Origin of the sequence: Janthinobacterium sp. EB271-G4-3-2 (assembly GCF_020858035.1) — a bacterium.
Lineage (GTDB): Bacteria > Pseudomonadota > Gammaproteobacteria > Burkholderiales > Burkholderiaceae_D > Janthinobacterium > Janthinobacterium aestuarii.
In genome coordinates, this window is record NZ_JACYMG010000002.1 from 115,344 (window position 1) to 172,151 (window position 56,808).

Sequence of the window (56,808 nt, forward strand, 5' to 3'; positions counted from 1 at the left end):
GTGGCCGACGGGCCAGGCCTTGCCCTCTTTGTCATAGAAATACGCGGCGGCGACAGGATCGCGCTTCAAGGCCTGGTCCCAGTTCAGCAAGCCGTTGAGGCGCTGGCTGACGGGAAAGCCGCCGTGCGCCAGCTTGATGGCGGGGCCGAACAGGGTCGCCCACGGCAGCTTGCCGTGTTCCTTGTGCGCCAGTTCCAGCATGCGCAGCACGCCCGGCGCGCCCACGGAACGCCCGCCCACCACGCCCGTGGCGCGCGAGACGGGGCTGCCGTCCGCATTCTGGAACAGGTGTTCATCGGCGGCGGCCGGCGCCGTTTCGCGCCCGTCGAACGCCTGCACGCCCTTGGCCGTGGAATACAGCAAAAAGGCGCCGCCGCCGATGCCCGACGATTGCGGCTCGACCAGGGTCAGTACCAGCTGCGTGGCGATGGCCGCGTCGATGGCGCTGCCGCCCTTTTTCAGCATCTGGTAGCCCGCATCGGCAGCCAGCGGATTGGCGGCGGCGACCATGAATTTCTGCGCCGCCCAACCCGATTTTTCCGCATACGCGGTGGCGACTTCCGGCGCCTTTTGCGGCGCCTCGGCAAATACGGGACTGGCAGCGAGTGCTCCCAGCAAGGTCAGGCTCAGCGCCAGCGGCTTCAATGTGATCATGCTTACTCCGGTAAAGATACCCGGGTATGCTACCTCAAATGCCGGCCACGGCGCTGCACCCTCGCCGAGGGCTTACTTCGGCTGCATGCGGATGGCGCCGTCTAAACGGATGGTTTCGCCATTGAGCATGACGTTCTCCACGATGGCTTTCACCAGCTGCGCGTATTCGCCGGGCTTGCCCAGGCGCGATGGGAACGGCACCATCTTGCCCAGCGCATCCTGCACTTCGGCCGGCATGCCCAGCAGCATCGGCGTTTCGAAAATGCCGGGCGCCACCGTCATCACGCGGATGCCGTTGCGCGACAGGTCGCGCGCCATCGGCAAGGTCAGTCCCACCACGGCCGCCTTCGACGACGCGTAAGCCGCCTGGCCGATCTGGCCGTCATAGGCCGCCACGGACGCCGTGTTGATGATGATGCCGCGCTCGCCTTCAACGGTGGCATCCTGCTTGGCCATGGCGTCGGCCGCCAGGCGGCACATATTGAAGGTGCCCACCAGGTTGATGTTGACGACTTTCTGGAACAGGGCCAGCGGATGCGGGCCATCCTTGCCCACGGTTTTCACCGCCGGCGCCACGCCGGCGCAGTTGACGAGGCCGCGCAAGGTGCCCAGCTTGGTGGCCGCCGCCACCACGGCCATGCCGTCTTCTTCCGACGTCACGTCGCACTGCACGAACACGCCATTCAGTTCAGCGGCCAGCGCCTGGCCCGCCTCCGTCTGCACGTCGGCCAGCACGACCTTGCCGCCGGCCGCCGTCAGCATGCGCGCCGTGGCCGCGCCCAGGCCCGATGCGCCGCCCGTGATGATGAATACATTGTCTTGAATCTGCATGAAATCTCCTGAGTGATAAGGGCCGTGTTTCTGGCGCCTGATGGTTGCGTGTCACATGATGCCATAGTTACGTTTACGTAAACGTAATGTCAGCGACAATTGTAGCCATTTTTGCCAGGCAGATCAAAATTGGGGGCCGCCAGCTCAGGCCGGGCGCGACAGGACGAAGGCGCCGGCCGTAATCAGCACGACGCCGGCGATCTTGGACAGGCTCAGGGTTTCCTGCAGTGCGATACCGCCGAGCAACGCCACCAGCAGCATGGTAATGGCCGTCATCACGGGGTAGGCCAGGCTCATCTGCAATTTCTCCAGCGCCACCGCATAGCAGACAAATCCCAGCGCATAGGCGCCGCCGGCGCCGCCCAGCCACAGCAGGCGTACCAGGCTCAGGCCGCTACTATGCTGGCTGGACATTTTGATCAGAAACGTGGCGGCCGCGCTGGCAATAGCAGCCAGCGCGCACCACAGATAGCCTGCGTGCACTGAATTCATGGTCGGTCTCGGTTCGGGTAAGGGAGCGCCAGTCTACAGGCTGGCGCCGACGGCCAGCAGCATGCTGGCGGCAATGATGCATAAACTGATGGCATCCTTGCTCACATACAAGACCGGATCTTCATTGACTTCGCCGCGGAACGACAAGGTCCACAGCCGTCCCAGCCAGAATACCAGCAGCGGCACGATGCCCAGCAGGAAATACGGCCGCGTGTACAGCACCAGCACGTTTTCGGAATTGAAGTACAGCATGAACACCAGCAGCGAAATAAAGCCGCTGTTGACGCCCATGATGCCGATCGGCGCCTTGTCCGCCGTCGTATAGTTGCGCCCGCTTGTCTTTTCCTTGCCCTGGCGCTCAAGATTGAACAGCTCGCTGTAACGCTTGAGCAAGGCGAGGCTGAGGAAAATAAAGAAGGAAAACGCCAGCAGCCAGAAAGACGGTTCAATATGCGTGGCCGCGCTGCCGCCCAGAATACGCAGGGTGTACAGGATGGCCAAAGTGACGATGTCGACCATCAGCATGCGCTTGAGCTGGATTGAATAGGCCAGGGTCGTGATGAAATACACCACGACCACCAGCAACAGCAGGGGGTCGAACGCGGCGCAAATGGAAAGCGCCGCGATGGCCAGCAGCGGACTGGTCAGCATGGCCACGTGCAGCGGCAGCTTGCCCGAGGCGATCGGCCGGTGGCACTTGACGGGGTGGCGCCGGTCGTCAGCCGCATCCAGCGCATCGTTGAGCAGGTAGGCGCTCGACGCGCACAGGGAAAAAGCGGCAAAGGCCACCAGCGCCTGCAGGAAGGCATCTACATTCAGCGCATGGCCAGCCAGCATGGGCACGAACACCAGCAGGTTTTTCAGCCATTGGCGCGGCCGCATCGCCTTGAGCAGGGGCCCCCACCAGCCCGTGCGTGGGGTGCCGGCCGAACGCGTGCTCAAGCCGTCGGCCAGGCGGAATGGCTTGCGCGTGACGGAAAACGCGCCATTGCTCGCATTCCAGACCGCAATATCGACGCTGGCATTGCCGATATAGTCAAACCCCTTGTTGCCGAACGCATCTTTCAGCTGCGCCGCCTTGTTGTGCGACGTCAGGTTGACGCCGCCCTCGGTCGCCAACACCTTGCCGAACAAACCCAGGTGGGCGGCGACCAAGTCGGCGAAACAGCGCTGCGAACCGGTCGCCAGCACGATCAAACGGCCCTGCGCCCGCTGCAGCACCAGTTCGGCCAGCAAGACCTTGTCGTAGGGCAAGGCTGCAGGGTCGAGCTCGACCATGGAAGCGATTTTTTCCTTGAAGCCGGCCTTGCCCCGCAAGAGCCAGAACGGCAGGCGCCACAGCTGCAGAAAGCGCAGCTTGATGAAGATCAGGATCGACTCCCATAGCAGATCCGAGTGGATCAGGGTTCCGTCGAGGTCAACTACCAGCGGCACGGCCGCCGGCTCGCGCATCATGTATTCAGCCATGTTTATCTTTCGGACGACATTTTCAGAAAACGGTGGGAAATCCAGACGCTGTCCTCGTTGACCGGCAAGGGCGCGCCCAGCGCACCCAGGCGGGCGCTCAAGGAGCACAGCATCAGTGCCATGGCGACAGGAATGAAGGCATCGAACTGGCGCGCCTCGTTGAACTGTCCCACCAGCGCCGTCATGGCGACCAGACATGGCAGGATCAAGGTGCTGCGGCGCAAAAAGGACGGTGCGTGGCGCCAGCCGGTCGCGGCCAGCGCATACCACAGCAGCAAAGGCGCCAGGCTGTAGACGAGGCCGCGCGTGTCGTGCAGCAGCAGGTGCAAGTTGAAGGCCAGCTTGTCGCCCTCCCATGCCTGATGGGCCGGCAACAGCGAAAACATCAGCATGCGGACCATCGCGTACAAAGCCAGCTGCAGCGCCAGGAAGGCGGCAAGCGAGCGCAAGCTCATGCGACCGAGAAACATCACGGCGCTGACGACAATCAGGAACAGCGTGATTTCATGGTTGAACGTGCCTGCCACCAGCATCGCCATGTACGGCACCAGCTCGCGGCGCATCAGGTGATACAGGCAGAAGGAATACACGAAGATGATGCCGATATCGTAGAAGGTGTAGTAATTGAGGGTCGGCGCCCACATGCACAGCACGATAAACTGCCCGATGAAGGCCAGGTCGCGGCGGATGAACAGGGTGGCAAAGCGGCGGACCGACCACAGCATCAGCACCACGGCCAGCACCTGCGACCAGAGGAAACTCTGGATGGCGTTCAGCTGCGGCATCGCGTATTGCAGCACCTGTGCCGGGAAAATGAACATCACGCGGTGCTGGAACGGCGGCGTGCCCTGGTAGGCCATGATCTTGTCGATCACGTACCAGCTGCGTTGCACGCCGAAATGCATGAGGATGTAGCCGAACACGGCCGCATACACGATAAACATCGCATGGTCGAGCCAGTCGCTGCCTGCGGCGACCGGGCGCCGCAAGCGGTATAGAACCAGCGCGGCCGTCAGGGTAAAACTGCCCCACAGGATCAGGCACAGGCTGAGGATGGCCTGCAGCTTGGCGATATAAAAGCCCAGCGGGTGCCTGTCAGCATGCGCCAGCATCTGGTTCAGGAACGACCAGGAGCGCCCCTGATAGGCCTCCGTCACCAACGTGCCCCCCGCCAGGAAACCCCAGGCAAACAAGGCAAGAGCACCACAGGAGAACAGCACGAGCTGCAGGCGAAGACGAGCAAGGTTCATGTAAGGTAGCGGGGAATTGACAATGGAATAAAAATTATAAAATATGCATTTTTATTGTCTCATGATATATATAAATAAACAATGAAATAAATGCAGCGAAATCTGATTCCGGCACGCGGCAAGGCGCGCCTCCACGCAAGCCTGGCTTGCGCATGACCTTGGCAGGTAAATGTGCGCTGGCGCTAGACGCGGATCAGAAACATTGCACAAATGCACCGTTGCGGTGACAAATGCGGCCATTGGCGTCCAGGGTGGCATTGCCAGCGCCGTTGTAGCGTGCGCCCGACGTATCGCGGCAGCCACCGAGGTCGCATGCACCGATCGCTTGTGGCAGGGCAGGCATCGGGACAGCCGGGCTCGGTGGCAGTGGTGGCAGGGCCACGGCGGGCGGTGCGCCGCCCTGTGCCGGCATGCGGCCGATCACCTGCGCCACGGAACGGCGCGGCTGCACGGGCGGCGCGGGACGGCATGGTTCCACGGCCAGCTTGCCGCTGTCGCGCGGGTCGAGCTGGCACACGGGCAAAGACTCAGGCAAGGACTCGGCCGGCGCCACCGGCTCCTGCGCCCAGACATGGCCGCCAGCGAACAGCAAGGCGCAGGTCAGCGCAGGTATGGTTTTGATCATCGTCTTCATGTCACCTCCCAGCATCGGTCTCATAACTTTCATTATTTGCACACGCCGTGTCAGATGCCAGCGAGCGTAACAATTTCTCACTCTTATAGCTGCCATACACAAGCTGCAACGGCGTTTTATTTCCTTTCATCACTTTCCTTCTTGCCAGGATAGCATTACAATAAGAACGATTCTTATTCTCATTAGCAGAATGAGAGCGCAGTTTATTGCATTTTCAATCATTCATACCCGAGCCACCCGGAAGGCAGCCAGGAAAAAACAACATCCGGAAAACTCACCATGACCAAGCGCAGTCCCGCCTTCGCAACCTTCGCACTCCCAGCCGCCACTCCCGCCCGTTCCCGCCATTGCGCCACCCTGATCCTGCCCTGCCTGCTGTCGCTGGCCGTCAGCAGCGCCTGGGCCGAAGGCAATGCGGCCGCCGATCCCACCATGAACACGGTGGTCGTCACCGCGTCGGGCACGGCCATCGACATCAAGGATGCGCCGGCCAGCATCAGCGTCATCACGCGCGAGGAAATCGAGCGCCAGCCCGTGTATGACTTGAATACCCTGCTGCGCCGCATCCCCGGCGTGACGGGCGGCACCAGCCCGGTGGGCGAAGAGTCGAAGATCAAGCTGCGCGGCCTGCCCGACAAATACACCTTGATCCTCGTCGACGGCAAGCGCGTGGGCAGCTCGGCCGACACGGCTTACCGTCCGGATCTGGGCCGCCAGGACTTGAACTGGATCTCGCCCGACATGATCGAGCGCATCGAAGTGGTGCGCGGACCCATGTCCTCGCTGTACGGCTCGGACGCCATGGGCGGCGTCATCAACATCATCACGCGCAAGGTGCCGGGCAAGTGGAACGGTTCGGCCACGGCCAACTACACGCAGCCGCAGGACAGCGGCCGCGGCACGGCGCACCAGCTGGGCGTGAACCTGGCCGGCCCCTTGTCGGACACGGTCGGCATGCGCCTGGGCGTGGGCCAGACGCGCCAGAATCCCGATGAAAAAGCCATCGGCAAATCGGGCGGCATCGGCGGCGAACGCAACCAGACTGTCTCGGGCCAGCTGAGCTGGGCGCTGGACAAGAAACAGAACCTGACGCTGGACGCCAGCTACGGCAAGCAGCAATCAACGGATTCGACCACGCTCGACGCGGACGGCTACCCGCTGTTCGGCGCCTGGGGCGCGAGCAAACTGATACGCAAGAGCGTCAGCCTCGGCTATGAAGGCCGCTGGGACTTCGGCAAGGCCATGGTCAACCTGTACCACAACGATTTCGACAACGAAGTCGTCGGCACGGTGGCGAAATCCAAGGACAGCACCCTCGACGCCAGCCTGGAAAAGCGCGTCGGCTGGGGCGGCATCGAGCAGATGCTGGTGATGGGCGGCCAGTGGAAGCACCAGGAACTGACGAACACGGACACCATCGGCACCGTGCCCACCGACTACCTGGGCAACCCCGTCAGCGGCGCCACCCTGTCCGGCACCACGTCGGCCCTGTTTGCGGAAGACCAGCTGTTCCTGCGCGACAACTTGACGGCCACGGCGGGCCTGCGCCTCGACCACCACAGCAAGTTCGGCAACCATTACAGCCCGCGCCTGTACCTGGTGTACCACCCCGCCCCCGCCTGGACCATCAAGGGCGGCGTGTCGCAAGGCTTCCGCGCCCCGAGCCTGAAGGAAAACTCGCCGGCGGCGGCCACGCAGTCGGGCGGACGCGGTTGCGGCAGCCTGAAACCCCTGGGCTATATCACGGGCGGCTGCTACATGGCCGGCAATGCGGACTTGAAGCCGGAAACGAGCACGGCCGGCGAGATCGGCGTGGCGTGGGAACAGAATGGCTGGGACGTGGGCGTGACGTACTTCCACACGGATTTCAAGAACAAGATCGACTATGCGCCGCTGGGCTTTTACCAGCAGCGCTGGTGGACCAAGATGACGAATATCCAGAAGGCGCGCACCAGCGGCCTGGAAGCGACGGCCACCATCCCGCTGACGAAAAACCTGAACTGGCGTAACAACGTCACCTACATGGCGGAAGCGAAAAACCTGACGACGGGCGCCAACCTGCTGTCCACGCCAAAACTGTCGTGGTACTCGGCGCTGGGCTGGCAAGTCAACGACCAGCTGTTCGGCGAAGTGTCGGCCCAGTACACGGGCAAGGAACTCGATGCGGGCAAGCTGGCCGACAAGGCCTACACCATCGTCGACACGGTCGTGTCATACAAGGTCACGCCCCAGTGGACGGTGCGCGGCGGCGTGCAAAACCTGTTCAAGAAGGGTCCGATGGCCGATGGCCTGGTCGACTATTATGTGCCGGGACGCCGCATGTTCGTCGGTTTGACGTCGCGCTTCTAATAGCGGGGCGGCGGCGTACCGGGCGGCGGCGTGGCGGCGTTGGCCGGCACGCTGCTCAGCATCTGCCCGGCCACGGGCACCTTGTGGCCGCTCGCGTACATGCATTGCTGGTAGGCATAGTCGTAACGGCGCTGCATGCCATACGAAGAACTGTCGGCCGCGCCCGTCCCCGCCAGCGCGCCAAAGACCAGCCCAGTACCGGCACCCACGCCGGCGCCATGGCCGCCATCGATGGCGGCGCCAGCCACCGCACCGAGCAAAGTGCCCAGCGCCGCACTGCGCACGCCGCTGTCGGCCGCGGCCTGCTGCGCCGAACTGCCGCCCAGCTGCGCCTGCGCATACCCGCGGCAATGGGCGTCATCGCCCTGAAATTGCGCGAAACTCTTGCCCGTGCCGGGCAACACCATGGCCGACGGCCCTTGCGGCATCACCGTGCATGCCGCCAGCACAAGGGGCGCCAGCACGCCTCCACACACTGCGCCTGTTTTCCCGTTCATGTCGCACCTCGCCTTCAGCGCACGCTGCCCGGCGCCACAGCGCGCCACGGCAGCGTGCAACTTGTCACGTAGGGATAATAGCCTTGCGGATGACGGCAGTAGTACCACATCGGCGCCGTCGGCACCCCGCCCTGCTCGACATACACGGGCGGCGCGGCGGGCAGCGGCTGCACCACGACCGTGCGTCCGTATGGATGGCGGTACCAAGGGTCGCCGTACCAGCCCGGCCCGTAGCCCCAGCTCGAGCCCAGCCACACACCGACATGCGAGCGGCCATGGAAATGCCTGTGCCCGTGATGGCCGTGATGACCGTGATGGCCATGGAAGCCGTGTCCACCGTGCCGGCCATGCCTGCCCGGATCGGCCCAGGCGCTGCCGGCCAGCGCCAGCCCCACCGCCACGGCCAGCCCCCGCATCAGCCAGCGCCGTTTGTCTGCCTTGTCCATGATGACTCCTGCCTTCTGCTGCCTGAAGTGACTCCTTCATTATTGGCCGGCGGCCGGCGCAGGCAAGGCGCTGTAACATTTGCTCACTTTTGATACGCGCGAGATATGGAGATCAGGAAATTTTGACATGCCCGACGTAAAAACAGCCCCTGGGAACGGGGCTGTTTGACGTCGGGTTTATTGCGCCGGCAAACTTTGCACGGGTGTGGCCGGCGCCAGGATGGGCGGCACGGGCGCGTGGATGGGCGCCGGCGCCTTGACCGCCAGCCAGCCCGTGGCCGGCAGCAGCGGCACCAGCAGCAGGGCCACGATATTGATGATCTTGATCAGGGGGTTCACCGCCGGACCGGCCGTGTCCTTGTACGGGTCGCCCACCGTGTCGCCTGTGACGGCCGCTTTGTGCGCGTCGGAACCCTTGCCGCCGAAATGGCCATCCTCGATGTATTTCTTCGCATTGTCCCAGGCGCCGCCGCCCGTGGTCATCGAGATGGCCACGAACAGGCCCGTGACGATGGTCCCCATCAAGAGGCCGCCCAGCGCCGCCGGCCCCAGCAGCATGCCCACGACGATGGGCACGACCACGGGCAGCAACGAGGGCACGATCATTTCGCGGATGGCCGACGCCGTCAGCATGTCGACGGCCTTGTCGTATTCGGGCCGCGCCGTGCCTTCCATGATGCCCTTGATGTCGCGGAACTGCCGACGCACCTCCACCACCACGGCGCCGGCCGCGCGGCCCACGGCTTCCATCGCCATGGCGCCGAACAGATACGGTATCAGGCCGCCGATGAAGAGGCCGACGATGACCATGGGATTCGACAGATCAAACGTGATGTGCTGGCCCACGGATTCGAGCGCATGCGTGTAGTCGGCGAACAGCACCAGCGCGGCCAGGCCGGCCGAGCCGATGGCATAGCCCTTGGTGACGGCCTTGGTCGTGTTGCCGACGGCATCCAGGGGGTCGGTGATGGCGCGCACGGAGTCGGGCAAGCCCGACATTTCCGCGATGCCGCCCGCGTTATCGGTGATGGGACCATACGCGTCGAGCGCGACAATAATGCCGGCCATCGACAGCATCGAGGTGGCAGCAATGGCGATGCCGTACAGGCCGGCCAATTGATACGAGACGAGAATGGCGACGCAGACGGCCAGCACCGGGTATGCCGTGGACTTCATCGATACGCCCAGGCCGGCGATGATGTTGGTGCCGTGGCCCGTCGTCGACGCTTCGGCGATGTGGCGCACGGGCTTGAAGTCCGTACCCGTGTAGTACTCGGTGATGTACACCATCAGGCCCGTGAGGACGATGCCGACGACGGTGGCGCCCAGCATCTTGTAGCGCATGGCGTCGTCGGGCCACAGCAGCCACGTGACGACGGCAAAGCCGACCAGGGAAAGGCCTGCCGCCCACCACAGGCCCGTGTACAGGGCAGACATGATCTTCGCACCCGGCTTGGTCTTGACCATCGAGCAGCCGACGATGGAAGCGAGGATGGAGACGGCGCCCAGCAGCAGCGGGTAGATGATGGCCGTGCTGCTCGCCTCGGCCATCAGCAGTGCGCCCAGCAGCATGGTGGCGATCAGGGTCACGACATAGGTCTCGAACAGGTCGGCCGCCATGCCGGCGCAGTCGCCCACGTTGTCGCCCACATTGTCGGCGATGACGGCAGGGTTGCGCGGATCGTCCTCGGGTATGCCCGCTTCCACCTTGCCCACCAGGTCCGCGCCCACGTCGGCGCCTTTGGTGAAGATGCCGCCGCCCAGCCGCGCGAAGATGGAAATGAGCGAGGCGCCGAAAGCCAGGCCGATCAAAGGCTTGATCAGGTCATGCTGGGTCAGGCCGGGTGCGCCCGTCGTCACCAGCAGCCAGTAGAACAGGGTCACGCCCAGAAGGCCCAGTCCCACGACCAGCATGCCCGTGATCGCCCCGCCCTTGAAAGCCACGTTCAGCGCCTGGTTGATGCCATGCGTGGCCGCCTGCGCCGTGCGCACATTGGCCCGCACCGAGACATTCATGCCGATGAAGCCGCAGGCGCCCGACAGCACGGCGCCGATCAGGAAGCCCAGCGCCGTGTGCAGGCCAAGCAGCAGATAGATGGCGATCAGGAGCACCACGCCGACGATGGCGATGGTGCGGTACTGGCGCGCCAGATAGGCGGCCGCGCCCTGCTGGATGGCCAGCGCGATTTCCTGCATGCGCGCGTTGCCTGGATCCTGCCTCAGAATCCAGCTGCGCGACACCAAACCGTAAATGACTGCGACCACGCCGCAGGCTACCGCAAACCACAAACTGGCTGCCATATCGTCCCCTTCTGTTTTTATCCGACGTCATTGCCAACAGCTGCAGACCGCACCGGGTAGGCACGCGCAGCCAGGAAAACACGACCTGCAAAAAAACTGAACCACGAAAACGATACGGCGCCCGCCTGAAGCGCGGGCACAAAAAAAGCGGACACTGAGGTCCGCTTTTCAAACACTGCTTATTCCGCCAGGGCGGCAAATGCGCTGTCGCGGATTTGCTCGACCGGACCGACGCCGGCGATGCGGCGGTATTTCGGCGCGCCTGGCAGGCCGGACTTGGCCCAGTCATTGTAGTAGCCGAGCAAGACCTTGGTCTGGTTGTGGTACACGTCCAGGCGCTTCTTGACGGTTTCCGCCTTGTCGTCGTCGCGCTGGATCAGCGGCTCGCCCGTGATGTCGTCGACGCCGTCGACTTTTGGCGGGTTGAATTTGACGTGGTACACGCGGCCCGAACCCGGGTGGCTGCGGCGGCCATCCATGCGCTCGATGATCGAAGCGTCAGGCACGTCGATTTCCAGCACATAGTCGACATTGATGCCGGCATCTTTCATGGCGTCCGCTTGCGCGATGGTGCGCGGGAAGCCGTCGAACAGATAGCCATTGGCGCAATCGGCTTCCTGCAGGCGGTTCTTGACCAGGCCGATCATGATGTCGTCCGACACGAGGCCGCCCGCATCCATGACTTTTTTCGCCGCCAGGCCCAGTTCCGTGCCTTCCTTGATAGCCGCGCGCAGCATGTCGCCCGTGGAGATTTGTGGAATATTGTATTTTTCTTTGATGAAGTTAGCTTGGGTGCCCTTGCCGGCACCGGGTGCTCCTAAAAGTATCAGACGCATTGAAAAGTTCCTAAAAAACAGATTTTGGATGGTGGTATGTGTAATTATTTTTAGATGGTGTTGCCAAGGCTATCTTTCCGTACGAAACTTACCACAGAAAATCCCCGGAACGCCAGTTTGCTATCGAATTGCTATGCCCTGATTGATCAAAGCCAGCAATTCGCGAGGCAGACGTTTCAAAATGTGGTTTTTACTGCAGGCGCACAAAACTTTATTTGCACGCCTGCCGTTTTACGGGTAGCGCTTACAGGGCACCGTAGTGTGCTTGCACCCGGGCAAGATCTTCCGGCGTGTCGACACCGGCGGCCGGGGCCGAGTCCGTGACATGCACGGCGATGGCAACACCGTGCCACAGCACGCGCAACTGCTCGAGCGCCTCGATCGCTTCCAGCGGCGACGCGGACAATTGCGGATATTCTTGCAGGAACGCATTGCTGTAAGCATACAGGCCGATATGGCGCAGCGGCACATAGCCGGCCGGCAGGCTGTCTTTCGACCGCGCGAAGCCGTCGCGGTGCCACGGAATCGTCGCGCGCGAGAAATACAAGGCGCGGCCATTCTTGTCCAGCACGACCTTGACCACGTTCGGGTTGAACGCATCGGCCACATCGTGCAGCGGATGGGCGCACGTGGCCATGGGGACGGCGGCGCTGATCTGCGCCGCGCAGGCGGCCAGCAAGGCCGGATCGATCAGCGGTTCGTCGCCCTGCAGGTTGACGACGACGGCATCCAGCGGCAGCTCGAGCGTGCGCGCCACTTCGGCGATGCGGTCCGTGCCCGACGGATGGTCGCTGCGCGTCATGCACACTTCCACGCCATGCGCGGCGCAGGCGGCGCGGATGGATTCGTGGTCGGTGGCGACGATGACGCGCGCGGCGCCCGACAGGGCTGCCTGCTCGGCCACGCGCACCACCATGGGTTTGCCGCCCAGGTCGGCCAGCGGCTTGCCCGGCAGGCGCGTCGAGGCCAGGCGGGCCGGGATGATGACGATGAACGCCATCGTTATTCCACTGCGTCTTGCAGGGTGCGCGCTTCGTCCGCCCACATGATGGGGATGCCATCGCGGATCGGATAGGCGAGGCGGTCGGCGCGGCAAATCAATTCCTGCGCCTTCTTATCGTGTTCAAGCGGACCCTTGCAAACAGGGCAGACCAGGATATCAAGCAGTCGAGCGTCCACGACATTTCTCCACAATTTGTTGGGCCAGCGCGCTATCGATGCGCGCACTGACGGGGACGACCCACAGTCTCGGGTCGTCTTTGAGATATTCAATTTGCGCACATTTTACTGCATCCTTCTCGGTGATCAAGATCACATCCGTGTCGAGTGCCGCAAATGGCTGGTCGAGGAAGTCGTGATGGTCGGGCAAGGGCAGTTCCGTGAAGTCCAATCCGGCGCCGCGCAGCATGGCAAAGAAGCGCTGCGGGTTGCCGATGCCGGCCGCCGCCACGATGCGCTGGCCGCTGGCCGCCAGGGTTGCAAGCGCCACGCTTTCGCTTCGGTTCACCATGCGTTCAGCCACGCCGCCGGCCAGCAGCATCTGTACCACCAGCCCGCCCTGCGGCGCGACCCTGGCCACCAGATCCGGCGCCAGCTCGGGCGCATTGATCACCGTCACGTCGCGCCGGCGGCGTGGCGATTCGCGCAGCGGGCCGGCCGGCAGCAGCCAGCCATTGCCCGCCCCGCGGCCGTCGAACAGCACGATTTCCACGTCGCGCCGCAAGGCGTAATGCTGCAAGCCGTCGTCCGTCACCAGCACGTCGACGTCCGGGTGCGCGGCCAGCAGCGCCCTGCCCGCTTGCGCGCGGTCGCGCCCCACCATCACGGGGCAGCCGCCGCGCTGGAAGATCAGCAGCGGCTCGTCGCCGACCTGCTGCGGCGTGGAAGCAGCGGTGACGGCGCGCGGCAAACGGTCGGCGCTGCCATGGCCGCGCGAAATGACGCCCGGACGCATGCCCGCGTCGCGCAAGGCTTGCACCAGCCAGATCGTCAGCGGCGTCTTGCCCGTGCCACCGATGAAAATGTTACCGACGACGACGACGGGCACGGGCAGGCGCCCCGATTGCAGGATGTTTGCGCGGTACAAAACGCGCCGCACGGCGCTCAGGGCGCCGAACAGCAGGGAGACGGGCCACAGCGCGCACGCCAGCGGGCCGCGCGTCAGCCAGGCGCGGGTGAGAGTGGTTTCAAGCTTGGCGGGGGAGGATGTGGGCATGGAGGAAGACGTAAAAATGGTGTAGGTCGGATTAGCCGCGCCGCCAGGCGCAGCTAATCCGACATGCTCGGCTGCGGCTTGTGTCGGCTTGCGCCGTTCCGGCTAAGCCGACCTACTTGCTGCTGCCCGCCTGCGCCGCGAACGTCAGCTTTTCATACCCGGCCAGGCGCGCCGCTTCCATCACGTGGATGACCATCTGGTGCATGGCGAACTGGTCGGCGTTGACCACGACCACGGGCGTCTGCGCGGGCGCCTTGCCGCCGTTGGCTGCTTTCGCCGCGTTCTGCAGGGCGTCGGCCAGGCCGGCCACATCGCGGAACGAGATGGGCTCGCGGTTGACGGTGTAATTGCCCTTGGCATCGATGGTGACATCGATCTGCTGCGGCTTCTCTTTCGCCTGCTCGGCGTCGGCCGTCGGCAAGGTGATCTGCAGCTCCGTAAACTTGCTGTAGGTGGTGCTGACCATCAGGAAGATCAGGATCACCAGCAGCACGTCGATGAACGGGATCAGGTTGATTTCGGGGTCTTCACGCCCCTTGCCTTTGCGGAAGTTCATTTGCGGCCACTGTGGACGATGTCGACGAACTTGACCGCTTGCTGCTCCATGTCAATGACGAAGCTGTCGACGAGGGCGCGGAAGTGGCGGTAAAAGACGAGGGTCGGCATGGCGATGGCCAGACCGAAGCCCGTGTTGTACAGGGCCACCGAAATGCCGTGGGCCAGCTGGGCGGGATTCGAGCCGCTGGCGTTTTGCGAGCCGAAGATTTCGATCATGCCCACCACCGTGCCGAACAGGCCCATCAGCGGCGCCAGGGTGGCGATCGTGCCCAGCGTCGTCAGGAAACGTTCCAGCGTGTGGGCCACACCGCTGCCCGCCTCTTCGATCGATTCCTTCATCACCTCGCGCGGCGCGTCGACATTGCGCAGGGCGGCGGCCAGCACCACGCCCAGCGGCGAATTGTCTTCCAGCTTGGCCACCGTGTCCGGCGTGATCTTGCCGCTGCGATACACCTGCACCACTTCATCGAACAGCTTGCGGGGCAGGATCTTGGCGCGGCGCAAATATAGCAGGCGCTCGATGATCAGGGCCAGGGCGACGATGGAAGCGATCAACAACAGCCAGATGGGCCAGCCAGCGGCTTGAAATATAGCGAGCAAAAGAAACTCCTGATAAAGGGAAGGCGATGGAACGCCCGAACAGCCTGTATTGTACCGAGCGCCAAAGACCGATTGTACGTGCGCGCAGGAATGGCGCAATGTAGCGCGTTGCCGCGCCGGCGGCAAGGGGCGCCTGCATGGCACTTGTCCCCACCGCGCAGTGAGCACCTGCCGCTGCGGCCCAGTTTTGCACACTTTGTGTGGATAAGATTGTGAGCAAGCATGAAGTCCAGCACACAAGTCATTGATTTACATGGAAATTATCGTACTGCGCAAAATACAGGCATAGCAGCTTATCGACAGTAGTCAATGTCAAAAAGTTAACATCTGAAGAGTTCTGCACATTTACTGTGGACAAGATTGTGCGCAAAGCCGAGGAATGCAATCAAGCCATTGATTTTAAAGGAAATTAAATCAATGCATAAAAAAGTGGCAGCAGGCGCGCAACCGCCGCCAGACAGGCCGTCAAAGTTCTGCACACAATCTGTGGACAAGATTGTGCGCAAGCGTACGGATACACGCCAAGTACATTGATTTATATCGTTTTTATTGCCATGCATAAAAATGTGGCATAGGCTGAAAAGCGTGTTTTTCACGGTCCGATTCCACTTCAAAACGGCAGTTTTCCACCGTCAGCGCAGTTCCACACATAAAGTGTGGATAAGATTGTGAGCAAGCTGATTGACTCTATGCAAGAGCATTGATTCTAAAGGGATTTTTTTTCCTGCTGAAAAATAAGGCAGCAATTCGGCATGATCACATGGTGGAAAACCCGGACAAACCACGAAACGGTTTATGCAGTTTTGCACACATTCTGTGGATAAGATTGTGAGCAAGGCGTACGGTGCGATGCTACACCCTTGATTTATATGGCTATTTTTATGCTGCGCAAAAATAAGGCAAGCCATGCCATAAACCCTCCAGTGGATAAATCCGGTGCCGCGCCAGAGTTCTGCACATTTTTTGTGGATAAGATTGTGCGCAAGGCCATGCATGGCATACTAAGCGCTTGATTCCTATGCACTTTATTTCCGTGCGCAAAAATGTAGCAAGGCACTTTTATCGCTCGATCAGGGCCAGCCCGGTCATGTTTATCCAAGGCAAAAAGTTCCGCACACTTTCTGTGGATAACTTTGTGCGTAAGTGACAGGGGCTACACTGATGTGCTTGATATTAAAGGATTTTTTCCCTCTGCACGCAAATCAGGCATACGGGAATTCGTCATGAAATCAATTACTTAGAAATAGAACTTGTTGTTTTGCGCGATATATGACATAAGCATGACCTCGCCGATAATATGTGGACAGTTCCCTTCCCGCTCCCAGCTTTATGATGACCGACAACCCGACTGACAGCGGCTTTGCCGCCCCACCCGTGCTGACCGTCAGCGCCTTGAACCAGGCCGTCGCGCGCCTGCTTGAGCGCTCGTTCCCCCTGACCTGGATCGCCGGCGAGATTTCCAACTTCACGCGCGCCGCTTCCGGCCACTGGTATTTCACCTTGAAGGACGATGGCGCCCAAGTCCGCGCCGTGATGTTCCGCGGCCGCGCCCAGTACGCGGGCTTCACGCCGCGCGAAGGCGACAAGGTCGAAGTGCGCGCGCTCGTCACCCTGTACGGCGCGCGCGGCGATTACCAGATCAACGTGGAAGCCATCCGCCGCGCCGGCGTGGGCGCACTGTACGAAGCATTCCAGCGCCTGAAGGAAAAGCTGGCCGCACAAGGCTTGTTCGACCAGGAACGCAAGCGCGCCATCCCCATGTTCGCGCGCAGCATCGGCATTGTCACCAGCCCGCAGGCGGCCGCCCTGCGCGACGTGCTGATCGCGCTCAAGCGCCGCGCGCCGCACGTCAATATCATCCTCTACCCCACGCCGGTACAGGGACAGCAGGCGCCGGAAAAGATCGCGCACGCCATCCGCACAGCATCGACAAGGGCCGAGTGCGACGTGCTGCTGGTGTGCCGTGGCGGCGGCAGCATCGAAGACCTGTGGTCGTTCAACGATGAAGCCGTGGCGCATGCGATCGCCGACTGTTCCATGCCCGTCATCAGCGGCGTGGGCCACGAGACGGATTTCACCATCGCCGACTTCGCGGCCGACCTGCGCGCGGCCACGCCGACGGCGGCGGCCGAACTGGCGGCCACGCCGCGCGCCGACTGGATGGCGTCCCTGCGCGCCGATGCGGCCGACCTGCGCCGCGCCATGCGCCGCAGCCTCGACGACGCGGCGCAAACGCTGGACCGCCACAGCCGCCGCCGGCTCAACCCGAAGGCGCAGCTGCAGCAGCAGCGCTTGCAGCTGCTGGCCCTGTCGACTGCCATGACGCATGCGGCGCGCGCGCCCGTGAACCAGTCGCAATATGCACTGGAACGCCTGCGCAGCCGCTGGGCCGCCTTGCGGCCCGACGTCACGGCGCCGCGCGCGCGCCTGCTGGAAGCGCAGCGGCGCGGCGGCGCGGCCATGGCGCAGCTGCTCAGCCAGCGGCGCCACCGCCTCGACGGCCTGGCGGCGCAGCTGGAACTGCTCAATCCCCAGCGCACCCTGGAACGCGGCTACGCCATCCTGCGCGACGAAAAGGGAAATATCGTGCGCTCGCCGGCGCAGCTGCAGGCGCGCCAGAACGTCAACGTGCGTTTGGCCGAAGGCAGCGCGCAGGTCGGCATCGCCAGCGTGCAGGCGACGTTAGAATAAAAAGGCTCTGTCATCGGCAAATAGGGGAAATACCGGAATCTTCCTGTGGCTGTGCTGTCTGACTCTGCATACCGATTACGCAGGGAGTAGATCATGCGGCCAGCCGAATGGAAGAGCTTTATCGCGCAACTTTCGCAGTTGAGCCAACGCCAGCGGCAGGCAGGCATTGCCCTGCTGCATGGCAACGCGCCACACGACGCGACCGTCGCGCTGCTGGAAAATGTGGCGCAGCCGCGATTGGCCTGTCCCGCCTGCCACTCGGCGCACCTGCACCGGCACGGCCATGCGCACGGTCTGCAGCGCTACCGCTGCGTGCCGTGCGGACGCCGCCCACGTGCAAAACGTCAACGCCTATCACAGCCGTTTGCGACAATGGATGGGGCCGTTTCACGGCGTGGCGACACGCTACCTGCCGAACTACCTGGGATGGCGTTGGATACTCGACGCCGGGCGCATCCGCTCACCGGAAACGCTGTTGAAAGCAACGCTGGGAGCATTTCCACATCTGACGGTGACATAGCCAATAAAAAAGGCCGGGGAAAAACCCCGGCCCAACACCTTCCCTACTGAGTGGACTGCTACCGCAACTGCTCTTTCACCCTACCTGATCAAAACTTCATCGACACGCGCGCGCCAAACGTGCGCGGCGCGTTGTAGAAGGCGCCGTAGATCTGCTGCGTCGGCTGGCATGGCATGCCCACGTCCGTGCAGATTTCATTAACGTCCAGCTTGACCGCCTTGTCGGTGGCGTTCTGCACGAACGCTTCCACCGTGTAGGCCTTGTTCGCCGGCTGGAAGCGCAGGCTCAGGTCCAGGGTCGTGTAGGCTTCCTGGCGCTTGACGCCGGCGTGGCCCGGCACGTCGCCGTTGAACGCGCCCGCCCCCACGTACGACATGGTTTCATAGTGCACCGAAGCGCGCGGCGTGATCTGGCCGCCGGCGACATTGAAATCATGCTCGTACTGGACGGTCGTGGAAAACTTCGGCGCATGCTTCATGGTGCTGCCGCCCACGTTCACCAATGGCGCCGTCGAGCCGCAAGACTGGCCATTCGCGCGCGCCGCATCGACGTCGCAGGACATGAAGTCGTCGTACACGGCTTTGAGCCAGGTGGCATTGCCCGTCAGGCGGTCGACCTTCGTTGGCCGCCACACCCACTCCGCTTCCAGGCCCTTGACGGTGGCGCCGGCCGCATTGAAATTGGCCAGCACGCTGTTGACCACCTGCGATTCGAGCTTGTCCTTGTACTTCATCAGGAAAGCATCGAGGTTCAGCGTCAGTTCGCGGTTCAGCAAGTCCGACTTGAAGCCGATTTCATAGCTGGTCAGCTTTTCCGGCTTGGTGGTGGCGCCGCCGTCGCCGATGGCCGGCGAATGGAAGCCCGTCGTCACGGAACCGAACAGCAAAATGTCCGGGCGCAGCTTGTACTCGATGCGGCCCAGCCAGGTGGCCTGGCCGTATTTCAGGTCGGCCGTATTGTCGCCCGGCGTATTGCCGCAGGTGGCCGCCGTGATGGCGCCGCCCGGGCCGATATTGTGCGTGTTGGCCAGGCCCGTGCCCGGCGTGACGAGCTGGCGCAACTGGTCCGCAGTGAGGACCGTGGTACCCAGCGGCGTGTTGGCCGGCCAGTTCGGGCACGCCCAGTTCTTGCCGCCGACGTCGAATTTGTGGTCTTTCGTGTAGCGCGCGCCGGCCGTCAGCTTGATCTGGTCCGTCACTTGCTGGCTGACCTGGCCGAACACGGCTTTCGATTTGAGCTGGCGGTCGCCCTGGACGAAGGACATGGACGAGGCATACTGGCCCACGGTCGGCTGCACGAAGATCACGGCGCCGTTGGCGATATCCTGCTGCACGGCCGCCTGCGAAATCTGGCTGCGGTCGATATCGAAGCGCACCTTGTTCTTTTCGTTGAACAGGAACAGGCCGGCCACCCACTGGAACGGCGCATCGTCGTCCGAGCGCGCCTGCAGCTCGTGCGAATAGCTGTCGAACTGCGCCCAGTCGGTGCGGTTTTCCGACTTGAAGCCGGGGAACAGGCCCGCATCGGCATCGTTGCTGTTCTGGCGCTTGTAGCGGCTCCAGCTGCCCAGGTACGTGAAGTCCAGCGCGTCCGTCGGCTTGTAATTGAGCTTGCCCTTGTAGGTCAGAATCGACTGGTCCAGGGTACCCGGCGTGTCGATCAGGGCCGAACGCAGCTTCTCGCCCCGTTTCGGTTCGGCCGCCAGGTAGACGTTGCCGGCGCCCTGGTCGAGGAAGTAGTCGGCGATGAAGGTGCCGCGCAGCTGCGGCGTGAACTTCCACAGCAGCGAGGCGCGCACGCCCATCTGGTCGCCTGCGCCATACTTGGCCGTGCCCGGCATGACGTTCGAGCCGCGGCGGAAGTCCACCGTGCCGTCGTGGCTATCCTTGATGGCGGCGATGCGCAGCGCCACGTCGTCGGAAAACGGGATATTGATCATGCCCTGCGTCTGCAGATGGCGCTTGTCGCCCACCGTGATGCCGGCCGAACCCATGAACTTGGCCGTGCTCGGCGCGGCCGACACGAGGTTGACGGCGCCGGCCGTCGAGTTGCGGCCGTTCAGGGTGCCCTGCGGTCCGCGCGCCACCTCGACGTGCGACAGGTCGTACATCAGCGCCGTGGCGCCCTGCGGACGCGGCGAATACACGCCGTCGACATAGAAGGCGACGGCCGGGTCGCCCAGCTCCGTGTGGTTGGCCGAACCGACGCCGCGCATGTAGACGTGCACGCCGCCCGAGTCGCCATGCTGCTCGACGACGAGACTGGGCACCATGGTCGCCAGCGACGCCAGATCCTTGACCTGGTTGTTTTGCAGGGTGTCCTGGTTGAAGGCGGTGACGGCCAGCGGCGTCTCCTGCACGAAGGTATTGCGGCGCGTGGCCGTGACGACGATGCGGTCCATCTGTTCGGCTGCCGGCGTTGCCGCGTCGGTGGCTGCAGCCTCCTGGGCCATGGCGGCGCCGCTGCCCAGCAAGATGAACTGGGCGAAGGTCGCATGCGCCAGGCTGAGGGCGATGGTATTGCGTTTGAGCTGTTGCATTGTTGTTGTCTCCTGTACCGCTGGTTGATTGATGATCACATAGCTCTTTGGCTATTGCTGCACATTTTTTGGGTGTCAATCTGAAGTCATGTCGCCTCCGTGCGGGGTCAATGGGTAGCCACGGCGCGACCGGCCGTGTCGAATAGAAAGGCATGGCCTTCTTCCGGCGCGAAGCCGATGGCGCTGCCCTGCGCCAGAATGTGGCGCGCCTCGCCGTGCAGCTTGATGGCCACCGCGTGCGGGCTGCCATCAATGCGGCCGTCGAGCGTCGCGTGAATGATTTGCGCGTCGCCCAGCTGCTCGATCAGGGTCACCGTGGCGCCATAGCCTTCGTGGCGCGGCACCAGGCGCAGGTGTTCGGGGCGTATGCCGACCAGCATGCCCGCCTCGCCGCCAAGCTGGCCGGCCAGCGCGGGAACGGCGGCGCACGGCAAGAAGTTCATGCGCAGCGCGCCGATGAAGCCGGCCACGAACTGGCTGGCCGGATGGCGGTACAGGTCCAGCGGCGCGCCCACCTGCTCCAGGTGGCCGCCGTGGAAGACGGCGACCCGGTCACCGAGGGTCATGGCCTCGACCTGGTCGTGCGTCACGTAGATCATCGTCGTGCCCAGTTCCTGGTGCAGCTTGGCCAGCTCGATGCGCGTCTGCACGCGCAAGGACGCATCGAGGTTGGACAGCGGCTCGTCGAACAAAAACACCTTGGGCTGGCGCACGATGGAGCGGCCGATGGCCACGCGCTGGCGCTCGCCGCCCGACAAGGCCTTGGGCTTGCGGTCGAGCAGGTGCGTGATCTGCAAAATCTCGGCCACCTTGCCGACGGCCGCGCGCACTTCCGCTTCCGGCTTGCCGGCCAGTTTCAAGGCAAAACCCATGTTGTCGCGCGCCGTCATGTGCGGGTACAGCGCGTAGCTCTGGAAGACCATGGCGATGCCCCGCTCGGCCGGCGCCACGTCGTTGGCCAGCAGATCGCCGATGCGCAGCTGGCCCGCGCTGATGTCTTCCAGTCCCGCGATCATGCGCAGCAGGGTCGACTTGCCGCAGCCGGATGGCCCGACGAAAACCATGAATTCGCCGTCATGGATGTCGAGGTCCAGGCCCTTGACGATTTCCGGGCCGTCGCCATAGGTCTTGCGGATGCCGCGCAGGGAAATGGCGGCCATGTCAGTGCTCCCCGGCCAGGACCAGCTGGGCCGGTGCGTGGGATGCGCGCTGCGCGGCGATGAAATCGCGGTACCACAGGGCGCTGTCCTTGAAGCTGCGCTGCTGCGTGGCGTAGTCGACGTACACCATGCCGAAGCGCTTGGCGTAGCCCGAGTTCCACTCGAAGTTATCCATCAGGCTCCAGTAGAAATAGCCGCGCACGTCGATGCCCTGCGCGATCACGGCGCGCAAGGCGTCCAGGTGCAGCTGCACGTACTCGATGCGCGGCGCGTCATGGATCTTGCCGTCGACGGGCTTGTCGGCCACGGCCATGCCGTTTTCCGTGATGTAGACGGGTGGCAACCGGTATTCGCGGTGCAGGCCGACCAGCAGTTCCGTCAGGCCTTGCGGATAGGTTTCCCAACCCATGTCGTTGACACCGAGCTTGCATTCGGGCTTGCGCGGCGGCGTCTCGGCGCTCATGAAAGCGCGCGTGTAGTAATTCACGCCGAGGAAATCGATGGGCTGCTTGATATCTATGAAATCGTTTTCAAAGATGGATAAAGCAGAAGCGTCGACGTGTTTCAGGGCCAAGGCCGGGTAGCGGCCCTTGAAGATGGCATCCATATACCACTGCACCGAGCGCGCATATTCGAGTTCCGCCAGCTCGCGGTCCTGGGCGCTGTCGGTGGCCGGCGTGGCCGTCCATTGATTGAGCACGATGCCCAGTTTCGCGGGCGGATTGACGGCGCGCATGGCCTGCATGGCCAGGCCGTGCGACAGCAGCAGATGGTGCGACACTTGCACGGCGGCGGCCGGGTCGGCCATGCCGGGCGCGAACTGGCCGGTGCCGTGGCCCAGCACGGCCGTGCACCACGGTTCGTTATGGGTGGCGATGCTGGCGACCTGGTGGCCGAAGCGGCGCGCCACCTCGGCCGCATAGGCGGCGAAATGGTAGCAGGTGGCGCGATTGAGCCAGCCGCCCTCGTCCTGCAAGGCTTGCGGCAAGTCCCAGTGGTACAGGGTCAGGTGGGCGTCGAGCCCCTTGGCGGCCAAGGCATCGAGCAGGCGTCCATAGAAATCGAAGCCGGCCTCGTTCCAGGCGCCGGAACCCGTCGGCTGGACGCGCGACCAGGACATGGAAAAGCGGTAGGCGTTCACGCCCAGGCTGGCGATCAGCTCCACGTCATCAAAGTAGCGGTGATAATGGTCGCAGGCCACGTCGCCATTGCTGCCGTCGATGATCTTGCCATCCGTATGGCTGAAGGTATCCCAGATGGACGGGCCGCGGCCGTCGATGGCGGCGGCGCCCTCGATCTGGTAGGCGCTGGTGGCCACGCCCCAGGTGAAGGTGGCGGGAAAGTTGGTGTCAATATCGTCGTTATGCATGGTGGTCATGTCAGTGTGAGTGGATGAAAAAAAGTGCTAGCCTTTGACGGCGCCCTGGGTTAGTCCTTCAATTAAACGCTTCGAGGCGACAAAAAACATCAGCAGCAGCGGCAGCACGGCGATGGCGGCGCCCGTCATCAGCGCGCCCCACTCCGTGTTGTTCGGCGCCTGCATGCTGCGCAGGGCCAGCGGGATCGTGTAGTTCTCGACCGAGCGCATGACGACCAGCGGCGTGATGAAGTTGTTCCACGAGTTGATGAAGGTGATCAGGCCGAGGGTACCCATGGCGGGGCCGATCAGCGGCAGCACGACCCGCCAGTAGATGGCGAATTCGCCGCAGCCGTCGATGCGCGCCGCCTCGATCAAATCCTTCGGGATCGCCGTGCCGATGTACTGGCGCATGAGGAAAATCCCCAGTGCGCCGGCCGCGCCAGGCACGTACAGGGCGCGCGGCTGGTCCAGCCATCCGAGGAAATCCATCAGCATGAAGGTCGGAATCATGTTCATGAACGACGGGATGATCATCGACGCCATCACCAAGGTGAACAGGGGCCGCTTGAAGCGGAATTCGTACATGGCGAACGCATAACCGCCCAGCGAGCAAAAGAACAAGGTCAGCGCCGTCGTCATCAGGGCCACGTACAGGCTGATGCCGATATTGCGCCAGAACGGCAGGCGCTCCTGCAGCAGCTCGATGTTATTCAGCAGAGCCGTGCCGAACCAGCGCGGCGGCGGCAGGCTGTAAATCTCGGCGCTCGTGTGCGTGGCGAAGACGAACATGAAGTAGAACGGCGCGACCATGATCAGGGCGCCGATGGCCACCATGGCGTAGGCCGTCCAGCGGGTGGTTTTCATCGGGCCTCCTTGCGTTCATTGCGTTCATTGCGGCTGAAAATGCGGTTGTTGACCCACGTGGTGCTGGCGATGATGAGGAACAGCAGCCAGGAAATAGCCGACGCCGTGCCGAAGTCGCCCGAGGAAAACGCCGTCTTGTAGACGAAGATGGCCGTCGTCATCACCGACTGGCTCACGCCGCTCGATTCGGCCACCAGCACGAACGGTTCCTCGAACAGCTGCAGGTTGCCCATGATGGTGAGGGTCACGGCCAGGTAGATCATCGGACGCAGCTGCGGCAAGGTGATGTACCAGAATTGCTGGCGTTTCGACGCGCCGTCGATGGTGGCCGCCTCGTACAAGTCCTTGGGGATCACCTGCAGCGCGGACAGATACAGCACCAGGTTCCAGCCCAGGTAGCGCCAGAAAATCACGAAGGCGACGGCCGGCTTGATGAACAGCGAGCTGCCCAGCCAGTCGATCGATTCGGCAGGGAACAGGCCACCGATTAACGGCAGGCTGGCGCACCATTGGATCAGCACATTGATCTGGCCATAGTCGCGCGAGAACAGGGTATTGAAGACCATGGCGATGGCCACGCTGGACGTGATGAACGGTAAAAAGTAAATGCCGATCACCAGGTTGCGCGAACGCTTGAAGCTGTTGTGGATAAACGCTGCCAGCGGAATGGCGACCAGGTGCTGCGGCACGCCCGAGGCCAGCGCCAGCCAGACGGTATTGCCCAGCGAGCGCAAGAACCACGGGTCGCTCAAGGCGTACTTGTAGTTGTCCAGGCCCACCCACTGCATGGCTTCCACGCCGCTGGCCGCTTCCCACTGGTTGAACGACAGATAAATGGAAAACAGCAGCGGGAACAGGCTGAAGACGGCGAACAGGATGAAGAAGGGGCTGATGAAAATATACGGCGCCCACTGCTTCATGTTGAAGCGTTTCCTGGCGGGCCTCGCCGCAGCTGCAGCGGGCGCGCCATCGGTACAAGGCATGGAGGTAGTCATGCTGCTCCTAGCGCCGCGCGCGGTGGGTGATCAGGGCCTTGGCGTCGGCCAGGGCCGTCTTGATATCCTTGTTTTGCGCCAGCACGCTTTCCAGTTCCATGTTGACGATGTCGCGCGCCACGGCGTCGAACTTGTCGACGCGGATGACGGGGATTTTCGCCGCCGTGTCGCGCGCCAGCATGCGCGTCTTCTGGCCGCCGAAATACGGCTGCGGCTCGTCCATCATCGGGTCCGCATACGCGGCCTTGAGGGCCGGGAAGGCGCCGATCTCTTTGAGCGAGTGCAGCTGGATATCCTTGTTGACGGTCATGAACTTGATGAATTCCCAGGCCTGGGTTTTATTCGCCGCCTTTTTCGGGATGCCGTAGAAGGAGCCGCCGTACGACGCCAGCGCACCGGCCGGCAGGCTCGCCGCGCGCCACTGGCCTTTGGAATCGGGCGCCAGCCACTTGGCCAGGTGGCCGCTCAACCACGAACCCATCATCTGGCTGGCCACCTTGTCGCGTTTGAAGCCTTCGGCCCACTCGCCCGTCCAGGCCACGGTGCGCGCATCGATGCCGGCGACCCGCGCCGCCTTGGCCAGTTCGAAGGCCTTGACGAAGCGGGGCGAGTCGACCAGCACCTGGCCCTTGTCGCCAAAATAGATGCCTTCGCCGTCTTTCAAATTGGCGCGGATGACGATGTCGGCCAGGTCGCTGGCGCCGGCCAGCAGATAGGTGCCGGTGGCGGCCTTGAGCCTCTTGCCGGCGGCGATATACGATTCCCACGATTGCGTCAGATCGGTTTCCTTGATGCCTGCCTTGTCCATCAAGTCCTTGCGGTAGAACAGCGTGCCCGGTCCCAGGTCGGCCGGCATGGCGCCCAGGGTGCCGCGCGAACTGGTCGCCTGCACGAAGGTGAACGGCACGAACTGGGCGCGGTACTGCCCTGCCCCGTATGGCGGCTGCAGCAAATCTTCCATGCCCTTCGATTCGGCGAAGCTGCCCACATAGCGGAAGTCGATGGCCATCACATCGGGCAGGCGCGCGCCGGCCGCCAGCGCCGTCGTCATCGAGTTATGGTGGTCGTCGATCTGCAGGCTGACCAGCTTGACCTTCACTTGCGGATACAGTTTTTCCCACAGGGGCAAGGCCGTTTTCACGGCGCGGTCCAGGTCGGGGAACGAGGCGACGGTAATCGTGGCCGGGGCCAGCGCCGGCAGGGCGGCGGCCGGCGGAACGGCTGCGGGCGCGGCGGCCACACCGGCGGCCAGGGTCAGCGCTGTCAAAGGGGCGGCGCCAAGGATGCTTGACTTCATTATTTCATCTCCGTTTATTGAGCGTCTTCTATCTTGAAAACGTTTTCACAACATGTGCTCATTTAACACCGCAAAGAAAATCAAGTCAACCGAAAAAGTTGTCATTTTTATTGAGGGCAGTGTGGCAAGGTCCACGCCATGGCGCGTGCTCTCCTATGAAAAAGGCGAAAATACAGACTGCCGGGCTTGCTGTTGTTTTTTGTGAAAACGTTTTCAAGCATAGGTCGGATTAGCGCTACGCGCGTAATCCGACGTGCACAGCCAACAATATGTCGGGTTACGCCCGCAGGGCTAACCCGACCTACGCCGACCTACCCCGAGCGACAGCCCCCTGCGGGCATTTATGGTAATCTTTCGATGAAAAGGTTTTCAGAGCACTGACGACCAGCCATCTTGATACCCAGGAACCGCCTTGAACGATAGCGCCCACGCTGCTCCCCCTTCCACCCTGCTCGACGTGGCCCGCCAGGCCGGCGTGTCGCCCAGCACCGTCTCGCGCATCCTGAACGGCACGGCCAGGGTGTCCGACGACAAGCGCGACGCCGTGCTGGCGGCCATCGCGCACATGAAATTCGCGCCGAACCAGATGGCGCAGGGGCTGAAGAAGGGCCGCTCGATGACCATCGGCATCGTGGTGCAGGATATTTCCAGCCCCTTCTTCGACGAAAGCCTGCGCGGCGTGGACGACGGCTTGAAGGATACGGGCTACGCGTCCGTCATCGTCAGCGGGCACTGGAACGCGCAGGAAGAGGCGGACCGCATCCGCTTGCTGCTGGCGAGGAAGGTCGACGGCATCATCCTGCTGTCCGGGCGCATCTCGGACGAGAGCGTGCTCGATTTCTCGCAGCAGCGGCCCATCGTCTCGACGGGCCGCCTGCTGGCCACGAAAAGCGCCATCGGCTTCAAGCTCGACAATGAATACGGCGCCTACCTGGCCGTGCGCCACCTGGTGGAGCTGGGCCACCGCCGCATCGCCTTCGTGGCCGGTCCCGCCAACAACACGGATGCGGCCGAGCGCCTGACGGGCTACCGGCGCGCGCTGCGCGAAGCGGACATCGCCATCGACCCGAAGCTGATGGTGGAAGGTGATTTCCATGAGGCAAGCGGGATGCTGGCCATGAACCATTTGTTCGATACGCAGCAGCAATTCAGCGCCGTCTTCGCCGCCAATGACCTGTCCGCCTACGGCGTGCGCCTGTGCCTGTACCGCAAGGGCATCCGCGTGCCCGACGATATCTCGCTCGTCGGCTTCGATGACTTGCCCGGCTCGTCCTACACGACGCCGCCGCTGACGACCATCCACCAGCCGCTGTACGACATCGGCCGCATCGCCACGCAAGCGCTGCTGGGGCTGATCAATGGGGAAGCCGTGCAGGCGGCCATTCCACCGCTGGAACTGATCGTACGCGAGACCACCCGGCGCATCCGTTGAGGATTGCGGCTGGGAACTTTTCTGCCCGATTCAGGCTGAACGAGAATCACTACGCCACCGGCATCCGCAACGCGTGCGGGAATCTGCAGCAATGGCGCATCCGCTTTACAATAGTGGCTCGTTCAGCAAGAATGCCTGCTTCAAGCAAGCTTGGCTCAACCCTCCGGCCACAGGCTGGAAGACTCCGAACACTCACCATAAAGGGACATCACATGGAACATACTCTGCCACCACTGCCATATGAAATGGACGCTCTGGCGCCGCATATTTCGAAAGAAACCCTGGAATACCACTATGCCAAGCATCACCAGGCGTATGTCACCAACTTGAACAACCTGATCAAGGGTACCGAGTTCGAGAACCTGTCGCTGGAAGAGATCATCAAGAAATCGTCGGGCGGCATCTTCAACAATGCGGCGCAAGTATGGAACCACACCTTCTACTGGAACGGCATGAAGCCGGCCGGCGGCGGCGCGCCTGCGGGTGCCGTGGCTGACGCGATCAACGCGAAATGGTCGTCGTTCGACAAGTTCAAGGAAGAATTCACCAAGTCGTGCGTGGGCAACTTCGGTTCGGGCTGGACCTGGCTGGTGCAAAAAGCCGACGGTTCCGTCGACATCGTCAACACGTCGAACGCCGGCTGCCCGCTGACCACCGGCGACAAGCCGCTGCTGACCTGCGACGTCTGGGAACACGCCTACTACATCGACTACCGCAACCTGCGCGCCAAGTACGTGGAAACGTTCTGGGGCCTGGTCAACTGGGACTTCGTTGCCAAGAACTTCGCGTAAGCGCGGAACCTTGTCAACGTAGGGCGAAAAGAAGCCTGCGCCACCCCGCGCAGGCTTTTTTTTGCCTGCTGAAAGGCACGGCGCTGCGCTACAATCACCGCCCCGCCACCGCTATCTCCCTCTGCCACGATGTCCGCTCGCCTGCTGCGCCGCCTGTTGATCCTGCCCCTGCTGGCGTGCCACCTGCACGCGTGCGCGGCCGCCCCATCGCCCCTGCTGTCCGACTACACCCACAACGCCTGGGGCGCCCTGCAAGGCGCGCCCGTCGATGTGCTGAAATTCGCCCAGGGCAAGGATGGCTGGCTGTGGATCGCCACGGCCACCGGCTTGTACCGCTACGACGGCGTGCGCTTCGACAGGGTCGACAGCGTGTACGGCCACCGCCTGCCGTCGAGCAATGTGCTGGGCCTGGCCACGCCGGCCGACGGCGCCGTGTGGGTCGGCTACCGCCTCGGCGGCGTCAGCGTCTTTCGCAAGGATGGCACACGCACCTACCGCGAGGCGGACGGCTTGCCGCCGGGCGCCGTGTTCCATATCGAGGTAGCGCCCGACGGCGCCATCTGGGTCGGCACGCGCGATGGCGCGGCGCGCCTGGCGCCGGGTGCGGACCGCTTCGTTGCGCAAGCGGCCAACGTGGGCCTGCCCGACAAGCGCGTCTACCAGATCCTGTTCGCCCGCGACGGCACGCAGTGGATGGGCACCATGCATGGCGCCTATTTCCGCAGGCCGGGCGAGACGCGCTTTTCCCATGCCTGGCCGCGCACCATCCTCACCGGCATGGATGAAGCGCCCGATGGCGCCATCTGGGCCGTCGATGCGCAAAGCAATTACTACCGCGTGCGCACCAGTGCGCCGCGCGGCGATGCGCCCATCCGGCCCGACGCCAGAGGCAACAGCATCCGCTTCGACCGCGCCGGCACCATGTGGCTGATGCAGCCCGACGGCATCGATCGCAAGTTCGACCCTGCCGGCCCCAGCCTGCCGGCCCAGCGCCTGACGCGCCAGAACGGCATCAGCGGCCCGCTGCCGCAAACCTCGTTCCAGGACCGCGAAGGCAATCTGTGGTTCGGCACCTCGACGGGCCTGGACCGGCTGCGGCCGAACCGCCTGAAGACCCTGGCCGTTGCCGTGCCCTTCGACCATCCCGGCATGCTGCCGGGGCCCGACGGCGACGTATGGATCGGCGACTACGTCAGCGACGTGCGCAGCTTTACGGCCGACGGGATGAAAAAAGTGATCCTGAAAGGGGCGCTGGCGGCCAGCCACTGGGCGCCCGACGGCACGCTATGGCTGGGCAACGAGCAGGAACTCCACCATCGCGCGCGCAACGGCGCCATGACGCGCGTAGCGATGCCCGTGCAGGGACTCGATCCGCAGGCGCTGCAGCAAGACCGCTCGGGCGCCCTGTGGGCCTCGTTTTCCGGCGGCGGCCTGTTTCGCCTGAACGAAGGAAAATGGAGCGCCAACGGCGGCCTCTCGGGCTTGCCGGCGGTGCTGACGACGGCCATGGCGATGGATGGCGCCGGCACCGTCTGGCTGGGCCATGCCGACAATACCATCAGCCTGGTGGCCGACGGCCAGCGCGCGGGCGCCGTCAGGCGGCTTGGCGCCGCCGAGGGCCTGCAAGTGGGCACCGTGCTGCAGCTGTACCGCGATGGCGACGCGATGTGGGCCGGCGGCGAAAACGGCGTGGCCCTGTACCGCGCCGGCCGCTTCCACACCTTGCGCGGCGCGCGCGGCACGGCGTTTCGCGGCGTGTCGGGCATCGTGCGCCTGCCGGACGGCGACCTGTGGCTGCATGGCGCGGACGGCATCGACCATATCGACGCCGCCAGCCTGGCCGCGTGGATGCGCGACGGCAGCGCCGTCACCTCGGAACGCTTCGACGCGCTCGACGGCTTGCAGGGCCATGCCTCGCAGCTGCGCCCCGTGCCGTCGCTGATCCATGCGCCCGATGGCCAGCTGTGGTTTTCCACCTCGGCCACCATCGGCATGCTCGACCCGCGGCATATCCGCCGCAACGCCCTGGCGCCGCCCGTGCAGATCCACAGCCTGCTGGCCAATGGCGTGCGTTACGCGCTGGACGATGGCAAGCCGCGGCACCTGCCGCAAGGCAGCAAGACCCTGCAGATCGGCTTCACGGCCCTGAGCCTGTCGATGCCGGAACGCGTGCGCCTGCGCTACAAGCTGGCGGGCGTGGACACGGGCTGGCAAGAAGCGGTCGGACGCCGCGAAGCCTACTACACCAACCTCGCGCCCGGCAGCTACCGCTTCGAGGTCACGGCCGCCAACGAAGACGGCGTGTGGAACACGCAAGGGACAGGGCTAGCCATCGTCATCGCGCCCGCTTTCGTGCAAACGCCGTGGTTCATCGTGCTGCTGGCGCTGGGCGCCGCGCTGCTGCTGTACGGCGGCTATGTGCTGCGCATCCGCCACCTGACGCGCAACATGCAGGAGCGGCTGCAGGAACGCTTGCAGGAGCGCCTGGCCGAACGCTCGCGCATCGCCCGTTCGCTGCACGACACCCTGCTGCAAAGCGTGCAGGGCCTGATCCTGTCGTTCCATGCGCATGCGGACATGCTGCCCAAGGGCACGCGCGAACGGGCGCGCCTCGACGGCACGCTCAACCTGGCCGACCAGCTGCTGATCGAAGGCCGCGACCAGATCATGGACTTGCGCGCCTCGGCCGAACCGGACGAACTGCGCCTCGCGCTGCAGCAATTCGGCAAGGGCCTGGCCGAGCACCGCGCGCACGCGTTCACCGTGCATGTGAGCGGCACCTGCCGGCGCCTGCAGCCGCGCGTGCATGACGAAATCTATGCGATCGCGCGCGAAGCGCTGTTCAACGCCTCGCGCTATGCCGAGGCGGCCAACATCGTGCTGGAACTCGACTATGCGGAGCAGGCATTCACCCTGCGCGTGCGCGACGACGGCTGCGGCCTCGATGACGCCGTCGCGCAGGCGGGCCAGCGGCCCGGCCACTGGGGCCTGGTCGGCATGCGCGAACGCGCCGCCGGCATCGCGGCCAGCCTGCGCATCGACAGCCGGCCCGGCGCCGGCACGCAGATCGAAGTAAGCGTGCCGGGCCGCCTCGCTTACTGAGGGCGCGCTGGCCGCCGGGCTTGTTCTATGTGAACCGCGATCGCGCCGCACCGTGAACTGGATCTGCGCCAGCGCAAACGGGAGCGGGCGGCAAGCGCCCATACTGGCCGCTCCGATGTTTTCCCCGTTTGTGCCATGAACAAACTCATCGATATTTCCCTGGACCGGTGGGACGCCAGCGGCAGCGCCGCGCAGCAGGCGGCGGCGCAGCAGGCACTCGAAGACGGGCAGGTGCTGCTGCTGCCCGCGCTGGGCTTTCCCCTGCGGCAGGAAGAGCATGCGCTGCTGAACGGCGCCGTGGGTAGCGCCGGCAGCGCCAAGAACATCAGCTGGGAACCGGCGCGCGGCGTGCGCGGCCACGGCGACGCCTACGATGCGACCCTGCTGGCGGCGCTGATGCAGCGCTATGCGCGGCACACGCAGCGCCTGCTGGCCGGCTTGCTGCCTGCCTATTCGGCCCACCTGCAGCAAGGCAAGGGCAGCTTTCGGCCCGTGGAAATCGCCGGCAGGGTGACCTCGTGGCGCAAGGACGATACGCGCCTGCACGTCGACAGCTTTCCCTCCTCGCCCACGCAGGGCCGGCGCATCCTGCGCGTGTTCACCAACATCCATCCGCGCGACGCACCCCGCGTGTGGAAACTGGGCGCGCCATTCGAACAGGTGGCGCAGCATTTCCTGCCCGTCGCGAAACGTCCGCAACCGGTGCTGGCGGCCCTGCTGCAATGGCTGCGCGTCACCAAGTCGCGGCGCACGGCCTACGACCACTACATGCTGCAGCTGCACGATGCCATGAAGGCCGACCTCGGCTACCAGGCGCAGGTGGAACAGCACACGCATGCGTTCGCGCCGGGCCAGACGTGGATCGTCTTCAGCGACACGGTATCGCACGCTGCCCTGCGCGGACAGCATGCGCTGGAACAAACCTGGCTGCTGCCCGTGCACGCCATGGCGGCCCCGCACAAGTCGCCGCTGGCCATCCTCGAGCGCCAGTTGCAACGTCCGCTGACATAGCCGGGGCTCAGGCCGGCAAGCGGACCGCCTTGAAGCGCCGCCAGGCCTTGTGCATGCGGCCATCGCTGCCTTGCGCCTGCGCGCGCGCCGCCAGATAGCCGCGCACGAAGGCCGCATGCAGCCGCAACCGGTCCTGGGCCGACTGGTCAGTCCGGTCGGCCTGGCCAGCCGGAACTTCGGGCAATTCCTGCAGCAGCCGGTCGGCCACCTGCACGTCGTTGAGCCAGCCCAGTTCATCCTGCAAGGCCGACAGCCGCCCCACGTACGGTTTCACGGCCCTGCCCGCAAACAGCGAGGCAAAAAATTCCGTCGCATAGCGGGTCTTTTTGGCCGCGATACGCACCCGGTGGCGCTGCTGCGGCGTGGCATGCAGCAAACGCTTGCCGCGCTTTATCAGGCGGCGCTGGTCCTTGCGCAGGGTCGCGCGGGCAAATGGCGTAACGCGCGCATCGAGGCGCCGCAATTGGCGCGCGGCACAACTGTCGCGCCAGGCGCGCGCCTGCAGCCAGCGCTGCAAGCCCAGCATGCAGGCCGTGTAGCGCGCCGAAGTGACGGCCTGGGCCGCCAGTTCGTGCTTGAGGCGCGCCTGCGCGTGGGCCGCCTCCGCCAGCGCCGCCGCATCCGTGGCCGCTACACCGTCCAGCTGCGCCAGGGTATTGTCAGCCAACACATCCCAGTCGCGCGCCTCGCCCAGCGCGCCGCCCAGCCACTCGAGTTCGCCCTTCAAGGCATCGGGCAGCGCCAGCAGGGACTTGAACATGCCCAGCGCCGAGCGCAAACGGCGCAGGCCCACGCGCATCTGGTGCACGCTTTCCACGTCCTCGCCCCCCGCCACGCCATCCTGGTTGCCGCTCACCTGCTCGAGGCAATTGCCGCAGATGTCGATGAAGGCTTGCTCCACCGTCATGCCGTCATCGAGCCGCAAAGGCTGCGCCTTGACGGCTTGCAAGGGATGCGATGCGGCCAGCCGGTAGCCGCGCTCCGCCTTGCTCATGTGGCCCAGCTGCAGCGGCACGTCCTGCAGCAGGGCCAGCGCCACGTCGAACAGGCTGGACGCCTGCCCCTGCTTCAACTCCAGCTCGATCTCGCTGACGGGCACGCTGCTCGCGGCACCATCGGCGCCATCCCCGCCGCTTTCAATGACACCCTGGTCGAGCACGCATTCGATCTCGTCGCCCTGCGGCGTGCGCAACTGCCATACGGTGCGCTCCATGCGCGTCGTAAACACGGGCCGCAAGGCGTCGCGGATGGCGTCCTGGCGCAGCAGCGCGCGGATGGGCTGCTTGCGGCCGATGGCCGCATCGAGCGCGGCCAGGTCCGGTTGCGGCCCCGGCACCTCGCCCTCCCATTCGTGGCGGCTGTGCAAGCCGCCGCTGACGGCGCCGCCCGCCTTCAGGGTTTGCACCCAGCGTCCGTCCACCTGGCGCACGCGCAAGCCCGCCTGGTGGCGGCACAGCTGCAAATCGGGCGTGTCGACATAGATATCGTGCATCCGCAGTAGTTGCGGCTCACCTTGCGTGGATTGCGCCAGCAGCGGGTGCGCGCGCAAACGCGATACATCTTGCTGCGCCAGCAACAATTTCAATTCAATTTCCATGACCGCTCCTTGCGAGACTCCTGATCGCCCATTGTAAGGCGCGTGCGGCCACGCGTAAGGCGCACGCACACGGACCTTGATTTTGCGCGAAAATAAGCGCTTCATTCAACCAGGAGATGCCATGACCTACCACGCCGCCGAGAACCGCTACGACAGCATGCAATACCGCACTTGCGGGCGCAGCGGGCTGAAACTGCCGCTGCTGTCGCTGGGACTGTGGCATAACTTTGGCGACAGCAACAATCTGGCATCGCAGCGCGACATGCTGCGCACCGCGTTCGACCTGGGCATCACGCATTTCGACCTGGCCAATAACTACGGCCCGCCGTATGGCAGCGCGGAAAGCAATTTCGGCAAGCTGCTGCGCGACGATTTCCTGCCCTACCGCGATGAGCTGATCATTTCCACCAAGGCGGGCTGGGACATGTGGCCGGGCCCGTACGGCCAGGGCGGCGGTTCGCGCAAATACGTGCTGGCCAGCCTGGACCAGAGCTTGCGTCGCCTGGGCCTCGACTATGTCGACATCTTTTACTCGCACCGCTACGATGCCGACACGCCGCTGGAAGAAACCATGGGCGCGCTGGCCACCGCCGTGCAGCAGGGCAAGGCGCTGTACGTGGGCCTGTCGTCGTATTCGCCGCAAAAGACGGCCGAGGCGGCCGCCCTGCTGAAGGAATGGAAAGTGCCGTGTCTGATCCACCAGCCCGCCTACAACATGCTCAACCGCTGGATCGAGGAAGACGGCTTGCTCGACACCCTGCAGCAGGAAGGCATCGGTTGCATCACGTTCACGGCGCTGGCGCAAGGGCTGCTCAGCGACAAGTACCTCGATGGCGTGCCGCGGGATGCGCGCGTCAACCGTCCCGGCGGCGGCTCGCTGACGCAACAACACCTGAGCGCGGAAAACCTGGCCCGCGTGCGCGCGCTGAACCAGATCGCCGCGCAGCGGGGGCAAACCCTGGCGCAGATGGCGCTGGCCTGGGTGCTGCGCGATCCCCGCGTCACCTCGACCCTGATCGGCGCGAGCAGCAGCGCGCAAATCCGCGAAAACGTGGCCGCGCTGCGGCAATTGTCGTTTACAGCCGACGAACTGGCCGCCATCGACGTGCAGGCGCGCGAAGGCCACATCAATCTGTGGGAAGGTCCGTCGCGGGCCACCTGATCACCCGTCCTGCGCTTGTGGCGGCGGCGGCGGGCAGGTAAACTGCCGCCGCCGTCCAACATCCACCACGAGGTTCCATGCACGCCATCACCGCCATCACCGCTTGCCTGCTGCTGTCCTGCGCGGCCAACGTCCACGCGGCCAATTATTGCGACTCTCCGCAATGGTCTATCGTGCATAACAAGAGTTACGACGAGGTGATGAAGATCGCCACGAAGCGCGACAAGATCCGCGACGCCGAATGCAGTTTTACCGACGTGATCCTGAGAATCCAGAACGAGGAAGCGGGCATCGGACGCTATCCGGGCATCCTGCTCATCGCCGACGCGCAGGATGAACGCTTCGTCGTCACCAGCCGCGTCGGCGCCTACACCATCTTCAGCTACCGCTATAACGACAAGCGCCTGCTGCAGTTTGCCATGAAGGATCACAGCTGGGCGGAAGGGGAAGAGTTCCAGGCCGGGGCCTACAAGATCACGGGCGTGAAGGAATTCAAGACCATCACGGGCTTCCCTACTACCTTGCTGGTAGTACAGACATTCCAGTTTTACGGGCCCAAATAGGGCGGCAGCAACGCGCCCAGTTCCTGCGCCACTTGCCGGCGCCGTTCGGGCGTGGCGAAGACACCCACCGCCACGTGCCGGGTAGCATCACAGATATCGTTGATGTGTATCAATTGGCGCGGCCATTGCGGCACGGCGATGCGCGTGCGCCACGGGGAAAAGTGGTGGCGCCGGCAACGCCCGCCACTGACCTGTTCGATGATCAGCTCGCCGTCGCGCAGGACGATATGTTCATAGTCGCGCGCATGGCGCAGGTAATGCAGCAGGGCGGCGGCCACCAGGATCAATTCGGCGAAGGAAAAAACGGGAATGTACCAGAGACCGCGCAGCGCAAAGGCGGCGGCAATGACGAGGGAAAACAGGCATAGCAAGCCATAGGCGCGCAGCAACTGGCGCGCCGTCAAGGCACTGTGGCGCGCCAGCAGCCATTGCGGCTGCTCGCGCGAGTGATCGCGTGGCATGGCGCCTCCCGCACTATCGCTCCATCACCGCAGCGGCCCGCGCCGCCGCCAGGTTCAGCCAGATCGTTCAGCTAGATCGTTCAGTCAGCTTGCGCCAGGGTCAGGCGCCCATCCGCACCAGCGCATGGCCCACGTGCTGCCACCAGTGATCGCGCGACTTGACCTGTTTCAGGCAAGACGTGTCGATTTCCGTAGGAAACACGCGATCCTGGCACGCCTTCGTTTCCAGTGCATGGCGCTGATTTTCCGCCGCCGCCAGGGCCACGACGAGCCAGAACGCCAGCGCCAGCAAGACCACCAGCAAACTCCAGGCCAGGTGATTGGTATTACTTTTTTCGCCAAAAAACTCGCGTGGCCGCGTCTCGCGGTACATCGACATCAAGTCTTTTTCTTTCTCTTCCGACATCTGCGTTTGCATCCTCTGACATCCTATCCTGTGCCGGCCGGCTGGCCATGGCGGCGCACACGCCGCCTTGCCGCCATTTTACGCTGATGGCGCCACAGCGGCGGCAATTTCCGGCCGGCCGCTGGCATCAGGGCCGTGGCGCCGGCGCCCGGGGAGCGCCGGGTTCGCCATCACCCTCCTCTGCAGGCCGCGCGGGCGCCAGGCTTTCCACATGGTCGACGTCGATGTCGCCGCCATCGGGCGCCGTATTGCGCGGCTCCACGCCGGCCCGCTCGCCCGTGCCGGCGGCATCGCTGTCGCTATCGAGCTCTTCCGGGTCCTGGCCCGGCACGCCCTGCATGTCGCTGCCGCTGTCGGAACTGTCGCTGGGGCCCAGCGCCCCCTTGCCATGGCCGCTGCCCAGAACGCGGTCGGGGATGACGGGCAAATTGTCCGGATCGAGTGAACTGCTGCTCATGGCGGCCTCCCGTTAACAAAAAAACCAGCTTACTCCCCTGGCCCGGCCAGCGGCGCACGCCTGCACGGCACTTCCCGGGGGGAAATGCGGCGGCGCACAACTATTTTCATAAATTACTTCACAAATGTAATATTCATTGCTATAGTTAATTCAAGTAAGCATCTTCTCATCCAGAAACTGCTTCATCGGCGGCACGGCACCCACCAGCGCCATGCCGCCGAACCGACCGGTACGTGGCGATCCGGCCCATCCACCCAGCCATCACGCACATTTTGGAGTCTTATCATGCAAGCCAAATCCCTCATCGCAGCATTGTTTGCCATCACCGCCGCCACCTCGGCTTTCGCCCAAAGCGCCGCGCCTGCCGCCACGGGCCAGCAATTGTCGCGCGAACAAGTCACGGCCGAATACATCCGTGCCCGCAACGCCGGCGAAATCGCCACCAGCGAAGTCGACTACCCGAAAACGCCGGCCACCGCCGCCAGCCAGGTGACGCGCGAGCAAGTCATGGCCGAGTTCTACGCCGCCCGCAAAGCCGGCCTGATCCCGCAAACGGAAGCGGACTTTGACGTCGCGCAAACGGCCAAGCACGTCGTGCAATAAGAAACCCGTCAGCCGGTTTCAATCAGTAACAACTCAGTTGCGGCGCAGCACCCCGGGCCACTCCCGGCGCTCACCGCGGCGAGCTGTCAGCAGTATCCCAACACCTTCTTCCGGAGTTCCTGCATGTCCCTGCATCGCCGTTTGCTTGCCGCCAGCCTGATCCTTGCCTTGAGCGCTTGCGCCGACATGGGCCATATCGCGCCGCAATCAGCCATGCTCGACGCCAACAAGCTGCAAGCGAACCAGGCCATGAATGCCGCCGCCAGCGCAGCGATCGCCTGGCCGCGCACGCAATGGTGGCAAGACTTGCACGACCCCCAATTGAACCGCTTGATGGACCAGGCCCTGGCCGACAGCCCCACCCTGCGCGGCGCCCAGGCGCGCGTGCGCCAGGCCGAGGCGCTGGCCGGCGCGTTTGAGGACAAGACCCGGCCGCAGGCGGACGCGAATGTCTCCATCAACCGCGAACTGTATTCGCAGCACGGCAGCACGCCGGCGCCGCTGGCCGGCAATTACGCATGGCGCAACCAGGCCACCGTCACGGCTTCGTACGACCTGGACCTGTGGGGCCGCAACCGCGCCGCCCTGTCCGCCGCCCTGGGCGACGTGCAGATGGCGTCGGCCGAATCGCAGATGGCCCGCCTGGCCCTGGAAACGGCGCTGGTGCGCACCTACATCCAGCTGTCGTACGAATTCCAGCTGCAGGACGTGATCGAACGCAGCCTGGCGCAGCGCGCCCGCATCCTCGACATCACGCGCCAGCGCAAGGCGGCCGGCATCGGCACCGATATTGACGTGGCGCAGATCGAAACCACCTTGCCCGCAGGCCGGCGCCAGCTGGAACAGTCGGCCGAATCGCTGGCGCTGCTGCGCAACCAGCTGGCGGCCTTGGCGGGCAAGGGCCCGGCGGCGGGCGCGGCGCTCACGCGCCCCGTGCTGCGCCTGGACCAGCCGCTGGCCATTCCCGCCGCCCTGCCGGCCGACCTGATCGGCCGCCGTCCCGACATCGCCGCCCAGCGCTGGCGGGTGGAAGCGGCGGCGCAGCGCATCGACGCGGCCAAGGCCGAGTTCTACCCGAACGTGAACCTGGTGGCCTTTGCCGGCTTCCAGGCGTTCGGCTTCAGCCATTTTCTCGACACCAACTCGCAGGTGCGCGGCGCTTCGCCCGCTCTCAGCCTGCCCATCTTTGCCGGCGCCCGCCTGCGTGCCCAGCTGGGCAGCCAGACAGCCGTGTACGACGGCGCCGTCGAGCAATACAACGCCACCGTCGTCAACGCCATGTCGGACGTGGCCAACGCCGTCACCCGCGCCCAGTCGCTGGCCAGACAGCACCAGCTGACCGCGCAGGCGCTGGCCACGGCGCAGCGCGCGCGCGACTTGGCGGAAAAGGCGTACAAGGCGGGCATGAGCGACGCCATCGCCATGCTCAACACGCAAGTGGCGCTGCTGGCGGAAGAACAGCAGCAGGCGCAAAATGGGGCGCGCGAGCTCGATCTGTACGTTTCCTTGATGAATGCACTGGGAGGCGGCATATAAGCTTGCAATCCTGGCATTGCCCTAGCTCAACAAGATACAATCGGAACTTTATTCACACATGAAGGAATATGACATGACCGCTTTTGACGCCACCGCCAAGCGGCTGCAAAACATCCGCACGCGCATGCCAGGCTTCCCCATGGAACTGATGCGCCTGTTGCGCATGACGTACCACATTCAAAAAGGCATGAAGGACCTGACCAACGCCGCGCTGAAAAAGCACGACCTGGTCGATGCCAGCTACATGGTGCTGGCCGTGCTGTACGGCACGGACGACGAAACGTCGAACGCCTGCACCCTGGGCATGGCCTGCCATGAAAAGCCGGCCAACCTGACGCGCGTGTGCAACGACCTGGAAACGCGCGGCCTGATCCACCGCGGCACGCGCCCCGGCGACCGCCGCTCGGTGATGATCTCGCTGACCGACAAGGGCCGCGCGCTGATCGAAACGGCGCTGCCCGACGTGTACCAGGAAACCTCGGCCCTGTACGAAGGGTTCACGGAAGAAGAGCTGCAAGTGCTCGACAAGCTGTACATGCGCCAGCTGCGCAATTTGAACAATCTCAACAACCAGAACTGATAGCCTATCGATGACGCCAGCCACAGCAACAACACCTATAGACGGCCCCCTGACCCGGGCGGCCCGCTGGCTGGCGCTGGCGCTGCAGGACTGGCGCGCGACGGAAGGCGAACGCTGGATCTACGTCGGCAAGACCCTCATCGCCGCGTTCTGCGCCCTGTGGCTGGCCTACCGCCTGGGCCTCGATTCACCGAGCACGGCAATGACCACCACCATCATCCTGGCCCTGCCCAGCAGCGGCATGGTGCTGGAAAAAAGCTTTTACCGCCTGTGCGGCACCCTGCTCGGCTGCACGGCCGCGCTGACCCTGATCGGCCTGTTCCCGCAGCAGCCCGTGCTGCTGTTCGCCGGCCTGGCCCTGTGGGTGGGCCTGTGCACGAGCGGCTCGGCCCTGCACCGCAACGCCCAGTCGTATGTGTACGTGCTGGCCGGCTACACGGCTTGCATGATCGTGCTGCCCGCCATCGAGCAGCCGATGCAGGTCTTCTCGCTGGCCGTCACGCGCGTGGCTGAAGTGAGCCTGGGCATCATCTGCTCGGCAGCCGTCTCCAGCGTGCTGCTGCCGCGCCACCAGGGCACGCAGGTGATGCGCACGGTGCAGGCGCGCTACGGCAAATTCCTCACCTTTTGCCAGGACGTGCTGCAGCAAAAGCTCACGCCGGCGCAGGTGGAACTGACGCATCTGCAGTTTGCCGCCGACGTGGCGGCGCTGGAACTGGGCCGTTCGGCCGCCCTGTTCGAAGTCACCAGCAAGGTCAGTCACGTGCGCGCGCAAAACCGCAAGCTGCACGCCTTCAACGCCACCTTCATGACGGCGCTGACCACCTTCTATACTTTCCACCGCCTGTTCGACCGCCTGCAGCGCGATGGCGAGACGCAGGTCATGCAGGCCTGCGCGCCCTTGTACGCCATCGTCGCCGAAGCGCTGCAAGCGACGCCGTCGCAAGACTCGCTCGACACCATGCAGCGGCATCTGCAAACGGCGCTGGGCCAGGCGCGCGCGGACATCGATGGCGCGGCCATCGCGCATGCGCAGCGCATCGACTTCGACACCGTGTGCGAACTGCTCGAGCGCTTCGCGCGCGACATGAGCCGCTTTCATGAAGTGTATTTCAGCCTCGTGCACGACACGCCGCTGGACGTGAGCACGCCGCAGGCATATGCGCCGAAGACGCCGCCCGCGCTGGTGCTCGCCAGCGGCGCGCGCGCCGGCATCAGCCTGGCTCTGCTGGCGCTGGGCGCCTACTTCCTCGCCTGGCCCTACGCCAGCACGGCGATGCTGATGGCGGCCGTGTTCTGCGCGCTGGCCTCGTCCTCGCCGCGCCCCATCCTGATGATCCGCCAGGTGCTGGCGGGCTTCCTCATCGCCATGCCGCTGTCGCTCGTCTGCGTGTACTTCGTGCTGGTGCACGGCGACGGCTTCCCCATGCTGGTACTGAGCTTTGCGCCGTTTCTCGCCGTCGGCCTGTACCTGATGACGAATCCGGCCAAGCTGGGCGTGGGCCTGGGCGTGTCGACCTTCATCACGCAGATGGCGCCGACGAATCTGATGCACGTCGATGGCGCGGCCTTTCTCAACACGGGCATGGCCCTGATCGTCGGCCTGATGCTGGCCGCCCTCGTGTTTGCCGTGCTGCTGCCCGAGCACACGATGGGCCACAAGGACCACATCGGCCGCGCCCTGTGGCGCGAAGCGCTGCATGCTTGCACGGCGCCCGCACGCCGTGTCAAACACCGTTTCGACAACCGCGTGCGCGACCTGCTCAGCCAGCTCAACGCGGCGGCCGGCCCGGCGCCGGGCGAGGCCACGCGCGCCGTCGTGCGCCAGGCCTTGACCCTGCTGGAAATCGGCCACTCCGTGATCGAACTGCGCGAACTGATCGCCACCGCCAGGCCAGGCGCCACGCGCCACGCGCTGCAGCAATGCGTGGACCACATCGCCGGCTGGCTGCGCACGCGCGGCGATACGGCACTGCAGGCGGCGCTGGCCGCCACCCTGCAGGCGGGCGCCGTGGTGCGCACGGCCCAGACGGAAGCCGATGCCACCGGCGAGCGCAGCGCGCGCCTGCAGACGGCGCTGGCCGACCTGCACTCGATCTATACCTCCTTACTCGACCACATGGCGCCTGGCGCCGGAGACCACCATGCCGCGTGAATTCGCCCTGTTCGGAATTCTGATTCCTACCCTGCTGCCCCTGTTCCTCCTCAGCATAGCCCTGCAAACCCTGCTCGACCGGGTGCTGGGCTGGCTGGGCGTGTACCGCATGGTGTGGCACCCGTCGCTGGCGCGGCTGTGCATCTTCATCGCCATCTTCGGCGCGCTGGCGCTATCGCTTTACAAATAAAAAAACTGTTCAACCCGATCAAGGAAAGGCTGCCGACATGGTAAGCAAACTGACCCGCTATGCAATCACCGTGCTGCTATTGGCAGCCGCCCTGTGGATAGGCAAGACCGTCTGGGACCGCTACATGGAGTCGCCGTGGACGCGCGACGGCCGCATCAAGGCCGACATCGTCAACATCAGCGCCGACGTGGCCGGCACCGTCACGGACGTGCTGGTGCGCGATAACCAGGTCGTGCAAAAAGGCGACATCCTGTTCGTCGTCGACAAGGAACGCTATGCGAGCGCGCTGGCGCAAGCCGACGCCGTGCTGGCCGCGCAAAAAACGGAACAGGGCCGCCGCGGCAAGGAAGCGCAGCGCCGCGCAGGCCTTGACGCCAGCATCATCTCGACGGAAAGCCGCGAAAGCGCGGCGTTCGCCGCCACCTCCGCCACGTCGCAAGTGCAGGCCGCCGTGGCCGCCCGCGCACTGGCGCAATTGAACCTGGAACGCACCACCGTGCGCGCGCCCGTCAGCGGCTACGTGACGAACCTGAATGTGCACAAGGGCGATTTCGCCGCCGTCGGCGCGGCCAAGCTGGCCGTCATCGACAGCGCCTCGTACTACGTCGTCGGCTACTTCGAAGAGACCAAGCTGGGCATGCTGGCGCAGGACGACAAGGCGGAAATGAATCTGATGAGCGGCGGCACCCTGCACGGCCACATCGAGAGCATCGCGCGCGGCATCACCGACCGCGACGCCGCCACGGGCCGCGAACTGCTGGCCGACGTCAACCCCACGTTCAACTGGGTGCGCCTGGCGCAGCGCGTGCCCGTGCGCATCCACATCGACGAGCAGCCAAAGGGACAATTGCTGGTGGCCGGCACCACGTGCACCGTGGTGGTGACACCCCATTCGGCGCCGGCGCCGAAACCAGCGGCCGCGCACCCGGCATGATACGCGGCGGCGCCGGGCGCCTGGCGGAAATCGCCCTGTTCCTCGACGCCGCGGCGCTGGGCAGCTTTTCCGCGGCCGGCCGCAAGCAGGGCCTGTCGCCGGCCGCCGCCAGCGCCGCCATCGCGCGCCTGGAAACGGCGCTGGGCGCCACCCTGTTCGAGCGCACCACGCGCCAGCTGCGCCTGACGGAAGAAGGTATGCACTACCGCCACTACAGCGAACAGGCGTTGCACTTGCTGGCGCAGGCCGAAGACGGCTTGCACGCGGGCGGCGGCGCCGTGCGCGGCGTGGTGCGCATCTCGGCGCCATCCGATATCGGCCGCCAATTGCTGCTGCCCATGCTCGACCGCTTTGCCGCGCTGCACCCGCAGGTGCGCCATGCGCTGACCCTGACGGACGTCACGGCCAACCTGGTGCAGGACGACGTCGACCTGGCCATCCGCTACGGCGAGCTGCCCGACAGCGACATGGTGGCGCGCCTGCTGCACCCGGGCCGGCGCGTCGTGTGCGTGGCGCCCGCGCTGGCCGCCAGGGTCGGCGTGCCGGCCGCGCCGCGCGACCTGGCATCGCTGCCGACCCTCGTGCTCACGGCCGGCGACGGCGCGCCGCAGGAGTGGCGCTACCGCGAAAACGGCAAGCGCCACGGCCTGCGCCTGCAGGGGGACTGGCACAGCAACGACGGCGAAATCATCCGCCGCTGGGCAGTGGCCGGCCATGGCTATGCCTACAAATCGCTGCTCGACATCGGCGACGACCTGCGCGCGGGACGCTTGCAGACGGTGCTAGACGATTACTTTGCCGATAGCGTCCCCCTGAACCTGCTGTACCGGCGCAGCCGCTTCCAGCCGCCGCGCGTCGCCCTGCTGGCCGGCTTCCTGCTGCAGCAGTTTTCCGCGCTGCCGGCGCACGGCTAGCCAGCCATCCTCACGGCGCCAGCACGCCCATCTGGCGCAGCAGGGTCAAATTATCTTCCAGATGCCAGTTGTCGCTGATGCGTCCCTGCGCATTGACCCGGTACAGATCAAATGCATGGAAATCGATGGCTTGGCCCTGCCCCTGCAAGGGGCCCCGCGGCGTGGGGAAGACGCCCGTGAAGCGGCCCGTGAAATGCAGGCGCAAGGTGACCCGGTCGCCCGCCACCAGCATCTCCTCGATGGCGACTTTCAAATCCGGCACGGCGGCATGGAATACTTGCGACGCCTGCAGCGGGCCGGCCAAGCCCTGCGGCCGGCCGGCGGGCAAGGTACGGTCGGTGAAATCGTCGGCCAGCGCCAACCGCGCCAGGACCGGATCGCCGCTTTGCCAGAACGCGGCATAGCGGCGCGCGGCCAGCGCCACCGCGGCGTCGGCTTTCGCGCCGGACAGGTGGGCGGGCAGGGGCAGATTGGTGGTGGAATGGGCTGGCGCGGCGGCCAGCAGCGACAGGGCCAGGATGGCGGGGGCAAAAGCGGGCATAGTAGTTCCAAATGAGTTGATCGGCGTGCACATGGCACACCGTCATTCTGGACCCGCTTGCCGCGCTTGATAATTGACCCTGCACTTGAAGCAATTACTTGTAGGAGTTGAAAATCAGCGCCCGCCCGCCACGTCGAGGATGCTGCCCGTCACATAGCTGGCGCCCGGCCCCAGCAGGTACAGGATGGCGTCGGCGATTTCTTCGGGTTGGCCGCCCCGCTGCATCGGCACGCCGGGCGCCAGGCGCGCCACCCGTCCCGGTTCGCCGCCCGAAGCGTGAATCTCCGTATAGATGATGCCGGGCCGCACGCCGTTGACGCGGATGCCCTCGGCCGCCACTTCCTTCGCCAGGCCCAGGGTCAGGGTATCGACGGCGCCTTTCGAGGCCGCGTAGTCGATGTATTCGTCCGGAGAGCCGAGGCGGGCCGCCGCCGACGACACGTTCACGATGCGTCCGCCCTGCCCGCCATGGGCCGTCGACATGCGCCGCACGGCTTGCTGGCAGCACAGGAAATAACTGATCACATTGGTGCGCAACACGCGTTCGAGGCGCTGCGCGGACATGTCGACGAGCCGGCATTTCTGCTCCAGCACGCCCACATTGTTGACCAGCGCCGTGAGCGTCCCCAGGCGCGCATCGACTTCCGCAAACAGCCGCGCCACGTCCGCTTCATCGCTGGCATCGGCCTGCACGGCGATGGCCTCGCCCCCGTCGGCCACGATGCGCGCACACAGCGCGTCGGCCGCCTGTGCATCGCGCACATAGTTGATGCACACGGCATAGCCCTGGCGCGCCGCCAGCAGCGCCGTCGCCGCACCGATGCCGCGGCTGCTACCGGTAATCAAGATCACTTCCTTCATCGTCCCTCCTGAATAGTTGTGGCTTCATCATACGCGGACGAAAAAAAACCCGCGCGCGGCGGGTTTTTCGTACTGACACATTCAATTTCGGAAATGCGTCATGGCGTAAGTGAGGTGCTGCCACCAGTGTTCGCGCGACTGCACGGACGCCAGGCATTTCGCATCGACCTCGTTCTTGAACGCGGGGTCCACGCAAGCCTTGCTGGCCAGCGCATTGCGCTGGTTTTCCACGTTGACGATGGCAATCGCCAGCCACGCCACGAGGGCGAGGGCCAGTACGCACAGGGTCCAGGGCAGCTGTTTCATGAGGTCTCCGCTTACTTCTTCGCCGGCGCCGGTGCGCGCTCTTTCAGCACGCGCGCCACCAGTTCATCCATCACGCGCAGGGTCGCCGCCTGGGTTTGCGGCTCGGACTGGCCCGGGCGCGACAGCTGCGCCGGCGACGTGACGAAGCGGCCATCGATGACGATGGTCGGCGCGCTCTCGATCTTGCTGGCGGCGATCAGCTGCTCGTTGCGTTTCAGCTTGGTCTGCACGCCGAACGAGTTGAACATGTCCAGGTATTTCGCCTTGTCGATGCCGTTCTTCACCAGCAGGTCGAGGATGGCGTCATCGCGGTTCAGGCGGTTGCGCTCGACGTGGATGGCGCGGAAGATCTTGTCGTGGAACTGGTCCAGCTGGCCCATCGCTTCAAGCGTGGCATAGGCGTGCGCCTGCGGATCCTTCGGGCCGGAGAAGGCCAGGTGGACGCGGCGGAAGGCGATCTTGTCGCCCTGCTTCTTGACCCAGTCGTGCATCAGCGGATCGAGCACGTAGCAGTGAGGACACGAATACATGAAGTACTCGACCACTTCCACCTTCTTGCCCGTGTCCGTGCGCACTGGCGTCGTGAGCGTGGTAAAGCCGGTATCGGCCGCCATGGCGCCGCCGGTGGCCGCCGCCAGGGTGACGGCGGCAAGCAGGGGACGCAAGAAACGCAGAAAACGCATAATAATCCTTCATCATAAGTGGTCGTGAACGGGGCGAGATTACCACTTTTTGCGCCGGACGATGTCGCCCGGCCGGAAAAAAAGCGCTTTTATCCGCTCCGTTTGCGCCCGCTTAAGCCGCATTTAAGCCCCGCCGCGCCCCTGCCTCAAAAATGGTAGCGCGCCGACACGCGCAGTTGGCGCGCGTCATTGAGGTAAATGCTGGAGCGGCAGCCCGGCGCATCGCCGTAATGGCGGCGGTTGGCCAGGTTGCTGCCGGCCAATTCCAGCTCCCAGGCGCCCAGCTTGCGCACATAGCGCCCGTCCACGGTGGCGAAGGCGGGCACTTGCGCCAGGCAGCTGCTGGCGAAATCGGGACCATAGCGCAGGGCGCGCAGCCATTGCACGCCGGCGTCGGCACTGGCACCGCCCTGCCCCGTCCAGTACAGGCGCAGGCTGGCCAGGGTCTTGGGCACGAGGGCGATGTCCGGGCCATCGTAGGCGTAATCGTCATAGCGCGCATGCACCTGGCGCAACTCCCCGTCGAGGCGCCAGTCGCGCGCCAGCGCCATGCTGGCCTCGATGGCGACGCCGTCGCGGCGCGAGGGGTCGAGGTTGCCCGCAAAGCCCAGCTGGCCCAGGTTCTGGTCGAAGACGATCTGGTTGCTCAGGCGCTCGCTGAACACGCGCACGGAAGCGCTGCGCGCCGCGTCGCCGAAGGTGGCGCCCAATTCCATCTCGCGCCGCAGCTGTCCCGCCAGCGGGCGGTAGCCGGCGCGGGTATAGCCATCGTCGTCGATGCGGTAGCTGCGCGCGGCCTTCGCATACACGCTCAGCTGCGGGCGCAGCTGCAGGCTGCCCTGCACGTCCCAGGCATTCTGGTTTTCCCAGTCGCTGCCGCCGGCGGGCATGTCGGCCGGGTCGAGCTGGAACTGTTCATGCCGCAGTCCCAGCAGCAGGCGCGGCGCATACGGGCCGCCGAAGGCCAGCTCTTCGCGCAGCAGCAGCGCGCGCGAATACTGGCGGCGCTGCGCATCGCCCGCGCGGCCCGAACGCCGCTGCCACTGCATCAGGTCCAGGCCCACTTCCGTATCCGTGCCCACGCCGCCCACCTTGCCGTAATGGCGCAGACGGGGCGCCAGCTGCCGGCGGCGGCTGCTGTACGTCGATTCGCTGCTGCCATCCTCGCCCGCATAACGGGCCGTGGCGCGCTTTTCCCGCTGCGACAGTTCCACGCCCAGCTCGAAACTGCCCACATAGCGCTGCACGAAGGCGCTGGCGCGCCGCACCTCATAGCGGTACAGGTCTTCCGGACGGGCCGCCAGCAAGGCCAGGAACGGCGCCTCGGGCGCGGGATAGCGGGTGTCCTGGTTCAGCTGGTCGGCGCTGAAGCCGAAGCGGCCCTGGCGCAGCTTCCATTCCGCGCCGCCGTTGAAGCCGCGCTGGTGAAACACGCTGCCATCGCGGTAATTGCCGTTGCGCAGGCCGTCGATGGCCACGTCGAGCACCATGCCGCCCTGGTCGCGCGACAGGGCGCCGCGCACGCTGTGCTGGCCGCCCTGCGCCAGTTCGGCGGACAAGTCGCCATGCATGACGCCGGCCGCGCCACCAGCAGCGCCGCCTTCCACGCCTTCCTGCGCGCACGCCGGCATGGCCAGGGCGCACAGCAGCAAGGTGCGCGTGGCGATGGTCAGAGCGGAAGGGGCAGGCATCATGGCGGAAAGCTGGGTGCGCCACCGGGGCGCGCACGCACGGCAGCAGGAGGGATGGCAAAAGCGAATCATTATACGCACGGCGCGCGGCGCCGCAACAGCCGGCAAAGCTGCCTGCACAATTTATTGCTTATTTGTAATTTTTACGGGTATATTAAGGAACGCCCGGCGATCCTGGGCGCAGCCGACCGCATTTGAAGATCATCAATCAGAAGTCACCGTGGGAGTCACGCATGGAAAGTCGTAGCACAACGCGCCGCCGCATTTCCCTCATCCCGGGCAAGTTCAAAGCCCTTTCCATCGCCGCCCTGCTGCTGGCCGGCCTGGCCCTGCAAGCCGACCTGTTCGCCCAGCCGGAACAGGGCAAGCCCGCCAGCGCGCCCCTGCCGCTGGCGCCATCGGCCGACGGCATCGCCCTCGCTTCGCCGCATGCGTCGGCCGTCACCACGCCCAGCGCCGGCAACGCCTGGGGCGGCGCGCGCACGGGCGCGCAAGCGACCCTGTCGGACCGCGTGGTCGACTACCAGATCGAAGCGACGCTCGATCCCGTCAAGCACACGATAGACGGCCGGCAGAAACTGCGCTGGCGCAACCGCAGCGCGCAAGCCGTCAGCAGCGTGTACCTGCACCTGTACCTGAACGCCTTCGAAGGCGAGCATTCGACTTTCTTCACCGAGAAGCGCAAGCTCGATACGGGTTTCCGCTCGGGCGTCGATACGCGCGACGGCGAGTGGGGCTACATCGAACTGCGCAGCATGACGCAGAACGGCGCCAAGGCGCCCTGGCATTTCGTCCAGCCCGACAACGGCCCGGCCACCGACCGCACGGTGGTGCGCGTCGACTTGCCGCAGGCCGTCGCGCCGGGCGCCGAGACGACGCTCGACATCCGCTTCTTCGACCAGCTGCCGCGCGTCATCGCGCGCACCGGCTATTTCGGCAGCTTCCACCTGGCGGGCCAGTGGTTTCCCAAGATCGCCGTGCTGGAACTGCCCGGCGAACGGGGCGCCACGGCGCCGCGCTGGAACGCGCATGAATTCCACCTGAACTCGGAGTTCTACGCCGACTTCGGCCACTACGACGTGAAGCTGACCGTGCCCAAGGAATACACGGTGGGCGCCACGGGCGAACTGCAGGGCGCGCCGCAGGAAAAGAACGGCATGCTCACGCATCACTATGTGCAGGGCGACGTGCACGATTTCGCCTGGACGGCCGACAAGCGCAGCGCGCAGCCGCTGCTGGGCAGCTGGAGCGGCCCTGGCAGCCCGCCCGTGGCCATCAAGGTGCTGTACCCGCCCGAGTACGCGTCGAACGCGGCGCCCGCGCTGCAGGCGGCCAAGGATACACTCACGTATTTTTCGCGCACCCTGGGCCCGTATCCGTACAAGACCCTGACGGTGGTGATTCCGCCGTTTAACGCGGCCGAAGCGGGCGGCATGGAATACCCGACCTTCTTCACGGCCTCGGGCTACGCCGGCCTGCAGCCGAAGACGGCGGCCGAATTCGGCCTCGATTTCGTCACCATCCATGAATTCGGCCATGGCTATTTCTACGGCATCCTGGCTTCGAACGAGTTCGAGGAACCGATCCTCGACGAAGGCTTGAACGAATACTGGGACCAGCGCATGCTGCGCGCGCGCGGCCAGGATATCCACGCCACCACGCCCCTGCTCAAGCGCCTGGGTTTCGCTCCCGCCTTCAAGGTCTTCGAGTTCGAGCGCACGGCCGCGCCGCGCCAGGACGCGGCCGACCCGCTGGGCCAGAACGCGTGGGACCGCCTGCAGGGCGTGGGCCCCGTGTACAGCCGCACGGCCACCACCCTGCGCGACCTCGAAGCGCGCATCGGCAGCGAGGCCATGGAACGGGGCTTCAAGGCCTACTATGAACAGTGGAAATTCCGCCACCCGAGCGTGGCCGACTTGCGCGAAGCGCTGGCCGAAGCGACGGGCCAGCGGCGCATCGTGGAACAGGTCTTCGCGCAGCAAGTGTATGCCAGCGCGAATATCGACGACCGCATCGGCAGCTTCACCAGCGACGAGCAGACGCCGCTGGCCGGCCTGGCGCTGGTGAACGGCAAGCGCGTGGAACGCACGTCCGAAGCGCTGGAACAAGAAGAGGACAAGGTGCGCGAAGCGTGGGACAAGGCGCACCCGGACGCCAAGCCCGGCACGGGCCCGTATCCGTATCTGACCAGCGTGGTGCTGCGCCGCCGCGGCGCGCCCGTGCCGCAGGTGCTGCTGGTGAAGTTCGCCGACGGCAGCTCCGAACGCGTGGTGTGGGACAACGAGCAGCTGTGGCAGCGCTACACCTGGAGCAAGCCCGTGAAGGCCGTCTCGGCCGAACTGGACCCCGACCGCGTGCACTACCTCGACGTCAACAAGCTCGATGACAGCCGCACCCTGAAGGCCGACAAGTCCGCCGCGCGGCGCTGGAGCCTCGACCTCGCCGCCGCCTTCCAATACCTCTTTTCCCTGATTGCCACCGTATGAACGCCACTTCCACGACACGGGCCAGCGGCCTGGCCCTGACCACGCGCGCCAGCCGCGCCGCCCTGCAATGGCGCTTGCTGCTGCTGTGGGCCGGCCTGCTGCTGATCCCCGCCATCGTTGCCGTCATCCCCCTCTGGCGCACCTTGAGCGCCAGCCTCGATCAGGCCGTGCATGCGGCGGCCCTGGCGCAGCAGCTCGATCTGATGACCCTGGCCGACCTGGCAGCCAATGCCAGCCGCAACGGCGCCGCCATCAGCCAGGCCGCCATCGCCGGCGTCGTCCTGACCCTGCTGCTGTCGCCGCTGCTGAGCGGCCTGGTGGTGACGGCCGCGCGCGCGCCGGCGCCACTGGGCTTCGGCGCGCTGCTGACGGGCGCCTTCAGCGCATACGGCCGCATGCTGCGCATGCTGTTGTGGAGCATCGTGCCGCTGGGCTTGGCGCTGATAATCGGCGCCGGTGCGCTGAAACTGGCCGACAAGCACGCGGCGACAGCCATCCTGGAAGCGGACGCCGACCTGGCCCGTCACCTGGCCTTGCTGTTCGCGGGCGTGCTGTTCCTGCTGGCCTGCGCCACGCTCGATGCGGGCCGCGCGGCGCTGGCCATCGACCGGCGCCGCACGTCGGCCGTCAAGGCATGGTGGCGGGGCCTGGGCATGCTGCGCCGGCGTCCGCTGGCCTGCCTGGCCATCTACCTCGCCATCACCGTGCCGGGACTGGCCCTGTATGCGCTGCTGGGCGTGGCGCGCCTGAACCTGGCCGGCCCGGGTCCGCTGGCCATCGTGGCCGGCTTGCTGGCGACGCAGCTGGCGGCGCTGGTGCTGGCGTGGATGCGCAGCGCGCGCCTGTTCGCGCTGATCGACGTCAAGCGCTCGCTCGCGTAATCAAGTCCCCAGGCGCCCTTCATCGGCGAGGAAGTCGATGAAGGTGCGCACTTTCGAGGACAGGTAGCGGCGGCTCGTATAGACGGCGTACACCTTGCCGCCCGCCAGCTGGTAGCCATCGAAGAGGCGCACCAGCCGCCCCGCCGCCAGGTCCGCATCCGTCTGCCACGATGGCAGCAGCGCGATGCCCATGCCGTCGAGCGCGGCCGCGTGCAGCAGGCTTTCGTTATTGCATTGCAGCACGGGCGTAAACTTCACCGTCTCGCGTCCCTGCGGCCCGTCGAAGGCCAGCTCATTGCCGTTCGCCAACAAGGAATAGCTGATCATCGCATGTTGCGCCAGGTCTTGCGGCAGCTGCGGCTGGCCCGCGCGCGCCAGGTAGGCGGGCGCGGCCACCAGGTGAAAGGCGATGCTGCCGATGGGCCGCGCGATCAGGGCCGGCGATGGCGCCTGGCTCACGCGCAGGGCCAGGTCGAAGCCCTCTTCCACCAGGTTGACGACTCTTCCGCTCAAGTCGATGTCGAACGTCACTTCCGGAAAACGTTCGCGGTAGGCCACCAGGGTGCGCGTAAAGATGGCGTTGGCGAACCAGACGGGCGCGCTCAGGCGCAGCATGCCGCGCGGCACCACGGTCGTGCGGCCAACCGTCGCTTCCACCTCGTCGAGGTTGTCGAGCATGTCGCGGCACTGTTCAAAATACACCTTGCCGATTTCCGTCAGGCTCAGGTGGCGGCTGCTGCGGTTCAGCAGGCGCGCGCCCAGGTGGCGTTCCAGGTGCATCACGTGCTTGCTGACCATGGCCGGCGACAGGTCCAGGCGCTCGCTGGCGCGCACGAAACTGTCCAGCTCCACCACGGCGCGAAACACGCGCATGCTGCGCAAGGTATCCATGACTGCCCGATCATCAACAAAACGGAAATGATATATCAATAATGGCGATCTTGATCAACTGGCTGGGCATGACTATCATCGATAGCATCAGCCATTCCACTGCGGAGCCGCCATGCAAGAGCACACTTTCCCCACTTATTTCCTGTCGCACGGCGGCGGCCCGTGGCCGTTCATGAAAGACCAGTTCGGCGGCCGCTACGACGTGCTCGAAGCGTCGTTGCAGGATATCCCGCGCCAGATCGGCGCGCGTCCGGAAGCCGTGCTGGTCGTCACGGCGCACTGGGAAGGACCGCAATTTCTCGTCTCGGCCAGCCCCCGGCCGGGCATGATTTATGACTATTCGGGCTTTCCGCCGCACACCTATCAAATCCAGTACCCGGCGCCCGGCGCGCCGGAGCTGGCGGCGCAGGTAAAACAGTTGCTGGACGCTGCCGGCCATCCGGCGCGCCTCGACCACGAGCGCGGTTTCGACCATGGCACCTTCAGCGCCCTCTTTCCCATCTACCCGCAGGCGGACGTGCCGCTGGTGCAGCTGTCGCTCAAACACGGCTACGACCCGCTCACTCACGTCGAGGTGGGCCGCGCGCTGGCCAGCCTGCGCCGCCAGGGCGTGCTGATACTGGGCAGCGGCCTGTCCTACCATAACCTGCGCCAGTTCGGCCAGGCGGGCGCCGTCGCCTCGCACCAGTTCGACGCCTGGCTGCGTCAGACGATGGCCTTGCCGCCGGAACAGAGATTGGCGCAGCTGCTGGCCTGGGACCAGGCACCGGGCGCACGCCAGGCCCATCCGCAGGAAGACCATCTGCTGCCGCTGATGGTGGCGCTCGGCGCGGCCGAGCAGGAAGCGGCACACGTGGCGTATCACGAGGAGGATTTTTTTGGAGCGCTGGCGGTGACCAGTTTCCGGTTTGGAGCGACTGGCGGAAATTAGCAACGAGCCGGGGTCAGACCCTCAACACCGCTAACGGCTGGTTCAGCGCCAACGTCACCGTGGGTCTGACCCCATAATTTTAAAAAGCCGCTAACAAGCGGCTTTTAGTTCATTACGTCCCGCGCTTGCCCCGCGCCGCATTCTTCGCCTTCTCGGCAGCAATCTCGGCCGCCTTGGCCGCTTTTTCCGCCATCTCGGCCGCATGCTGGGCCATCAGGGCGGCGCGCGTGTCCGGCGTTTCCAGCGAGATGCGTCCCAGGATGCCGCTGCGGTAATCGAGCAGCAAGGTGTGCGACGCTTTCTCGAAATCGTAGTCGCCGCCCTTGATGCGGAAGCCGCGCTTGGCGGCGATGCCTTCGACCACGCCGATGGCGTCGACTTCACCGATCTTGGTACCGTAGCGGGTTGCCAGCAAGTCCGGGTAGCGCTTGAGCAACTCCTCGGCCAGGAACACGGCCACTTCCTCTTCGATCAGCGCGTTCGAGCCGATGGCGTGGCTGGCGGCCAGCATCAGGCCGTCGCTGGGGATGGCGATCTTCGGCCACAGCATGCCGGGCGTGTCGACGAGAATGGTGTTCTTGTCCAGGTAAAGCTTTTGCTGCATTTTCGTCACGGCCGGCTCGTCGCCCACCTTGGCCACGCGCTTTTTCAGCAGCGCGTTCATCAGGGTCGACTTGCCCACGTTGGGGATGCCCATGATCATGATGCGCAGCGGCTTCGTCGGCACGCCGCGGTGCGGCGCCAGCGACTTGGCCAGGTCCGGAATGCGCGCCACGTCGCCCGGCTTCTTGGTCGTCATCGCATACGCGGTCACGCCTTCCTGGGCATTGAAATACGCGACCCAGGCGGCTGTCGCGGCAGGGTCGGCTAGGTCGGTCTTGTTGAGGATTTTCAGGCAAGGGCGCTGGCGGAACAGGCGCAGCTCGTCCACCATGGGATTGCAGCTGGCTGCCGGCAGGCGCGCGTCCACCACTTCAATCACCAGATCGGTGTTTTCCATGGTTTCGGCCGCTTTCTTGCGGGCCGCGTTCATGTGTCCTGGGTACCATTGTATCGCCATGCTCTTGCTTTCAAAATCGTTCAGTCAATCCGCTATTTTACGTGGTTGCCGCCACGACGTCCCATTTTCCGCCGCCGGCGCCAGCCGTGCGACGCGAACGAGACAATTGGTGATAATTTGGCAGTTACTCGAATGATAAGATCCGCAGTCCGTCCAGCCTGGCCGGTTTCCCCATTGCAAGTTCTACCTGGCACGCATTCCATGCATCTTCCCCGTTTTTTCCTCCTCGCCCCCTTTTGCGCCTGCCTCTTGCCCGCCATGGCCCAGGAACAAGCGGCGGCGCCGGGCGATGCAGTGCACCAGGAAATGCAGCCGATTGTCGATGTGCAAGGCACACGCGATCCCGACCTGCGCCCCTACCGCACCATGCTCAAGGGACTTGACGCGTATGCCGACCACCAGCGCCTGGCGCCGGGCGCGCCGCTGCGCTTCATGCTGATCCCCGCCACGCCGAAGGCCAGGCTCGATGGCGTGACCTTGCACCTGTCGGCCGACAATCTGTCGATCCCCGTGCCGCTGGCGGCGGACGGCGGCTTCACCTTGACGCGCGACAAGACCGCCTATGACGCGAATGCCGACCTGATCAGTAACAAGAAGCGCGACACCCTGCGCTGGCGCGCCGACATCCACACGCCGGGTCTGCCCGCGAACGTGCGCCGCCTGGGCGACTTGCGCCTGGAATGCGAAATACGCTGGGCCGTCGAGCAGGACCAGCTGTCCTTCGTCCGGCGCAACCTGTTCCGCATGGCCGGCGGACCGTGCCACTCGTCGCTGATCCACGTGCCGTATCCCGTGTTCCGCAAGCTGCTTGCCGTGCAGGCGCGCTCGGGCGAGCGCACGCTGGACATCCGCATCACGGAAGACCGCCAGCGCTATGTGCCGCCGCTGCATGACGTAAGCTGGGACGACAACACCCTGCTGACCCTCACGTATGCCGATGACGGCAACATGGCGCAAGCCGTTCCCGGAGGGGCACTGCGCCAGTGATATCCACGCTGGAAACCAGGTCAAGTATTTCCGCATGGATTCTTTTATTTACTGAGAGTAATAAAAAAGTGTGCTCTAATATCGCCTCTTAAATGAAAAGCAATAATTTTCCAGGCTGGCTCCCGCCAGATGCAGGGAGATAGGCGATCGGGATAGTTTGATATGATGACGGAACACACTGGCAAGGCGCCCGAGCGCGCGCCGCGCAATGACTGGAAGAAAGAAAGCCGGCAGTTGCAGCAGCAAGTGGCGCAACTGGAAGAGCGCCTGAAACGCCAGAGCGCCGACAGCTATGGCTTGCAAATGCTGTATGACCAACTGGTCAATGAAATCAAGCACCACCGCGACATGTTGCAGCTCGACAGTTTTGATGCGGATAAATCGTCGCTCGTCTACACGCAAGCCTGGCACCGCTTCATGGCCGGCGACGCGCTCGACTACCAGACGCACCGCCACACAAATTCCAGCAGCCGCCCCACCTTGCTGTAGTGCGCGGGGCCCTTACAGTTCCGCCAGCGCCTTCACGTGCGCCGCCACGCTGCGGCCCAGCGACGACAGGTTGTAGCCCCCTTCGAGGCAGCTGACGATACGGCCTTTGCCATACTGGCTGGCCACGGCCATCATCTGCTGCGTCATCCACGTATAGTCGGCCTCCACCAGGCCCATGCCGCCCACGTCGTCTTCGCGGTGGGCATCGAAACCGGCGGAGATGAAAATCATCTGCGGCTGCTGGCGGTGCAGCGCGGGCAGCCAGTGATCGAGCACCAACTGGCGCACGGCGTCGCCCTTCGAGCGGGCCGGCACGGGCACGTTGACGCGCGTGTCGGTATACGATTCCACGTCGCTGTACGGATAAAACGGGTGCTGGAAAAAACTCACCATCAGGATGCGCGGATCATTTGCCACGGACTCGGCCGTGCCATTGCCATGGTGCACGTCGAAGTCGACGATGGCGACCCGTTCGAGCCCCCGCACGTCGAGCGCATGCTTGGCGGCGATGGCGACATTATTGAACAGGCAAAAACCCATGGGCTCGCTGG

Annotated in this window: 53 protein-coding genes and 2 pseudogenes (2 of these 55 running past the window's edge); 22 read left to right on the forward strand and 33 right to left on the reverse strand. The window is 64.7% G+C overall.

Annotation, left to right across the window (positions count from 1 at the left end; all coding sequences use genetic code 11):
- The 6 genes from ggt to IGS55_RS05505 form a co-directional block, all read right to left on the reverse strand.
- Nucleotides 1-654 carry the 5' portion of a gamma-glutamyltransferase gene (ggt, locus tag IGS55_RS05480; RefSeq protein ID WP_230515405.1) on the reverse strand. 1,122 nt of this gene lie to the left of the window's left edge, so 654 of the gene's 1,776 nt are visible here — the first part of the coding sequence; it begins with the start codon at nt 652-654; its stop codon lies beyond the left edge, outside the window.
- A gap of 72 nt (nt 655-726) precedes the next feature.
- On the reverse strand, nt 727-1,485 hold the full coding sequence (locus IGS55_RS05485; protein WP_230515406.1) for a 3-hydroxyacyl-CoA dehydrogenase: 759 nt from the start codon (nt 1,483-1,485) through the stop codon (nt 727-729).
- Nucleotides 1,486-1,629: 144 nt separating this feature from the next.
- Nucleotides 1,630-1,977, reverse strand: a complete 348-nt coding sequence (locus IGS55_RS05490) for an SMR family transporter (RefSeq protein WP_128140202.1) — start codon at nt 1,975-1,977, stop codon at nt 1,630-1,632.
- A gap of 33 nt (nt 1,978-2,010) precedes the next feature.
- Nucleotides 2,011-3,444 carry a UbiA family prenyltransferase gene (locus IGS55_RS05495; protein ID WP_230515407.1) on the reverse strand — a complete coding sequence of 478 codons (1,434 nt, stop codon included), beginning with the start codon at nt 3,442-3,444 and terminating at the stop codon, nt 2,011-2,013.
- 2 nt (nt 3,445-3,446) lie between these two features.
- The gene (locus IGS55_RS05500; RefSeq protein ID WP_230515408.1) at nt 3,447-4,601 is read right to left on the reverse strand and encodes a hypothetical protein; all 1,155 of its coding nucleotides are present in this window, start codon (nt 4,599-4,601) and stop codon (nt 3,447-3,449) included.
- A 286-nt stretch (nt 4,602-4,887) separates the two neighbouring features.
- Nucleotides 4,888-5,328, reverse strand: coding sequence for a hypothetical protein (locus IGS55_RS05505; RefSeq protein ID WP_230515409.1), 441 nt, complete (start codon nt 5,326-5,328; stop codon nt 4,888-4,890).
- Nucleotides 5,329-5,607: 279 nt separating this feature from the next.
- Here IGS55_RS05505 and IGS55_RS05510 point away from each other — a divergent pair, with 279 nt between their 5' ends.
- Nucleotides 5,608-7,677, forward strand: coding sequence for a TonB-dependent receptor domain-containing protein (locus tag IGS55_RS05510; RefSeq protein ID WP_230515410.1), 2,070 nt, complete (start codon nt 5,608-5,610; stop codon nt 7,675-7,677).
- On the opposite strand, the gene IGS55_RS05515 is transcribed toward IGS55_RS05510, so the two are convergent.
- From IGS55_RS05515 to IGS55_RS05555, 9 genes are all read right to left on the reverse strand, one after another.
- Nucleotides 7,674-8,174: a YMGG-like glycine zipper-containing protein gene (locus IGS55_RS05515; protein WP_139090423.1), complete on the reverse strand. Its 501-nt coding sequence runs from the start codon at nt 8,172-8,174 to the stop codon at nt 7,674-7,676. The two genes, IGS55_RS05510 and IGS55_RS05515, sit on opposite strands and share 4 nt — an antisense overlap.
- Nucleotides 8,175-8,188: 14 nt before the next feature.
- Nucleotides 8,189-8,620, reverse strand: coding sequence for a hypothetical protein (locus IGS55_RS05520; RefSeq protein WP_230515411.1), 432 nt, complete (start codon nt 8,618-8,620; stop codon nt 8,189-8,191).
- A gap of 177 nt (nt 8,621-8,797) precedes the next feature.
- Nucleotides 8,798-10,921 (reverse strand): sodium-translocating pyrophosphatase, encoded by a 2,124-nt coding sequence (locus tag IGS55_RS05525; RefSeq protein ID WP_230515412.1) that lies wholly within the window; start codon nt 10,919-10,921, stop codon nt 8,798-8,800.
- Between the two features lie 179 nt (nt 10,922-11,100).
- On the reverse strand, nt 11,101-11,757 hold the full coding sequence (gene adk / locus IGS55_RS05530; protein ID WP_071078917.1) for an adenylate kinase: 657 nt from the start codon (nt 11,755-11,757) through the stop codon (nt 11,101-11,103).
- A gap of 244 nt (nt 11,758-12,001) precedes the next feature.
- Complete coding sequence (kdsB, locus tag IGS55_RS05535) at nt 12,002-12,757, reverse strand: 3-deoxy-manno-octulosonate cytidylyltransferase (RefSeq protein WP_230515413.1); 756 nt, start codon at nt 12,755-12,757, stop codon at nt 12,002-12,004.
- A 2-nt stretch (nt 12,758-12,759) separates the two neighbouring features.
- The gene (locus IGS55_RS05540; RefSeq protein WP_010395789.1) at nt 12,760-12,936 is read right to left on the reverse strand and encodes a Trm112 family protein; all 177 of its coding nucleotides are present in this window, start codon (nt 12,934-12,936) and stop codon (nt 12,760-12,762) included.
- On the reverse strand, nt 12,917-13,972 hold the full coding sequence (gene lpxK, locus IGS55_RS05545) for a tetraacyldisaccharide 4'-kinase (RefSeq protein ID WP_230515414.1): 1,056 nt from the start codon (nt 13,970-13,972) through the stop codon (nt 12,917-12,919). Before lpxK ends, IGS55_RS05540 begins: the two co-directional genes overlap by 20 nt.
- 112 nt (nt 13,973-14,084) lie before the next feature.
- Nucleotides 14,085-14,528, reverse strand: coding sequence for an ExbD/TolR family protein (locus IGS55_RS05550; RefSeq protein WP_070224613.1), 444 nt, complete (start codon nt 14,526-14,528; stop codon nt 14,085-14,087).
- Nucleotides 14,525-15,130 carry a MotA/TolQ/ExbB proton channel family protein gene (locus tag IGS55_RS05555; RefSeq protein ID WP_070224614.1) on the reverse strand — a complete coding sequence of 202 codons (606 nt, stop codon included), beginning with the start codon at nt 15,128-15,130 and terminating at the stop codon, nt 14,525-14,527. Before IGS55_RS05555 ends, IGS55_RS05550 begins: the two co-directional genes overlap by 4 nt.
- A gap of 1,329 nt (nt 15,131-16,459) precedes the next feature.
- Here IGS55_RS05555 and xseA point away from each other — a divergent pair.
- The 3 genes and pseudogenes from xseA to IGS55_RS05565 form a co-directional block, all read left to right on the forward strand.
- The gene (gene xseA, locus IGS55_RS05560; protein ID WP_230515415.1) at nt 16,460-17,821 is read left to right on the forward strand and encodes an exodeoxyribonuclease VII large subunit; all 1,362 of its coding nucleotides are present in this window, start codon (nt 16,460-16,462) and stop codon (nt 17,819-17,821) included.
- Between the two features lie 93 nt (nt 17,822-17,914).
- A pseudogene (locus tag IGS55_RS28025) lies at nt 17,915-18,112 on the forward strand (IS1595 family transposase); the annotation flags it as partial.
- A 34-nt stretch (nt 18,113-18,146) separates the two neighbouring features.
- A pseudogene (locus tag IGS55_RS05565) lies at nt 18,147-18,341 on the forward strand (IS1595 family transposase); the annotation flags it as partial.
- A gap of 88 nt (nt 18,342-18,429) precedes the next feature.
- On the opposite strand, the gene IGS55_RS05570 reads toward IGS55_RS05565, so the two are convergent.
- From IGS55_RS05570 to IGS55_RS05595, 6 genes are all read right to left on the reverse strand, one after another.
- Nucleotides 18,430-20,880, reverse strand: coding sequence for a TonB-dependent receptor (locus IGS55_RS05570; RefSeq protein ID WP_230515416.1), 2,451 nt, complete (start codon nt 20,878-20,880; stop codon nt 18,430-18,432).
- A gap of 107 nt (nt 20,881-20,987) precedes the next feature.
- A complete protein-coding gene (locus tag IGS55_RS05575; protein WP_230515417.1) occupies nt 20,988-22,040 on the reverse strand; it encodes an ABC transporter ATP-binding protein in 1,053 nt (350 codons plus the stop codon).
- Between the two features lies 1 nt (nt 22,041).
- Entirely contained in the window at nt 22,042-23,418 is a 1,377-nt protein-coding gene (locus IGS55_RS05580; RefSeq protein ID WP_230515418.1) for a GH1 family beta-glucosidase, read from the reverse strand.
- A 27-nt stretch (nt 23,419-23,445) separates the two neighbouring features.
- Entirely contained in the window at nt 23,446-24,264 is an 819-nt protein-coding gene (locus IGS55_RS05585) for a carbohydrate ABC transporter permease (protein WP_070282696.1), read from the reverse strand.
- On the reverse strand, nt 24,261-25,259 hold the full coding sequence (locus IGS55_RS05590; protein WP_230515419.1) for a carbohydrate ABC transporter permease: 999 nt from the start codon (nt 25,257-25,259) through the stop codon (nt 24,261-24,263). Before IGS55_RS05590 ends, IGS55_RS05585 begins: the two co-directional genes overlap by 4 nt.
- Before the next feature lie 7 nt (nt 25,260-25,266).
- On the reverse strand, nt 25,267-26,556 hold the full coding sequence (locus tag IGS55_RS05595; protein ID WP_230515420.1) for an extracellular solute-binding protein: 1,290 nt from the start codon (nt 26,554-26,556) through the stop codon (nt 25,267-25,269).
- 412 nt (nt 26,557-26,968) lie between these two features.
- On the opposite strand from IGS55_RS05595, the gene IGS55_RS05600 reads away from it, so the two are divergent.
- From IGS55_RS05600 to IGS55_RS05615, 4 genes are all read left to right on the forward strand, one after another.
- Nucleotides 26,969-27,988: a LacI family DNA-binding transcriptional regulator gene (locus tag IGS55_RS05600; protein WP_230515421.1), complete on the forward strand. Its 1,020-nt coding sequence runs from the start codon at nt 26,969-26,971 to the stop codon at nt 27,986-27,988.
- A gap of 212 nt (nt 27,989-28,200) precedes the next feature.
- Nucleotides 28,201-28,779: a superoxide dismutase gene (locus IGS55_RS05605; RefSeq protein WP_034751750.1), complete on the forward strand. Its 579-nt coding sequence runs from the start codon at nt 28,201-28,203 to the stop codon at nt 28,777-28,779.
- Nucleotides 28,780-28,908: 129 nt separating this feature from the next.
- A complete protein-coding gene (locus tag IGS55_RS05610; RefSeq protein ID WP_230515422.1) occupies nt 28,909-31,881 on the forward strand; it encodes a sensor histidine kinase in 2,973 nt (990 codons plus the stop codon).
- Nucleotides 31,882-32,016: 135 nt separating this feature from the next.
- A complete protein-coding gene (locus IGS55_RS05615; RefSeq protein ID WP_230515423.1) occupies nt 32,017-32,892 on the forward strand; it encodes a Kdo hydroxylase family protein in 876 nt (291 codons plus the stop codon).
- Between the two features lie 7 nt (nt 32,893-32,899).
- Here the strand turns inward: IGS55_RS05615 and IGS55_RS05620 are convergent, their stop codons facing one another.
- The gene (locus IGS55_RS05620) at nt 32,900-34,489 is read right to left on the reverse strand and encodes a CYTH and CHAD domain-containing protein (RefSeq protein WP_230515424.1); all 1,590 of its coding nucleotides are present in this window, start codon (nt 34,487-34,489) and stop codon (nt 32,900-32,902) included.
- A 121-nt stretch (nt 34,490-34,610) separates the two neighbouring features.
- Between IGS55_RS05620 and mgrA the strand changes: the two genes are divergently transcribed.
- Nucleotides 34,611-35,651 (forward strand): L-glyceraldehyde 3-phosphate reductase, encoded by a 1,041-nt coding sequence (mgrA, locus tag IGS55_RS05625; RefSeq protein WP_230515425.1) that lies wholly within the window; start codon nt 34,611-34,613, stop codon nt 35,649-35,651.
- Nucleotides 35,652-35,728: 77 nt separating this feature from the next.
- A complete protein-coding gene (locus IGS55_RS05630) occupies nt 35,729-36,214 on the forward strand; it encodes a hypothetical protein (RefSeq protein ID WP_230515426.1) in 486 nt (161 codons plus the stop codon).
- Here IGS55_RS05630 and IGS55_RS05635 read toward each other — a convergent pair.
- The 3 genes from IGS55_RS05635 to IGS55_RS05645 all read right to left on the reverse strand — a co-directional run bounded on the left by IGS55_RS05635 (nt 36,199) and on the right by IGS55_RS05645 (nt 37,538).
- A complete protein-coding gene (locus tag IGS55_RS05635; protein ID WP_128140224.1) occupies nt 36,199-36,675 on the reverse strand; it encodes a DUF2244 domain-containing protein in 477 nt (158 codons plus the stop codon). The genes IGS55_RS05630 and IGS55_RS05635 overlap by 16 nt on opposite strands.
- Before the next feature lie 100 nt (nt 36,676-36,775).
- Complete coding sequence (locus IGS55_RS05640) at nt 36,776-37,093, reverse strand: hypothetical protein (RefSeq protein WP_230515427.1); 318 nt, start codon at nt 37,091-37,093, stop codon at nt 36,776-36,778.
- 115 nt (nt 37,094-37,208) lie between these two features.
- Nucleotides 37,209-37,538: a hypothetical protein gene (locus IGS55_RS05645; RefSeq protein WP_230515428.1), complete on the reverse strand. Its 330-nt coding sequence runs from the start codon at nt 37,536-37,538 to the stop codon at nt 37,209-37,211.
- Nucleotides 37,539-37,823: 285 nt separating this feature from the next.
- Here IGS55_RS05645 and IGS55_RS05650 point away from each other — a divergent pair, with 285 nt between their 5' ends.
- The 7 genes from IGS55_RS05650 (at nt 37,824) to IGS55_RS05680 (ending at nt 44,450) form a co-directional block, all read left to right on the forward strand.
- Nucleotides 37,824-38,141, forward strand: coding sequence for a DUF4148 domain-containing protein (locus tag IGS55_RS05650; protein WP_230515429.1), 318 nt, complete (start codon nt 37,824-37,826; stop codon nt 38,139-38,141).
- Between the two features lie 123 nt (nt 38,142-38,264).
- Nucleotides 38,265-39,677 carry an efflux transporter outer membrane subunit gene (locus tag IGS55_RS05655; RefSeq protein WP_230515430.1) on the forward strand — a complete coding sequence of 471 codons (1,413 nt, stop codon included), beginning with the start codon at nt 38,265-38,267 and terminating at the stop codon, nt 39,675-39,677.
- Nucleotides 39,678-39,750: 73 nt separating this feature from the next.
- On the forward strand, nt 39,751-40,257 hold the full coding sequence (locus IGS55_RS05660; RefSeq protein ID WP_034751839.1) for a MarR family winged helix-turn-helix transcriptional regulator: 507 nt from the start codon (nt 39,751-39,753) through the stop codon (nt 40,255-40,257).
- 10 nt (nt 40,258-40,267) lie between these two features.
- Nucleotides 40,268-42,412 (forward strand): FUSC family protein, encoded by a 2,145-nt coding sequence (locus tag IGS55_RS05665; RefSeq protein WP_230515431.1) that lies wholly within the window; start codon nt 40,268-40,270, stop codon nt 42,410-42,412.
- Nucleotides 42,402-42,602, forward strand: a complete 201-nt coding sequence (locus IGS55_RS05670; RefSeq protein ID WP_034751763.1) for a DUF1656 domain-containing protein — start codon at nt 42,402-42,404, stop codon at nt 42,600-42,602. The genes IGS55_RS05665 and IGS55_RS05670 overlap by 11 nt, the downstream gene beginning before the upstream one ends.
- Before the next feature lie 37 nt (nt 42,603-42,639).
- Nucleotides 42,640-43,536 carry an efflux RND transporter periplasmic adaptor subunit gene (locus IGS55_RS05675; protein WP_230515432.1) on the forward strand — a complete coding sequence of 299 codons (897 nt, stop codon included), beginning with the start codon at nt 42,640-42,642 and terminating at the stop codon, nt 43,534-43,536.
- On the forward strand, nt 43,470-44,450 hold the full coding sequence (locus IGS55_RS05680) for a LysR substrate-binding domain-containing protein (RefSeq protein ID WP_230515433.1): 981 nt from the start codon (nt 43,470-43,472) through the stop codon (nt 44,448-44,450). Before IGS55_RS05675 ends, IGS55_RS05680 begins: the two co-directional genes overlap by 67 nt.
- Before the next feature lie 10 nt (nt 44,451-44,460).
- On the opposite strand, the gene IGS55_RS05685 is transcribed toward IGS55_RS05680, so the two are convergent.
- The 5 genes from IGS55_RS05685 to IGS55_RS05705 form a co-directional block, all read right to left on the reverse strand.
- Entirely contained in the window at nt 44,461-44,991 is a 531-nt protein-coding gene (locus IGS55_RS05685) for an ester cyclase (RefSeq protein WP_230515434.1), read from the reverse strand.
- A gap of 114 nt (nt 44,992-45,105) precedes the next feature.
- Nucleotides 45,106-45,852 (reverse strand): SDR family oxidoreductase, encoded by a 747-nt coding sequence (locus tag IGS55_RS05690; protein ID WP_230515435.1) that lies wholly within the window; start codon nt 45,850-45,852, stop codon nt 45,106-45,108.
- An 81-nt stretch (nt 45,853-45,933) separates the two neighbouring features.
- A complete protein-coding gene (locus IGS55_RS05695) occupies nt 45,934-46,158 on the reverse strand; it encodes a hypothetical protein (RefSeq protein ID WP_070303949.1) in 225 nt (74 codons plus the stop codon).
- An 11-nt stretch (nt 46,159-46,169) separates the two neighbouring features.
- Complete coding sequence (locus tag IGS55_RS05700; protein ID WP_230515436.1) at nt 46,170-46,841, reverse strand: thiol:disulfide interchange protein DsbA/DsbL; 672 nt, start codon at nt 46,839-46,841, stop codon at nt 46,170-46,172.
- A 146-nt stretch (nt 46,842-46,987) separates the two neighbouring features.
- Complete coding sequence (locus tag IGS55_RS05705) at nt 46,988-48,535, reverse strand: TonB-dependent receptor domain-containing protein (protein WP_230515437.1); 1,548 nt, start codon at nt 48,533-48,535, stop codon at nt 46,988-46,990.
- Nucleotides 48,536-48,765: 230 nt separating this feature from the next.
- Here IGS55_RS05705 and IGS55_RS05710 point away from each other — a divergent pair, with 230 nt between their 5' ends.
- Complete coding sequence (locus tag IGS55_RS05710) at nt 48,766-51,018, forward strand: M1 family metallopeptidase (protein ID WP_230515438.1); 2,253 nt, start codon at nt 48,766-48,768, stop codon at nt 51,016-51,018.
- Complete coding sequence (locus IGS55_RS05715; protein WP_230515439.1) at nt 51,015-51,899, forward strand: hypothetical protein; 885 nt, start codon at nt 51,015-51,017, stop codon at nt 51,897-51,899. The genes IGS55_RS05710 and IGS55_RS05715 overlap by 4 nt, the downstream gene beginning before the upstream one ends.
- On the opposite strand, the gene IGS55_RS05720 is transcribed toward IGS55_RS05715, so the two are convergent.
- Nucleotides 51,900-52,790, reverse strand: a complete 891-nt coding sequence (locus tag IGS55_RS05720; RefSeq protein WP_230515440.1) for a LysR family transcriptional regulator — start codon at nt 52,788-52,790, stop codon at nt 51,900-51,902. It abuts the gene before it with no gap.
- A gap of 112 nt (nt 52,791-52,902) precedes the next feature.
- Between IGS55_RS05720 and IGS55_RS05725 the strand changes: the two genes are divergently transcribed.
- Nucleotides 52,903-53,721 (forward strand): DODA-type extradiol aromatic ring-opening family dioxygenase, encoded by an 819-nt coding sequence (locus IGS55_RS05725; RefSeq protein WP_230515441.1) that lies wholly within the window; start codon nt 52,903-52,905, stop codon nt 53,719-53,721.
- A gap of 112 nt (nt 53,722-53,833) precedes the next feature.
- On the opposite strand, the gene ylqF is transcribed toward IGS55_RS05725, so the two are convergent.
- Nucleotides 53,834-54,781: a ribosome biogenesis GTPase YlqF gene (ylqF, locus tag IGS55_RS05730; protein WP_071650173.1), complete on the reverse strand. Its 948-nt coding sequence runs from the start codon at nt 54,779-54,781 to the stop codon at nt 53,834-53,836.
- 201 nt (nt 54,782-54,982) lie between these two features.
- Here ylqF and IGS55_RS05735 point away from each other — a divergent pair, with 201 nt between their 5' ends.
- Both IGS55_RS05735 and IGS55_RS05740 read left to right on the forward strand, forming a co-directional pair.
- Complete coding sequence (locus tag IGS55_RS05735) at nt 54,983-55,768, forward strand: hypothetical protein (RefSeq protein ID WP_230515442.1); 786 nt, start codon at nt 54,983-54,985, stop codon at nt 55,766-55,768.
- A gap of 162 nt (nt 55,769-55,930) precedes the next feature.
- Entirely contained in the window at nt 55,931-56,257 is a 327-nt protein-coding gene (locus tag IGS55_RS05740; RefSeq protein WP_230515443.1) for a hypothetical protein, read from the forward strand.
- 12 nt (nt 56,258-56,269) lie between these two features.
- Here IGS55_RS05740 and IGS55_RS05745 read toward each other — a convergent pair whose 3' ends face one another.
- A protein-coding gene (locus tag IGS55_RS05745; RefSeq protein ID WP_070303957.1) for a histone deacetylase family protein crosses the window boundary here: on the reverse strand, nt 56,270-56,808 show its 3' portion. It continues 388 nt past the right edge of the window; only the last 539 of its 927 coding nucleotides appear in the window; the start codon falls outside the window, past its right edge; it ends in the stop codon at nt 56,270-56,272.

Coding starts and splice junctions, on each gene's coding strand:
- IGS55_RS05485 (WP_230515406.1), bottom strand. CDS start 1,485: ATGCAGATTCAAGACAATGTATTCATCATCACGGGCGGCGCATCGGGC.
- IGS55_RS05690 (WP_230515435.1), bottom strand. CDS start 45,852: ATGAAGGAAGTGATCTTGATTACCGGTAGCAGCCGCGGCATCGGTGCG.
- IGS55_RS05495 (WP_230515407.1), bottom strand. CDS start 3,444: ATGGCTGAATACATGATGCGCGAGCCGGCGGCCGTGCCGCTGGTAGTT.
- IGS55_RS05650 (WP_230515429.1), top strand. CDS start 37,824: ATGCAAGCCAAATCCCTCATCGCAGCATTGTTTGCCATCACCGCCGCC.
- lpxK (WP_230515414.1), bottom strand. CDS start 13,972: ATGCCCACATCCTCCCCCGCCAAGCTTGAAACCACTCTCACCCGCGCC.
- IGS55_RS05645 (WP_230515428.1), bottom strand. CDS start 37,538: ATGAGCAGCAGTTCACTCGATCCGGACAATTTGCCCGTCATCCCCGAC.
- IGS55_RS05570 (WP_230515416.1), bottom strand. CDS start 20,880: ATGCAACAGCTCAAACGCAATACCATCGCCCTCAGCCTGGCGCATGCG.
- mgrA (WP_230515425.1), top strand. CDS start 34,611: ATGACCTACCACGCCGCCGAGAACCGCTACGACAGCATGCAATACCGC.
- IGS55_RS05715 (WP_230515439.1), top strand. CDS start 51,015: ATGAACGCCACTTCCACGACACGGGCCAGCGGCCTGGCCCTGACCACG.
- IGS55_RS05675 (WP_230515432.1), top strand. CDS start 42,640: ATGGTAAGCAAACTGACCCGCTATGCAATCACCGTGCTGCTATTGGCA.
- adk (WP_071078917.1), bottom strand. CDS start 11,757: ATGCGTCTGATACTTTTAGGAGCACCCGGTGCCGGCAAGGGCACCCAA.
- IGS55_RS05585 (WP_070282696.1), bottom strand. CDS start 24,264: ATGAAAACCACCCGCTGGACGGCCTACGCCATGGTGGCCATCGGCGCC.
- IGS55_RS05580 (WP_230515418.1), bottom strand. CDS start 23,418: ATGACCACCATGCATAACGACGATATTGACACCAACTTTCCCGCCACC.
- IGS55_RS05710 (WP_230515438.1), top strand. CDS start 48,766: ATGGAAAGTCGTAGCACAACGCGCCGCCGCATTTCCCTCATCCCGGGC.
- IGS55_RS05575 (WP_230515417.1), bottom strand. CDS start 22,040: ATGGCCGCCATTTCCCTGCGCGGCATCCGCAAGACCTATGGCGACGGC.
- IGS55_RS05720 (WP_230515440.1), bottom strand. CDS start 52,790: ATGGATACCTTGCGCAGCATGCGCGTGTTTCGCGCCGTGGTGGAGCTG.
- IGS55_RS05695 (WP_070303949.1), bottom strand. CDS start 46,158: ATGAAACAGCTGCCCTGGACCCTGTGCGTACTGGCCCTCGCCCTCGTG.
- IGS55_RS05490 (WP_128140202.1), bottom strand. CDS start 1,977: ATGAATTCAGTGCACGCAGGCTATCTGTGGTGCGCGCTGGCTGCTATT.
- IGS55_RS05620 (WP_230515424.1), bottom strand. CDS start 34,489: ATGGAAATTGAATTGAAATTGTTGCTGGCGCAGCAAGATGTATCGCGT.
- IGS55_RS05505 (WP_230515409.1), bottom strand. CDS start 5,328: ATGAAGACGATGATCAAAACCATACCTGCGCTGACCTGCGCCTTGCTG.
- IGS55_RS05520 (WP_230515411.1), bottom strand. CDS start 8,620: ATGGACAAGGCAGACAAACGGCGCTGGCTGATGCGGGGGCTGGCCGTG.
- IGS55_RS05605 (WP_034751750.1), top strand. CDS start 28,201: ATGGAACATACTCTGCCACCACTGCCATATGAAATGGACGCTCTGGCG.
- IGS55_RS05670 (WP_034751763.1), top strand. CDS start 42,402: ATGCCGCGTGAATTCGCCCTGTTCGGAATTCTGATTCCTACCCTGCTG.
- IGS55_RS05515 (WP_139090423.1), bottom strand. CDS start 8,174: ATGAACGGGAAAACAGGCGCAGTGTGTGGAGGCGTGCTGGCGCCCCTT.
- IGS55_RS05595 (WP_230515420.1), bottom strand. CDS start 26,556: ATGAAGTCAAGCATCCTTGGCGCCGCCCCTTTGACAGCGCTGACCCTG.
- kdsB (WP_230515413.1), bottom strand. CDS start 12,757: ATGGCGTTCATCGTCATCATCCCGGCCCGCCTGGCCTCGACGCGCCTG.
- IGS55_RS05640 (WP_230515427.1), bottom strand. CDS start 37,093: ATGCAAACGCAGATGTCGGAAGAGAAAGAAAAAGACTTGATGTCGATG.
- IGS55_RS05610 (WP_230515422.1), top strand. CDS start 28,909: ATGTCCGCTCGCCTGCTGCGCCGCCTGTTGATCCTGCCCCTGCTGGCG.
- IGS55_RS05665 (WP_230515431.1), top strand. CDS start 40,268: ATGACGCCAGCCACAGCAACAACACCTATAGACGGCCCCCTGACCCGG.
- IGS55_RS05700 (WP_230515436.1), bottom strand. CDS start 46,841: ATGCGTTTTCTGCGTTTCTTGCGTCCCCTGCTTGCCGCCGTCACCCTG.
- IGS55_RS05510 (WP_230515410.1), top strand. CDS start 5,608: ATGACCAAGCGCAGTCCCGCCTTCGCAACCTTCGCACTCCCAGCCGCC.
- IGS55_RS05590 (WP_230515419.1), bottom strand. CDS start 25,259: ATGACTACCTCCATGCCTTGTACCGATGGCGCGCCCGCTGCAGCTGCG.
- IGS55_RS05660 (WP_034751839.1), top strand. CDS start 39,751: ATGACCGCTTTTGACGCCACCGCCAAGCGGCTGCAAAACATCCGCACG.
- IGS55_RS05655 (WP_230515430.1), top strand. CDS start 38,265: ATGTCCCTGCATCGCCGTTTGCTTGCCGCCAGCCTGATCCTTGCCTTG.
- IGS55_RS05740 (WP_230515443.1), top strand. CDS start 55,931: ATGATGACGGAACACACTGGCAAGGCGCCCGAGCGCGCGCCGCGCAAT.
- IGS55_RS05635 (WP_128140224.1), bottom strand. CDS start 36,675: ATGCCACGCGATCACTCGCGCGAGCAGCCGCAATGGCTGCTGGCGCGC.
- xseA (WP_230515415.1), top strand. CDS start 16,460: ATGATGACCGACAACCCGACTGACAGCGGCTTTGCCGCCCCACCCGTG.
- IGS55_RS05725 (WP_230515441.1), top strand. CDS start 52,903: ATGCAAGAGCACACTTTCCCCACTTATTTCCTGTCGCACGGCGGCGGC.
- IGS55_RS05525 (WP_230515412.1), bottom strand. CDS start 10,921: ATGGCAGCCAGTTTGTGGTTTGCGGTAGCCTGCGGCGTGGTCGCAGTC.
- IGS55_RS05685 (WP_230515434.1), bottom strand. CDS start 44,991: ATGCCCGCTTTTGCCCCCGCCATCCTGGCCCTGTCGCTGCTGGCCGCC.
- IGS55_RS05615 (WP_230515423.1), top strand. CDS start 32,017: ATGAACAAACTCATCGATATTTCCCTGGACCGGTGGGACGCCAGCGGC.
- IGS55_RS05735 (WP_230515442.1), top strand. CDS start 54,983: ATGCATCTTCCCCGTTTTTTCCTCCTCGCCCCCTTTTGCGCCTGCCTC.
- IGS55_RS05550 (WP_070224613.1), bottom strand. CDS start 14,528: ATGAACTTCCGCAAAGGCAAGGGGCGTGAAGACCCCGAAATCAACCTG.
- IGS55_RS05630 (WP_230515426.1), top strand. CDS start 35,729: ATGCACGCCATCACCGCCATCACCGCTTGCCTGCTGCTGTCCTGCGCG.
- IGS55_RS05705 (WP_230515437.1), bottom strand. CDS start 48,535: ATGATGCCTGCCCCTTCCGCTCTGACCATCGCCACGCGCACCTTGCTG.
- ylqF (WP_071650173.1), bottom strand. CDS start 54,781: ATGGCGATACAATGGTACCCAGGACACATGAACGCGGCCCGCAAGAAA.